The following is a 56,107-nucleotide window of genomic DNA, read 5'->3' as shown; positions in this document are numbered from 1 at the left end:
TTTCTCTCTCTGTTGGTTGTTCGTGCTGTGCACGCCAATGTAAATAATCTTCAATTTGTGTATCGCACTGAGTGAGTGCGTTTTTTAACTTCGGTATGTCTTCGCTGACGGCTTCCGGCCATGTGCCTTGCACTTGTGGTTTGTGGCAAGGAACTAACATTCCGGCAGGCGGCAGTTTTATGATCACCTGCGTTGAAACGGTTTCAGTACGGTTCGCGCAGCCGCCGAGTAACAGCATCAGGAATATGGCAGTCAATATTTGCAAGCTGGGCTTTAAGTGTTGCCATGTCTGCATTGAGCTTTTCCTCTGCTTGTATCTGTTGCCGCTTGCGCTGCACTAACAGCTTGTTGGTTTGTTCGGCTTCGCCTTTTAGGATCCCGATGGTGATTAAGTTGCTTTGGTTATCCGCTTTGGCTTTGTTAAGCTGTTCGTTTAATGTCGCTTGCTTGGCTTGGCTGGCTTTAAGCTGTAAACCCTGAAATAAGATGGTGATCAGCAATCCAGCTAAGCCAAGGGCTTTAATCCACTTCAATGCAACGTTCATATTCAAGGTTCCGTCTGTTGACTAAACCGGGCAGTTTTTTACCACCGCCATACACCCATCGGGGCAGCTCGTGACAAGCTTTTACAAAATCACCTTGTCGAATCGCGCTGTAAATTTGGGTTGAAGTTCCGTCTGGGTTACGCATAAACCTTGGGCATCCAGTATTGAAGCTGAATGAGACAAAGGCATCGAACTGGCCTTGACTCATCGTTTTACCGCTGATCGCTTCGGTTCGGCTGATACATTGCTCAGCGTCTTGCAGGTTCTTTACCCAATCTTTGGCGACTTGCTCAAGGCTGATATTTTTAGCCGGCACACCGTGAGTGTTGCCGATGCCGTTAGTGATTAACCCTGATGGGCAGGTGTACGGGTCTAAACGGCACCCTTCGGTATTTCCAGTAATTTCTAACGCTTTCGGGCTAATGCGTAATTCACCTAAGCTTTGCCCTTCAATCACCACTTCACCAACGGGCTTGATAAACTCGTCACCGTAAATGGCCGCGCCTCCGGTCACTAAGCCGATGACTGCGGCGACTGAACAAATGACCTTATGAGTTATTTTCATTAATGAAGATCCCCTTTTCTTTGGCGATTTTCTGCATCGCTTTTTTATGCCAGACGTTGGCGATTAACGCCGACACTCCGACAAAGATTGAAAACCATTGCTCTATGCTCAGTAAGCCGAGGAATACGCCAATTCCACTCATTAAGTACGTTAAGTACGAGGTGATTTTTTCGAACCACTCATGGAATAGTTGATTCATTAACCCTCCTTTTCGGCTTGGCAGGGGGTGCAGTATTGGCACCCTTTTATTTTTTCCTGCCTTGCTTTCGGTATTGGGTCGCCACATTCACGGCAATGTGTCCGGCTTGGCAAATGGGCGTTTTGCATTGCCCTTGCTCGTTGGTTTGCCAGTGCCATTTGTTGGAATTTGGCTTCCGTTTTTGCGGCATCATCGATAACGTCCATAGCCGCCCTTAGCTGATAAGGCCGCGTGTATCTTCGGTAGAGAGATACGAGACGCCGTTAATTTTCACGAACAGTGGGCTAGTAACAAAGCCTTTGATTTTGCGGCTTGATTTATCACTGCTTTCTGGGTCAATACCGATGATGTCCGCCAGCACCCACTTGACGCCGTATAACTCTACTTTGTCTTCATCGACGCCGTTATTTGCGTAAAAGAGGATGTCGTCTGGCTCGATGGCGCGGTAGCTTCCGGCTTTGCGTGCGGCATCGTGAATTTTTTTGAACTGAACGAGGTCTAGCTCAAGTTCAACTTCGCAACTGACTTTGCCGTCTGTCCAACCATCGGTCACACCACGAGTAAAGGCCGCTTCTGATTCATCACTGATGGTTGCGGTTGCGTTTTTAACGTGAACGTATTCACCGAAAAGAGTCGTGTCGAAACTGCGGCCTGAAAAACGTGCGCTCATGAGTAATCTCCCGGCTTAATAGAAATGGCGATGGTGATTTTTACAGGGCAGTCGTACGGCTGCACTTGCATGTAAATCTCTACTTCGGTGCTGCTCACCCATTTGATGTCGATGTCATCATCCTGCGGCGGCATGATTTCACCCGGCACGCCTGTTAATGCCATGCGGCGTAAGTCTTGAGTGAAGTAGAGCTTGGCGGCAGCAATGCTCGACGGCGTTGAATTCAAGGTACGATCAGCAATTCGAGCAATGGCACGAATGCGCACTTTTCGGGCCGCTTTCATGGCTACGCGAATGTGGCGGATATCTTGATAGTCGCCCCCTGGCACATCGAGGGTATTTCCGGTTGTCCAGTATTGACCGGGATAATCGGGATACCACATTGGCACTGAAAGTCGGTTTTGCTCGAGTGTTTTTAGCGTTGCTAAGTCGAGTGATTTACCGTCTTTATCTTTCATCAACTCGGTGTTGCCGAGTACGCTGCCTGTTTGCACTCGTGCGGGTGAATCTGCGATGGAAACTTCTTTATTCGCCAGACGTCCAGCGTACTTGCCGAGTGTGTCACCCGCTGCATGTACATTCGGCACAACGGAAATGTATTCACTGGCTACGTTAAGTGGGATTGCAACGGTATCGGCTAACCATTGCGCCCACGTTTGGCCTTCTTCGCTGTCGGTTTGAATGGCTGGCAGTTGGCACAGCACACCGACCTCACGGCCTAAGGCATTTTTTAGCTCATGGCGCAAAGCGATGGCGTTTTCCAACATTTGTTTGCTGTCTGCATCAAAGCCGAGAACAAAGAATTCAAAGCTGGATACTTCGTTGGCTTTTTTGACTGCGTCTTGCCAGTTATCGTCTTCGCCTAGGATCATGACTCCGGCTGTCCATGCTTGTTTGCCGTTAAGCTGGGCGGCTTTGACAATAGCAAGCCCTTCGGCGCTGGCATCTTCTAAAGCTTCATCGAGATCAGAGGTTGAATCCACCATGATTAGGTTACGAACGTCACCGGATACGGTGCCGCGAATGACAAAGAGGAAGTGGCACTCGATATCGGCAATCGGGCCATTCATCAGGTTTAAGATTTTGATAATAACTGTTGGCCATGCCATGTTATTTGCTCCTGTTGCGCTTGAGTTCCCGCTTAATCACGATTGCCAGCCGTTTAGAGCTGATCCCGATTAATCGGCGTTCCGGTCTTCCTACTTGCCACTCGCGAGCGGGGGTTTTGTTTTCCAGCTCTTGGATGGTTTTCACCGCTTCGCCTACTGTCATGTTTTCTCGTATCCATGCCAGCGTTGGCTTTTTACCTCGTTTTTGTCTGCCTTGAGGTTTGAGGCGAAAATCTAAATCACGTAAGGCTCTGGCTTGTTCTTTTGTTGCTGGCTCTTTGGGCGATGGTTCTTTCTGTTTTTTTGCTTGCCGTTTCCGAGCTGATAAGCCACTGCTTTGTGCTATTCCGTGGTGATGTTCGTAAGCAACTCGACCACGGGCAGAAGGCCAACCGATCAGCAATGTTTTGCTATCATTGCGCTGAAAATGTTTTAGCTTCTGAGTAAAGCCTCTTAACATTTTTTTGCGGCCTTTCTTGCGCTTCGGCCACATTCTGTTTTCTGGGTCTTTCTGGGCTCGTATGTTCTTGCGTGTGGTTTTTGCAATTTGAGCACCGATGCGGCGTAACATAACTTGCCGCGTTTTTCGGTCTAGTTTTAAGAGATCAAGCTGCTCTTTGACGCGTAAGTAACTGCGCTCATCGGCTTTAATCTCGAACATGACTCACCACGTCGCGTAGGTTCTCTGCTACCCATATTTGGTAATCTGCTATTTTCCAACGCTTACCCATCCAATAGATATCGCCCTCTGGGGCTTCTTCTATCTTGATGGGCTCTTCAAACATGACTTGGATGAGCACTTCTGCGCTGCTTTCATCTTCAATCACGACTTCGATTTCTGGGTCTTTTAGTTCACCGAGCTGGTTATCTCGCTCTTCGTCGTAATCCATTAGCCACGCTGCAACGTTGGCGAACAGCACAGCGGGGTCGTATTTTTTGAACGGTAAGCGGTCGATTTGAAACTCGGCTAAATAGCGTTGCTGGGCGATATCAATTCCGTTGCCCATGTTGCGCGGCGTGAGTGTTAGCTCGATGTTGCTCATTTCGGCATCAAGTCGTTGGGCTATTTGTTTGCCTAAGCACATTTCGATATGTGCTCTCAGCGCTTGCATTTTGTAACCGACTCGATAGCTCATATCAGCTCCACGCTTGCGCGGTTTTTGCCGAGCATATTGCGGATAATCCGCTCACTCTCGGCCAGTAATTCGTTTTTGGTTTCTTGTGAACGCTCGGCTAAATGATCACCTTCTTTCTTTTGGTGAACGGTGGCAAAGTCGGCTAATAAGTCCGCTTTAGCACGAGCAAACACCGAACTTTGGTACTGAATGACAACGCGGTTTTTACCTTCAATTTTTGGAAATGCGTTGATGTCCTCAGCTTTCACAATGCCTTCGGCCATGTAACGAGTTTTGAGCATTTCCAACTGCAAGTTAACGGAAGAGACAGCATTCACTAACGCATGGGCGATGCGCTCATCATCTTGAGCGGCAGGGGTGCCACGTAGGCGTTCAAAATCCCCTGCTTCGATGTCTGGCCAGAAACCATCATTTTCTATTTTGGTTTCTTGGTAGCTGTTGTTTGATGCTGTGAACATCCGTTATCCTCAAATAAGTGCGCCTCTAGCCACTGGGTCGACGGTTTAGAAATGAACCACGCAGGTTATTTCAACCTCACCAGCCGAGGCGCGGCGGCGTAGGAGTCTTTATAAATTCTTGCCTTCACTGAGTGCGTTTAAGCGCATCTCAATTTGGTTAATCTTGGTTTTCACACCGACTTTGTCGTGTTTTTCGTGAGCAATTTCTAGAAAGCGTTTGGCTTGCTCTAAGCGCTCGGCATCGGCCACTTGGCTTGGTTGCGGTTCGCCTTTTTCGTTAAGCAGTAGCCCGTAGCCGGCGAACTTGTACCATTTAGCTTCAAGCGCTTCGGGTACCTTCCATTCTTTTTCGATTTTCTCGAATACGCACGAGAAGTAAGGCTCTACTGAATAGCCATTGGCGAGTTGGCGCTCTGACCACTCAAGGACAAAATCGGCACAAACAATCGCCCAGCTTGAGCGCTTAAAATTTTCTGGGGTCGGTAAGTCCAGTTCGATAGCTTTGAATAACCATTCAACGGCGGTTTCCAAATCACCCACATCAAATAGCCAGATAATCAAATCGGTAAAGATGGGGTTTTGGTATTTCTCGCCAGCGGCTAAATACTGATCGGCAACGGGTTTGTATTTCGGGATCAGCACTTCACGTTTGTGATTGATTTTTTCCGCAATTTGCACAAAGCCTTTGAGCACTTTTTTGTCGTTCTCAAACTCAATTAAGCGCAGGTGTAAGCTGTCTAAACTGCTCCCCGTAGCGCCAATGGCTACGGTTTGGTTTTGCTTTTGTGCAAGGATGCGATCACGTTGCTGACGAAGTGGACTTACCATGGTTTAACCTTCCTGCTCTTCGGCTGGTTGCACCACTTCCACGGCTTCGATGGCGGCAAACTTTTTCATGTTGCCAACGGCGTAGCCTTCCATGCGAATGTGGTTATTTTCAAAACGTAGCTTGTCTTGATTGTTTTCTTGACGACGCCACTGAGTGCCTTCCTGCGTTAAGATTTGCAGGTTTTTGGTGTTGGTCACCCACACTTGCGTAGCAGGGAAGAACGATGGCGTGTATGCCTGTTTACCTGCGATGGTTTTAGCAAGTTGCTGAGCGGCTTTGTGCTCGGTTGGCGTGTTAGCTGATTCCAACAAGCGATGCTGTTCAGCCGCAACCAGATCAGAGCCCACTAAAACCACTAAGTCAGGGTCTTGACGGTGCTCAGGAGCAATGGTGGTATTGATAAGGTCTTGCACCAATGAGTCGAGGTTTTTATAACCGCCAACCGTTTTACCTGAGGCATCTAACTTTGCTGACTCTAATACCTGCTCTGGCTTTTTCTCTTTAACAATGGTTAACCAACCTTTGTTAACATCTTGACCAAGCGGGTTAGCAACCGGGTCGGTGATTGTGGCGGCGGACGTACCATTAAAGCCAATACGCAACATATCCAACGCAAAACGGCGAGAAATGGCATTTTTCATCATCTTGAGCCATTCGTCTTTTGAGCCTGAGTTAGCCCATTGAGTCATTGTTTCCCAATTGATGTGTGCACCGGAATCGGTTTTAACCAGTTCGTATTCGTTGCCATCTTGACCGACTTCAACGCTAAAGCGGTCAGCGGCACGGCCTGTTGATAGGCCATCATTACCCACATCAACCACTTGGCCTTTAATTTGTTGTACTGGCAACAAGGCCACCATGTTGAGGAACGCATCGGCCATCATAATGGCTTGGCGTAACTTGGTTTCCATTGGCGGGGTTAGGTTAAATTGTTTAGCCCCTTCCGGCGCTCCGGCATTGCTTAGGACTTGTGCACTGTATTGGCTTAAACAGGCAGCAGCTAATGGATTGAGTTTAAACATTAAATCACCTCCATGGTGTTGCTATTGCCTGCATCATCTGGACCTTGACCAGACGGGCCACTTTGGCTCAGTTGGTTAAATTTAGTTTCCAGATTGCCCAGCTTATCGGTCATTTGGGTTAGGCTTGCGCTTAACTGGCTAAATTGCTCAGCGGTCATAGCGCTTGAGGTATCGCCAGAGGGAGTTTCTTCCGGCTGTCCGCCTTCGGATTCTGGCTTTTGCTGAGTAGAAAAAGTGTTTAGCTTTTCTTCCAGCTCACCTTGTTTTTCGCTGATAGTGCCAATGGCACTCATCACTTGGTTGAACTGCTCTTGGTTCATGGGTTTTTCGTCCTCTGGCTGAGGTTGGGTGGTTTCTTCTGGCTGATCGCCAGCTAGGAAAAATGACTTACAAACGGAGAAGAATCGCTCTGAACGTGTGAAACACTGATTAAGGTCGAGTTCTTCCAGTTCGTCACATTCCATTGCGGTTTCTTCACCTTGTCGGCGAGAAAATTTGAGTTGCGTTGTACCTGTGGAGGCTGGGGAGTCAGTCACAGCTAGGCCCATTAAATAGCAACGCCCCTCGCCCTTATAATCGGGATTAGGTTCAATAGAGGTAAAGAGTTTCTGCCCTTCTTTGTTGGCATCCATTAACAACTGATTAGGTGTAAGCTTGGCGAATAAACGTAACTTGCCGCCTTTCTTTTCCGCTTTTAGCGCTTCAACAATGCCCCAGTTCTTACCCTCAAATGGCATCCAATGACTACGGTAGTGCTCCGGCCAGATCATTGCTGTGTATTCTTCTTTTGAATACTGAGCGGCCATATCGTTAATCCACGATTCCGTTATTTTTCGTCCGTCAACGGTATTACCTTCTGTGGCGATGATGACCCAATCACTGGTTTTCGGCATGGTTGAACACTCTTGGTTAATGCGTAATTGCGGTTTAGATGTGGCAACCATACGCCGATAAAACCGGGCTTTCAGCAACTTGTGTTCGGGTGAATTCGGATATAAGCCATATCCGAATTTTTAGGAATTTTTGTAGGCGAATCATGAGGTTTTGGCGGCGTATGATGCAGGTATGGCATACTCTCCCGAAATCCGACAAGCCGCCCGAGCACTTTATTTAAAGGCTTGGACGCCCAGCGAAATCGCTACTGAATTGAAGCTAAGTAATGAACGGATTGTTTATTATTGGGCGGACAAATTTGGTTGGCGCGATATGCTGCGTGAACAAACTATTGATGAGGCGATATCAAATCGCATTCAAACGCTGCTTGAGATAGAGAATCCAAGCAAGCCGCAGTTGGATATGCTCGATAGGTTGATTAATCATCACGTCAAACTTAAAAAGCTGCGTGCTACTGAACAACCTGCCACCCCAACTAATGGAAATGGTCAACTTTCTGAGCAAAGTGGTAAACAAAAGGGCAATTCTGGTCAACATCAGGCTGATAATGGTCAATCTTCTGAATCAAGTGGTAAAAAGCGCGGTAAGAAGGTTAAAAATGATGTTAGTGAGATCACCGAGGCCGACTTTAAACAATGGCATGATTCGCTGTTTGAATATCAACATACGATGCGTAATAACCTGCATCAGCGTATTCGTAATATTCTTAAATCGCGCCAAATAGGAGCAACCTATTACTTTGCCGGGGAAGCGTTAGAAAACGCGATTCTTACTGGCGATAATCAAATATTTCTTTCAGCATCCCGCGCTCAAGCGGAAGTGTTCCGCCGTTATATTGTGGCGATTGCAAAAGAGTTTTTAGGGATTGAGATCACCGGAAACCCTTCTACATTATCCAATGGTGCAGAACTTCATTATCTTTCTACCAACGGCAAAACTGCGCAGAGTTACCACGGCCATGTCTATGTTGATGAGTATTTCTGGATTGGTAACTTTGATGAGCTGAATAAAGTCGCTTCGGCGATGGCGACGCATAAGAAATGGCGTAAAACGTACTTTTCTACCCCTTCATCTAAAATGCACCCGGCTTACCCCTTCTGGACTGGCGAAAAATGGCGCGGTGATAAAACCACTCGTAAAAATATTGAATTCCCAACGTTTGATGAACTGCGGGACGGTGGCCGCTTATGCCCCGACAAGCAGTGGCGTTATGTGGTCACGATTGAAGATGCGGCAAACGGTGGTTGTGATTTATTTGATATTGAAGAGTTACGCGAAGAGTACAGCGAAAACGACTTCAATAACTTGTTTATGTGTATTTTTGTGGATGGCGCTAACTCGATATTTGAGTTTAGCAAGATACAGAAATGCATGGTTGATACGTCTATCTGGCAGGATTTTAACGCCAATGCTGATCGCCCGTTTGGTAGCCGCGAGGTGTGGCTGGGTTATGACCCATCACGAACGCGAGATAATGCGGTGCTTATGGTGGTTGCGCCACCGATTGTCGCTGCAGAGAAATTCCGCGTGTTAGAGAAACACACCTGGCGCGGATTGGCGTTTCAGCATCAGGCTGCGGAGATCAGCAAAGTATTCACCCGCTTTAATGTCACCTACTTGGGTATTGATATTACTGGCATTGGCGCGGGGGTGTATGACTTGCTGTGTAATAAGCACCCACGAGAAACCGTTGCTATTCACTATTCAAATGAAAACAAAAACCGCTTGGTGATGAAGATGATCGACGTCATTGACGGTAACCGCTTGCAGTTTGATGCATCGATGAAAGAAACCGCGATGGCTTTTATGGCGATTAAGCGTGTGGCAACCAAAACCGGAAACATGATGACATTTAAAGCCGACCGTAGTGAGTTGGTTGGTCATGCTGACGATTTTTGGGCGCTTTCTCATGCGCTGATTAATGAGCCGTTAGACCATACCACTAAACGTAAATCACGCTGGGCATTCTCTGGCGAACAAGGGCAGTTAGCAGCATGATAGAGCAATCCATTAACCCAGATACCACCGAAAGCACAGCGAGTAAATCTGTGTATAGCTTTGACCCGTCTCCTGAGCCTATCGATTCAAGCAGTTGGATGACTCATTATTGTGAGTTGGCTTATAACGACTTTGAGGATTATTGGGAGCCGCCCATTTCGCTAAAAGGGTTAGCCGAAATTGCTAACGCTAACGGTTATCATGGTTCGCTGCTTAAAGCACGGGCTAACTATGTCGCTGGTCGGTTTTTATCTGGCGGTAATATGCCAATGCATAAAATCAATAATGTGGCATGGGATTACTTCGGCCTTGGCATGGCTGCTTTTGTCAAAATTCGTAATTATTTTAAACAGGTGATCGCGCTGGAACCGCTGCCGATGGTTCATATGCGTAAGCGTAAAAACGGGGATTTTGTTCAGTTGCTGCGTGACTACAAACAAAAACCGTTTAAGCAAAAGGATGTGATTTTTATTCCTCAATATGACCCTCAGCAACAGGTTTATGGATTGCCGGATTATTTGGGCAGTATTCAAAGCAGTTTGTTGAATCGTGATGCGACTTTATTCCGCCGCCGCTATTACCTGAACGGGGCGCATATGGGGTTTATTTTTTATGCGACTGACCCGAACTTAAGCGATGACGATGAAGAAGAACTTAAGAAGAAGATCGCCAGTTCAAAAGGTGTTGGTAACTTTCGCAGCATGTTTGTGAATATCCCGAACGGACAAGAGAAAGGTATTCAGCTTATTCCGGTGGGTGATATTGCGACTAAAGATGAGTTTGAGCGCATTAAGAACATTACTGCTCAGGATATTTTTGTAGGTCACCGCTTTCCTGCGGGTATGGGTGGAATGATTCCCCAGCAAGGAACCAACACACCTGACCCAGTAAAGGTGAGCCAAGTTTATGATAGGTATGAAGTGGTTCCGGTGTGTAAACGGTTTGCGGATGCGATTAACAGTGACCCAGAGATTCCTAAGTCACTGCATTTTCAGTTTGATTTGGATGTGGGGGATGCTTAGCGATGTCTCTATACAAAATTGAATCGCTGGAAGATGAAGCCGCTAAAAACATTGCGATGGTGATTAATAAAAATGGCGGTCGGTGTGTTGTTGCTGGCCGCGCTGTGATTACTGATCACTGTTTTGTGGTCGATGAAGTGAACGAAGTGATTCCGCTGATTGCCAAAACGTGTGATCAAATCTCAGAATGGGATTATCAGCAATTTAATAGCTTATAGGCTGTACAAAAATACAGCCTTTTGACGTATGATTAATTGGTCAGTCAGTCAATAAGCTAGGTGTTGTTATGAGAGTCATTTGTCCGGAGTGTGGCGAGAAAGCCCGTATTCATAAATCTAACCGTTTAACTAATAGTGTCGCCGATTTGTACTGCGCATGCAGTGACCCAGAATGCGGCCATACGTTCGTGATGAACCTTTCGTATAGCCATAGTCTGAGCCCTTCTGCTAAAACAACCAGTCAACTGGCGTTCACTTTGATGAAAGCCTTGCCACCGGAACAGCGGCAAGAACTCAAGCAACAGCTCAGTATGCTATAAACGAAACGCCGGACTTTCTAATTCTGAGGCCATTTCAATAATTGACTGAATGGCCGTTCTCAGCTCTCTATCTATCTCGCCCTCGTAGTTCGACAAAGACATATTCATAATCAACAACCCGCCCTTTATCGATTCTTCCTTGCTTTCACTCAGTGCTATGCCATCGATCACGACATTTAACACTTGTAGTAGCTGTGTTTTATTTTTCAATAACATAGCACCCCCCAACCTGTGACAACAGTAATAATACTGTATATAAACACAGTATTCTATCACTGTTTTTGGTAAGGTTTTATTTTCTAGACATAAGTTGATTTGAATAACCAGCGTCATCGTAAGTTTTCCTCATAGTTACCATTGATTCACCAAATAGCAGACTGACTACTTTGCTGCTCTGTATTAGTTAACGATTGCCATTAGGAAATGATTTACTTACTACCTTTTTAATGGTTGCTGTTTTACTACTAGAATGTCAGGTGTCAATCTGACAATAACTTATAAATGCGTATATATGCATGTATACACGTTTTTTTTTACAAACGGACGATTGCTCATTTTACTCGGCTTTAGTAGGATGAAGCTGTAAAATAAGAATATCGTATATATACTATTATAATAATTTGAAGTTACTTAACTTAGTTGAATGCACAAGCATTTTACTTTTTGATTGGAGATACAATGGCTATTTTTCTTATTACATTGCAAAGCTCACCAGCTTTTGTAATGGAACAAGCTATTCAAAAACACTACCCTAACGATTACTTAAAGGTCGGTGATTTGGCGTGGCTAGTAGAAGATAAGGAAGCAATCACGCCTCAAAGTGTTGACAACAAACTGCTTGAAAAAGTCCCAATGCTTGGGGTGCCTATGAATAATGAACCATCTAAAATACAACCGAAAGATTTTGGCCCATATATAATTTCTAGCTTCAGTGGTTACTGGGGCTTCCATGACAACGCTGTTTGGCAATGGCTGCAATCTAGAGGATTATAGAATGAGCCCCCATGGTCAACCTAATCAACCATCCCAAAACATCCCTACCCCATCAGGTGGAGCAAGTGGTCACGAACAATCTCAATGGATCATTCGCTCTATTACTGAATTTACTGGTGAAATCAGAGGATTGCGTGCTGATGTTGATCACCTCAAACAATCGAATAATAAAATTGATGGACGGACACATGACTTAGGCGCTGATATGGCATCAACAAAAACAACTTTAACCACTCATTGTTCTGACATGTCAGATATGAAAAGCCAAATTGATTCGATCAAGAAGACTATTTGGATCACATCAGGCGCAGTCATTGCTGCCGTGGCGCTTATAACGTTTTTATTAGGCAACTCCCTTCAAGATATAATGACCTCACTGGAGGCATTGAAGTCATTACCTAAATAATTACGGCTAAAAGCACTACCTTACGCTAACGGCCAGTCGTCTTCACGTTCTGCGAAGAATGACAGGTCTGGTTGTTGGTGTTGGTTGGTTTCTTTTGGTTCTAACTTGTCGAGCAACTTGTCCCAGCCCTCAAATCGCATCCACAAATCATCATCTTCATCGGCTATTTCTCGTTTTATCTCGACTAACCGCGCTGAACGGACGGTTTTACCCTGTGCGTCTACCTCCGCTGGGCGGATTTGTAAGCTGGTTTCATCATCGAGGCGAACGCTCGAACCTTTCATTAGTGCTGAAATGGTCAAATCATCAGCAACCTGATCATTAACTGATCCTTTTAACCTGTCCGGTTGCAATAACTTGGTTAGCTGAGTGCTGACCTGTCCGGAAAGTGGCCCCGTACAGTTAGTGACAGAACTCCGAGAGGCGGCAGAGCCGCCAAAGGCAGTCGCTTCGCTCCCAAAACCCAACACCTCAGCATCTTCGGAATCATCACCTTTCTTTTTGATGATCCAAACTTTGGTACGGGTTTTAAAAAGACCTTCGGCGGTTTTAAAGCCTTCTATCTTGCGAACTTCTTCACCGTGCGGTGAGGCAAACGGCAGCACTTCATAGGCGTTAGTGATCAGCAAGCAATCACGAGGTACAAACGGGCCACCTTGCCCCATGATGTAACCGCGCCAGTTGCCTTCGTCGGCGGCTCTCATGGTGTTTACTACACTGGCTGAGTTAGATTTAATGCGCGGCTGATAGCTATTGCTGATCACTTCAACCAGATATTGATTCGTCAGCAATCGGTTTGGTCGCATCGGGCCAACTAAATCACGGTTCAGCATGTGGTACATGCCGAGTAAATCGGCCCTTTCTTGCATGAACAAATATTCCATAAAGGCTTTTTTGTTCTGGTTGGCAAAGCGGCGTAACTCGCGGTAAGTCGTGACGGGCGCACCGCCGAAGAATTGATATTGACGAATCGACCAGCGGCTTTTCCATGCGCTGACGTTCTTCGCCATTTCCTTTACTGGCTTTCCGGTTTCGTCCGAGACTTCGCTATCCATTGCGTAGCCATCGATGTTTTTAGATATGTACTTGGCGATATAACCTGTGGCCGTGCCTTTTGCTGGGTCTATCAAGCCAAAGTCACACCGTGGGCGATAATCTAACGGGCCAACGTAAACCCCTTTACGGAATGGCTTCTGCTTCTCTTTTTCAAATGCTGGATGCAGCTCGCTACGGTCTTCTTTAGTGGCGTATGAAATGAAGATGTCACGCACTGCGGAAACCTCTTCCGGTTTAACCCAAATCAATAAATGCCAGTGCGGTGTGCCGTCATGATGTGGCTCGGCTACGCGAACGCCGAACCAGCGAATGTCTTCGCGGCTTAATTTGGCGCGAATTCTTTGCCATACGTTGTTTAAGTAGGCTTGCGCTTCTCTTGGGCTGGTTCCGTTCCAGTGATCAATAAATCCGCCCTTTTTGTAGCTGTTGTGATATTTCGAGGGCGTGGTCAGGGTTAAGAACAAACCTTGCAAACCGAGTTCGTTGCCGATGTCTTCACAGCCGCGACAGCGAACCATTAATTCATGGCGGCGAATCGCTGGGTTAGACACGCTTTTTAGTACCATGTCGGCTAGGTCGGCTTCTTCTCCGGTTTCTTCATCAATTAATGTGCACTGCTTGATGAATTCCCAGTTACGTTTTTGCTGTTCTTTGTGCTCACGGATGCAATCCCACGAGGCGTAGGGAGAAGCTTTGCTGGATACTTGGCCCATAGCGATGGCTAGGTGTTCTCGCATGATTTTGCGTGCCTTGGTTAAGCGACCTAGCCACCATTTCTCGTTAATCATTTTTGAGATGTCTTGCAGGGCTGAAAGCTCGGTTTGCTTTTTGTATTTGCGCGGTGGCTTGATGCCGAATTGACGCACGAACTCGGCCAGCGCTTCATAACCTTCGGTTACTGCTTCACTGATTTCGTCATTGTCTTTGGATTGCTGACGGCTGATCACTTGCGAGTAACGAAAGACGATTGTGCTTATTTTAAAAGCCATTTCTTTTAGTTCGTCATTTTCTAGCTCTGCGAGTAAGCGGTTTTGCACTGGCTTGCGGTTTTTCTCTGCCGCATCGAAATCAAAGGTCATTTGTGGGCGCTGGACATCAGGATGCAGCGCGGCAAGGTCGTTTTGCTCAGTGTTTTCATATTCATCACTGAGCAAAGCCACCTTTTGAGTTGTTGGTAGATTTTTGTATTTGCGGAGTGCTAATCGAGCACGATTGGCGGCCGGCTCCATTCGTGTACGAAGATATATATTTGCCTCTGCACGCCCTTTCTTATCAAAAATAGCTTTGTATCGTTTAGCAAAGTATTTGGTGATGTAGTTAGGGAAATCGCTAAAGTATTTTTTTTCTGTGCGCCATTGATGATCATCAGGATTGAGCTGATATAAATCTCGCTCAATCATGTTTTGCCCGTCTGGTTCAATCAATACAGGTTGATATCCGTGAACCAAGCAAGAATCCCTCTTATCTATTGGCTTAAGAGGGAGTCTCCATGGTCGCTTTAGCGGTTTTACTGGTTGATAGTACGATGAGACAAGCATTATCTTTAACGAAACCTCGCTGGAGAATATTCGTCACATGCGTAGTACGGTCGCTTCTTACCGAGGCAAAAATAAAGACCATTAAGCTCCGACGTTAACTTGATTTGTTTTTCTGCAAGATCGGGACGAGCGATTCGCCCAGCTTTGGAGAAGCTAAGACTTATGTGGCTTTCTAACTCTGCTATTCGATTTAAAACATCTTGCTCTGTTAACATCTAAAACACTCCTAATAAAAGTTTAAACGCTTTGATTTCGCTTGGTAATTTCAATGTGTTAATCTCACTAACTATCTATGCAACAGGAGTTCGCTTAATGAAAACAAAATTACTCAAGCCTGAGTACAAGCTTCCATTCGATAATTTAATAGCTGCATTCGTAGATAGTTATTTATCTGATGAATCTCTAACCGAGTATAAAGTTGCCATTATGGGTAAAGAGAATACGCACTATAGGAATATTACTGTCTATGGTAAGGATGCTCTCAAAGACCTAGATAACGAATTGCAAGAGCTCAACATGATTGACCGTCTAGCCTACCTACCACCTGCTGGCGCTTACCATGCGGTATACTCCGAGCGTACCGACGAAGACATTCTGTAAGCCGAACATGAGCATTTTCTAAAGAGCCGTCAGAAACAAAGGCGGCTTTTAAACATTCAAAATATTCCCATCCATCAAGCGATTTATCCGCATATCTTTCAGTCATAAGTTGCTGGGCAATTTCAAAACTTCCATGCTTCTGCTGACAACGTTTTTCAAATTCTGTAATTAAAAAATCTAACGTGATAATTGTGTCGCTCATAACGCCTCCAAATCTTGAGTTGTGACAATCATAAAGCCGCCCTTATTTTGACCTTTGCTGATCACCCCTTTGTGCAGGGCTTGGCAGTTGAGGTCTAAACAAGCTTGATGAATGGCATCATCGAATGATTCAAAATCACCAATCAACACGTTGGCAACTTGCTGGGTTTCTTCGTGGCGTATAACCCCACCACTTGGGCATAACATTACTGCGGCGTATTGCATTACATTGCCTCCAACGTTGGGAAACCATGCAGGGGTTCGCAATCGCGCCACCACATTTGCATGGTTGAATGAAGTGCTGTGCTACGAACACAAGCGGAAACAAAGAACAGCGCACGAATAGCGCCAAGCGCCTGATGGTGAGTGGCGTTATCGGTTGATTGGTTATTAAAGACAACCACCCAATAAACCCACCAAGCGGTGATGAAGTCTTCTAAACACAAGCCTTGCTCGGTGCCGTTAACGTTAACCAGCATGGCGCGGGTAGAATCCAGCTCAAGCATTTCACCTTGGCTAGATTGCACAGCATTAAACACTCGTAAAAACTGCTCAATTTTACGATTGGTAAACCCTTCGCTACGTAAGCCGAATTCAAGGTCTTTGCGGTAGATGGTAAGAATGCTCATGATTCCACCTCTGCTTTTGCTTCGGCTTTTTCACGGGTTTCGATGATCAGCTCAGTAAGTTGGCTTTCGATTGAAAGGAGTTTTTCGAGTGCGTCTGTTCTATCCAGAAACGCATATTCACTTAGCAATATAAGTTGGGGTTCATCTTTTTTATATGTCGTTTCAACGGGATGAGCATACACATAGAATTTTTTCACATGTCCAGAGAAAGTAGTAAACACATGCAACACATCGGTATTCGCCATCGCAAGTACGTTGATCGCGTGGACGATATCGAATACTTCTCGGTTATTAATATTGTTCGCCATATCACTTGCAAAAGTGGCGACCTTTTCCTCTTCGGTTAACTCGCTCGATAATTCAACATGATATTTACCCGGCAAAAGGTTGCTCATTGCCAAAGCTAATCGGCGCTGATTGATTAGCGCTTGATCACTAAAGCGAATCGCTTTACTTAGGTTTTCACGAGATTGCTTAAGCAGTTCACGCGCTTCATCGCGTAATTCTTTGGATTGTTCTAGTTCATTCATCGTCTATGCTCCTACGCTTAGATGAAAAAAAAAGCCCCCTAATACAACAGGGGCAAAGGTTGGCTGGGTTTAAAGGAAATCGGGGGCCGCTAATTGAGAGACATTGCCAACTCGCCCCTCAAAGCGCTTAGTTACTGAATCCATTAGCTCTAACCCTTTGCGCACTTTTTGACGCTGGATGTCGTTTAGTTGATCAAAACTTTGGTTGGCGTGGTCGGGTGATAAACCGCCTGCGATGCAGCACATGGCGCGTTGCTTTACCGTTAGGCTGTCATAAGCGCGGCGTATTTTTTGACGCTTATAACTGCGATCAAATAAAGCATGGGCTTTGGCAATGCTTGATTCTGCTGAGGCTTTCGGCAGTGAATCTAAGTAGGCGTCAAACTCTTCACGAGTGCGAGGCCTTGTTAATGGCTGCTCTTGCTCATGTTGAATTCTGGCTTGTTGTAACTGCTGGCGAACTTGTTGTAATGCTGACATAGTGACTCCTTTTTTAGGCTAAGCCTGGTATCGGTGCACCGTTAGCGAAAAACTCTAACCCCATCGAGATAATGGGCGTCGCGCCAGTAGTGCGGTTCTCTAAATCTGATATGAGCAAAACGAGGTTGCCTAAAGCGGCATGGGCTTTCGCCAACGTTTTGTTTTTTCTAGTGCGAGGCAGGCGCTCTGCGTTGCACATTTGCATTGCATCGCTAGAAATCTCGCCGCTGAGTGCACAGTTCATTAACGTGCGTTCAATGAAGCTTTTCTTTTCTGATTTCTGTGGTAGCGCCACTGTCACGGTACCCAGGTCGCCATACAGGACATTGTGAATAGAGTAGTCACTAGAGTGGTAGCACAACCAAGCCAGCTCTATTGCATAAAGCTTGTGTGGCTGGTCTGGATTGAGCTTGTTACGAAGTATGGTTTCGCTCATATCCATCTTTCTGGCCAGTTCAGCCATGTTATGGTTGGTTGCAAATGCGCAGAATGCTTCGTCAAGCGCTTTTTGTTTGCTCTCACGTAATTCGCACATAGCGAGTTGGCTTCCCATAATTCACACTCTTTCTTACAGAAACGGAGGTATGCAAATGACTGCCCATGCAAAAGCATGAAGCCAAAGTGGGCAGTGGTTTTTAGTTGGTATCAGAGATGAAAGGCGCATGATTACACCTGCTGCAGCGCGGCTTGCTCTGCCCACTTGACCATGTTGACCAGCACAAGGCGTTGTTTGCCTTCCTTTTCTTTGATGGGGATATCGCCATCGCTCAGTAGCTTGTCAAAAGTACGCGGGGCAATACCTGTTCGGCGCAAAAACTCTTTTTTTGTGACGTACGGGGCATCTACAGCTATTTGTATGCTTGCCATAAGTGGTATCCTTGTCTTTTTGGCTAAAGCGGTTCTTTGCGAGAGACGGCGCTTTAAAATTGAACACACAAAGATATTAGATCGCCAATTGAATTCTTGCAATAACTTTTAGCGATTTAATTAATGTTAATCTTGGATACTGAGATGCCAAAAGCAAAAATATTACCTTACAGCTATCTGAGCGGTATTGAATTCACTGAAAATCTTAAACATTTAGCGAACTGCAAGACATTTCTTGAACTTGCAGAGATTTTAGATGTGCCAAAAGCAACATTCAGCACATGGAATACTCACAACAGAACATCACATGAGTTGATGGTTAGATTTCACTTGCGCTTAGGGATACCAATTGCTGATTTAGCATTAAAGCCAGAGGATCGTCATTTGGCAGCTAAACAAAAAGAACCCTCTCAGCCAGCAACTACACAACAACCTTCTCAGCTTGATACCGTTGCTCTTAAAAGCTTTTGTTTAACGAATGGGCAATTACTAGAAACTGGCGAGATTCCATATCCGGTAAGACGAATGAATAGTTTTAACTTGGATCATGAAAAGGTCATCGAGGTTGAAACAAACGAAGCTATTTACTTGCTTGATAAAAGTACAACCGATGCGGTGGCTGGTAACTACCTAATAGACGTTGATGGACGCTTATCCATTAACCAAATCCAACGTTTACCCGGCAGAAAGCTTGCGATTGCTTTTGGAGATAGCACGATTGAAGCGTCAGAGAACGATATAAAAGTGCTAGGCCGTGTGGCGGTGACTTTGAAGAAAGATTGATTATTAACTTGGCTAGGGAAAGACCACTATGTCTAAAAAAAACAGTGAATTCATTTGTATTTACGTAACCAGTAAAAATGAACTAACCATTCAACACCTAAGAAACTTTTCGTATGATAACGATGAAGAACCCAATTATATTCAAGGGTGGTCATATACCCATCAAAGACCTATAACCTTAGTTGCCGCTCGTGTTCGTCGAAAATTCAAAACCTTAAAAGAAGCTGAAGGCTTCATGGCAACATGGACTAAAAACTTCGATCCTGAAGTGCATTATGTCTATAACCCTACTCGATTATCAAGACCTGACACTATGGATGTCTGCTTCACTGGTTTTTCAAAATCAGACAAAGCTGAACTTTATGAATTGGCAGAACTCAACGGCATGATCGTTCGAAAAGAAGTTACTGTTTATTTAGATGTCCTTTGCTATGGCTACAATGCTGGCCCCAAAAAGCTTGAAAAGGCAATGGAACAAGGAGTGATGATTCTTAGCCGCCCTCAATTTGAAACCATGATAGAAACTGGCGAAGTGCCGGAAAGTGTTTAGGAAATATAGAACCGGAGTTATTATGAAAACGATTTTTGTCCTTGTATGCTTTTCTATTTTTTGTTTCTACATGGCAATTAAAACATCTAAGAAAAAAAACACTACGCTTTTACCACCGGAAAAAAAGATATCCACTTCGACACCTCGTGCTGGGTTTACTATTTCCATGCCTACTTCTGTCACATATTCAGATGATAAAGAAGAATTCGAAGAACTTTCTCCTATCCCATTTGATGATAGAGAAACACTCATTATTAATGATGAACGGTACTATGTAGCATGGGCGGGAAAATCCCCTGAAGCTACTTTTTCAGTTAATAGAAAAGAAAAAATCACGATTATCCCTACTCACGTATTAGTGAAAAACATGGCAATTCATGTTGCAGAGATATACGAGCAAAACGTTAAAATTGTTCCAACTAAAGAAATTTCAAGCCAAATACAAGTTAAAGGATACAATCGCCGTTCTTTCTGGGAGTGGATGCGAATTATAAATCCCGAGTTCCCTTGGAATTTTCACACTGCTTATCCTGAACATGAAACATGCGAGCGTGATTATTCTGTAGTCTGGAAAGGAACTCTAGCCCCAACTACATTCTCTCGTTATGAATATCACGGATATGAAAGAAAAAGAAAACGAGAAACAGTTAGACCAGTAGCTTTATATAAAGGAAAGCTTACCGGAGAAACCAAGCTAGAATTCATTGACTCAGAAAATAATAAGCAAATTATTAAGATCGACTTAATAGATACAATGCTAGCAACCGAAGGTCACAAGAAACAACATTTTGATGATTGGGTGAATGATGTGTTGTTAACTAGTACAGCTCAATAATGTCTGTTCGTAATTTAAAAGATGGCCACAAAAAGCCTTGGCTTTGCGAGTGCTACCCGCAAGGCCGAACTGGTAAACGAGTTCGTAAACGCTTTGCCACCAAAGGTGAAGCATTGGCCTTTGAACCGTTTACTATGCGTGAAGTGGATGATAACTTATGAGTAGGTAATAAAATTGTTAGTCGCCGCTTGGGTAAATTGATTGAAGCTTGGTGGCAAGTACAGTTACACGATAACATTAGATAAAACCATTTAAGTCAAAGAACAGGTAACAATGAGATTAAATTAAAGAACAATTAAAACGTAAAAAGCAAAAGGCTAAGGTGTACATATGGAAAGACTAGTAATACAAAAATTTTCAGAAGTAAATTTAGATGACCCATTTTTCGATACTCTAAAAGCGGATTATGCTGAATTTTCAGATTGGTTTCATAAAAAATCTGACAACTTAGCCCTCGTTTTGTACAACGAACAAAATTTGATTGAAGGTTTCCTATACCACAAGTTTGAATCAGGTCCCGGAGATGACACAGCTCCGTTATTGCCAAATACCAATCACATGAAGGTTGGCACATTCAAATTTAACCCGGTACAAACACGTCGAGGTGATCGATACCTTAAAAAAATATTCGATTACGCGCTTTCTTCTCCTAATGTAGATGACATCTATGTGACTGTTTTCGCAGATAAACATCCTTATTTAGTTGCCTTATTCGAAAGGTATGGTTTTACAAAATATGGCACAAAAGTGACTCCTAACGGTACGGAGCAGGTATTGCTTAGAAATTTAAGTGTAAAACATGGGGATGTTGATAAGGACTATCCATATGTGAAAACAACGGGTAACAACAAGTTTTTACTTAGCATCTATCCTAAATACCATACGGCTCTTTTCCCTGATTCTCGCTTATTTACCGAGTCTCCTGATATTATAAAAGACATCTCGCATTCAAATAGTATCCACAAAATTTATATTTGCGCTATGGAAGGTGTGATGCAATTTAACAGAGGTGATGTGCTCGTTATCTATAGAACAAGCGATGAACGAGGCGCAGCCGAATATAGATCAGTAGCGACTTCCATCGGTGTGGTCGAAGACGTACACAACATTTCTAAATACAAAACAGAAGAAGAATTTTTGACCTATTGTGGAAAATTTAGTGTTTTTAGCGAAGAGGAACTCAAAGACATCTATCGCTCTAAAAAGTATCCTTACATCATCAACTTTACCTATAACGTCGCATTCCCTAAACGACCGATTAGACGCTCATTAGCAGATGATGCTGGACTAAACCGAAATGATTATTGGGGAGTTATGCAACTCTCCGACGCTCAATTTAATGCTATTGTCAATTTATCAGAGCTGGATAAAAAGTTCTTATACTAAATACTAAAGGCGCCAGTTATGGCGCCTTTTCTCTATGCTGTAATCCAAGTTATCAATTCGTTAACGTCACTACCTGATTCAAAATTAATTAAAGGGATACTACGTGAACTTGCGAAGTCCTGAGCTCGATTACACTCTGCGATCTGTAAACTTCGTAGTGTTTTTAGACTTAAAGCCTCACCATCTCTAGCTTTTAGCCTCTTATTCACAATTGCCTCATCACAGGTAACATTCACAATTTTCGCGGGCTTGATAGCATCAAAAGTCTCATAATCCAGCTCAATAACCTGTTCATTTTTTCCAATTAAGCAAAAATGTCCATCTAATAAAATGACCTTTTCTGTAATCTTGTTTAAGCCAGCTAACAATGCCAATTGATTCTTCTCAGCATTAGAAACTATCTTACAGGACTCAATGTAACTCGAATTCTGCTTTATCAGATCGCTACATGCATAAATCGGGTAGCCGACAAGCTCTTTTAAAGAACGACATAACGTTCCTTTACCAACACCATGGATACCTGAAATAAAGATGATCTTTGACATACTACCTAGCCTCTTATTGATAGATACAAAAAAGCCAAGCACACTGCTTGGCTTCGAATAATGTTTAGTTTAAGCAAAGGTTGGAAGAAAAATCTAAATATTTAAATGATTGTGGAGCTTTAAAACCGCTGTCATTTTTATAAGGGTCAATAGGTTCTTCATATTTCTTAAGTTCTTTAATTTCAATAGCATAAGCTACTTCTCTGTCAGTAAAGTATTCATCAAAGAACTTTTTATTAATACCTGATGCCTGTTTAGTTTGTTCCCACAGCTCTTCCGGGTGTTTAGCCCATATATGACCAATCTTAAATTCACCTACAATTTTCCCTTCTGGCATTGTTGAATAAATAACCACCGTTTGCACTTCTGGTCTTTTAAATACCGCTTTTCTATATTCGAACAGTTTTTCACCGGAAAAAATCTTTTCGACAAACTCTGGTTTGATGGAAAGTAGTGCTTTCATTCTCATACCCTGACTAAAACTTCTAAGCGCAAATATTAAACGCATATGTCTTTTTTTGCATCCTCAAAATCAACATATACGCCATGAGAAAATATGAACATTGCATATTTGAGAATCAATGATACTGTTAATACATACAGTATTACATGAATAACTATATGTCTATTAGAAACTTGAAAGACGGCAGCAAAAAGCCTTGGCTTTGCGAGTGCTACCCGCAAGGTCGTGCTGGTAAGCGCATTCGTAAACGCTTTGCGACCAAAGGCGAAGCATTGGCCTTTGAACAGTTTACTATGCGTGAAATTCAAGATAAACCATGGCTTGGTGAAAAAACTCAGCGCAAAAGTCTGCTGGATATGATTGATTTATGGCAAGAGCGCCACGGGCAATCACTGACTCATTCCAAATACACTTACAATAAATTAAAAGTGATCGCCCTTGGCCTAGGCGACCCACTTTACACCAAGTTAACTTCATCGATGTTCACGGAATACCGAAGCGCGCGGTTATCTGGTGATATTGCTGACTTAAAAGGCAGAAAAAGCGCCGTTTCTTTTCGTACCTGTAACAACGAACAAGATTTATTGAATGCAGTCATTGTTGAGCTGAAACGAATGGGGGAATGGAAAGGAGAAAACCCATTAGACTCCGTTCGCCAATTCCGACTTCACGAAACTGAGATGGAGTTCTTAACGCTTGATGAAATACGCGAGTTAATCGCGAAAGCAGAAGCCCACGTATTTCATAAAGATCTGCATAAAATTATTAAGCTTTGCTTAGCAACAGGGGCGAGATTTTCAGAGGCAGCAAATTTAACGGGTGCTCAACTGGCTAAGTATAAAGTTACCTTTACCCAAACTAAGGGTAAAAAGAATCGCTCGGTACCGATCAGCAAAGATATCTATGAATTGATTTATAAAGAAGGTTCTGGAGCTTTGTTTAGTATTGGATACTCAACCGTATATCGTTTTATCTCTTCAACAATTCCGAGACTAAAACAGCAAGCGGCTCACGTTCTTCGCCACACGTTCGCAAGCTACTACATGATGAACGGCGGCAACATCATTGCATTGCAAAGAATCCTTGGACACTCTGATATAAAACAAACTATGCGCTATGCCCACCTAGCCCCCGATCACCTAGAAGATGTTATTGAGAAAAACCCTTTAAACACTCTCTAGCTGCCGCCAAAACGTGGCGACAAAGTGGCGGCATAATTTAGCAATATGGGCGATTTATGGCGAATCCTTGCGACTTGATATAATGTAAACCCTTGAAAAGCCTTGATACCGCTAGTTTCTGTTAGGATGGTTTATAATGTGATCTTCCCAATCAATAACATCGATTTCATAAACAACCTGATTACGGACACTTTGCCCTGCCGCATGCATCGCTGCTTTCGACCCCGTGATCAAAGGATGCCATTCAGGTAACGGCTGCTTATCAGCAAGTAACCGATAAGCACAGGTATCAGGTAGCCAATGAAATTCCGCTATCTTGTCTCGCGTAAGTTTTAAACACTCTTCACCAGATTGAAAACGGTTAGGATAGTCTTTGCATGAACAGGTATCGCTATTGAGCCAACTGCAAGCAACATTGGTGTAATAGACTTCATCACTGTCTTCATCCATGAGTTTATGCAAACAACATTTACCACAACCATCGCATAGCGATTCCCACTCCGCTTCGGTCATTTGTTCTAAAGATTTACGTTGCCAAAATGGGATATTCATGAGGGTTTACTACCTAGTTACGATTTCAGCCGGGTGTTATACCTTTCCCGTTTATAAACTGCAAGGTCACAAGGTAATAATTTCGCTGCTGAGAAAGAAAAGATCTGCTAGGATCAGCGCCCGCATTAAACGGGTAATCATCGAAAGGTATAAAATGGACTGTCGTCTCGGTTGTGGCGCATGTTGTATTGCACCCAGTATTTCTTCAGCTATCCCAGGTATGCCCAGCGGTAAGCCTGCTGGAGTGCGTTGTATTCAGCTTAATGAGGACAATCTATGCAAACTCTTTGGTAAACCAGAAAGGCCAACCGTCTGCCACCACTTCAAACCTTGCCCTGTCGTTTGCGGTGACAGCAATCAACAAGCTTTACAAAATCTGATCGAGCTAGAGCAACTAACCTGAATATATAAAAGTAATTACTTGATTCTTCCCATTATGCTTCGCTTGATAAAGCGCTTGATCTGCAAAGCTAAGTTCATAATGTTCAAGCGAATTAGGATAATAAGCAACTCCCAAACTTATCGTAATCACGCCAATTTCAGGGAAACTTTCGATACTGTTTTTAGCAATACGATCAACCAAATGTTGTGCATACTGTTCGGCGTTAAACGATGATGAGAAAAAAGCTAAAATCGCAAATTCTTCTCCACCTATTCGAGCTAAAGCTTGATTATCGATAAGTGATATTTGTGCTTGTTGAGCGACAAATTGAATCACTCGATCACCAGTCGCATGACCAAATTGATCATTCACTGCTTTAAAATTATCAATATCAAATATCATTAAACAAACCCCTGAAGTCCTGCTAGGGATAGTTTCAAGTGTTTGGATGAAGTAACGGCGATTATGAATACCTGTCAGACTATCTGTTTCTGATAGCAAAGTTAGCCGTGCATTCATCTCACGCAGAGCTTTGGTTTTCTTGTCGACACTTCGCTTCAATATGACGATATACGATAACAGCACAATTAATATGAACAGAATAGTAGCAGGAATGAGGTAACGTGGATAAACAGTGTCCACACTATGATGAATCCAACGATAAACAATTCTTGATTTATCTTCAGAATTAAACAGAGAAAAACCTTGCTGGACTATATCAAATACAAGGCTACCTTTCGCAACTGCTGGATATAGCACCCCAGTATACAAATGTTGAACAGGCAGTAACTTCCCTGGTTTATTACCTAAGTGAAGAAAATAATTGGAAACTTGCGTATCTGCAACAAAGGCTTTTAGCCTACCAGATAATGCTTCTTCCATCATAAGTTGATTATTGGTAAAAGTTTTAAGTTTCACATTTGGGTAATGAGTTTGCATGAATTCTTGCTGATACCCACCAAATAAAACACCGACAGGATAGTCATATCCACCTAATAGAAATTCTTTAACTGAAAATTCTTCCAACAAGGAGCGATTAAAATACAATTTAGTATCAATCGTAAATAAAGGCTCAATAAAATCAAAAGATTGCTCTCGCTTGTCAGAACGAACCATACCTACATGCGCGTCCGCTCGACCAGTCAATACATCATCTAAAGATTCTTGCCAGCTATTAACTTTGAATTCAACTGGAATACCTGTAAGTTGTGAGAATTCTTGCCAAAAGTTCACTAACACCCCCATTGCCTCACCTTTATCATTCGTATAAGAATAAGGGTGCCAACTGTTTGTGGTAGCAATAATCAACGGTGGAGATGTACTATCCTTCGCAATTGTGAAAGAACTCCATAACAAGCAGCCAAAAAAAAGCGAGATAATTATTGAAGAGCAATATCGATGACTCGTATATTTTTTCATTAGGTGGCCCATCACTTATGGATTGATTAAGAGTGACATTAGCCATTGATAAATATAAGGCATCACATCATTATTCTGCAGACTATTACACTAATTATAACCATTGCTTATAATTAGTGTAATAGATAAAAATCAAGGGAATTGTTAAAAACCTCAAAACAAAGCTAATCGGTCTGTTTCGAGGTTCTCAAAGGTAGGCAGTCGGAACTAAAAGGTCGTATTAAACTTTTGTCTTCCCAGTAGCGAGTGGGATAATGTTGTTCCATCGACCAATTCTAATTCTCCACCAACAGGAACACCGTGTGCAATGCGACTGGCACTGACCTGATGCTCATGACATAACTCTGCAATATAATGTGCCGTCGCTTCCCCTTCTACCGTAGGGTTGGTAGCGAGAATGACTTCAGAAATACCACCTTTTTGCAGTCGAAAATCCAGCGTATCAAGACCGATATCACTAGGACCAATACCATCTAACGGCGATAAATGTCCCATCAGTACAAAATAACGCCCTGAGAATTGTCCCGTGGCTTCTAATGCTGCAATATCCGCAGGACTTTCAACGACGCAAAGTTGGCCATTTTCTTGTCGTTTCGGATTACGACAAATATCGCACACTTCTTGTTCAGTGAACGTTCGACACTCAGCACAATGTCCCACTTCGACCATGGCTTGATTCAGCGCTTCCGCTAACTGCAAGCCACCTTTTCTATCTCGCTGTAACAAATGAAAGGCCATACGTTGCGCTGACTTGGGGCCAACCCCAGGTAAACAACGTAAGGCCTCCATCAAATGCTCCAGCATATGACTGGTTCGCATTACTAACCTACTTATTGATTAGAATGGCATTTTCATACCTGGTGGTAATTGCATACCCCCAGTGACAGCGGCCATTTTATCTTTTTGTGTTTCTTCCACACGACGAGCGGCATCATTGAACGCAGCTGCAATCAAATCTTCCAGCATCTCTTTGTCATCTTCCATTAAACTTTGATCAATCTCAACGCGACGTACGCTATGACTGCCAGTGATGGTCACTTTTACTAATCCAGCGCCAGATTCACCGACCACTTCCATACTAGCGATTTCTTCTTGTAGCTTTTGCATACGATCTTGCATTTGCTGGGCTTGTTTCATTAAGTTGCCCATACCGCCTTTACCAAACATAGATTATCTCTCTGGTTTTATTCAATTGTTCTACGATAAGTGGGGGTGAAAATAGAAAATCTCAACCCCACTGGTTAAACTGGCCTCACGCTGTCATGATCAAGCTGAGCATGAAAACGTCGCTCAATAAATTGCACATTGGTATCTTGTTTCAAACTTTCTAGCGCCTGAGTGAGCTTTGCTTGATAAAGACGTTCTCTCAGCTCAAGCGGTGTTTCACCGGATTCACCAATATGAATACTTAAATGACACTCTTCTTGTAATTGGTCATTGAGGGCTTGTAAAAGTTCACTCTGAGCCTTATCGGTATTCAAATGAGCATGAGAAGGACGAAGCGTCAGCTCAATATGGGTTCCCTGCTTATGAAATGTTGAATTCAAGGCAAGTTGTTCCACTAATTTAGCCGTCTCTAGCTGAGAGATCAGCTTGGCCCATGAGTCCTGCTCCGCGGCTTCAATGATCAATTTCTCGATCATCTCTGGTGTTTTTTCGTGCTCTAACGCTCGCTTGATTTGTGTGGGCGTCAATTCATTGTGAGTGGATTGACTGGCACTCTCTACCGTACTGGTTGATGGCCGCCATTGATAAACGGACTCTTGCTCGGTTGGCTCTTGATGAGATATCAAAGACTCATTCGGCGGTATCGGCGTTGAAGTCGATTGAGCTCGCTGTGCTACACGATCTAAAATCGAAGTCGGCTTTGCAGATACCGCATCAGGCTTTTTTACTGGCGTACTTTTCGGAGTCAGCCCTTGCCGCTGAGAGCGCAACTGATGACGTAACCCGGCGACAGGTGGAACAACAACCGCTTGTTCTTGTGCTCGCGTCTCTGGCTGAACAACTGGCGGCTCTGGCTCTTTCATCGCGGGTTGAACATTCACTACCTGAGGTTGAGGTGATGTTGCCGGTGCAGTCACTGGACCCTGCATTTGAGCAACCGAACGCTGAGCTGTGTTATCAGAAACCGGTTCGGCGGTTGGCATTGCTAAGCTATGACTCACCGTAACCGACGTTGGTCGAAACGCCATCATACGTAGTGCAACCATTTCAATACCAATTCGCGCCGTTGGAGCCAACGGAAGATCCGCCCGCCCTTTTAATACAATTTGATAATAGAGTTGCACGTCTTGTGGGGCTAGTATTTTAGCTAAATGTTCAATAGCGTCGACATCAGGCTGAGCTTTATCAACGCTACTGGGTAAGGCTTGGCACATAGCAATACGATGCAACTGGGTTGCTAATTGCTGGAGCAATCCATCCCATTCAACCCCATTACTGGCTAATTGTTCAATACACGCCATCATGCTCTGTGGTTGCTGGCTACTGATCGCTTGCAATAAATGCAATGCTTGATCAGTAGCCAGTGTACCGAGCATATGCGAAACCACGCTGTGTTCGATAACACCGTTACCGAGCGCAATAGCCTGATCGGTTAAACTTAACGCATCGCGCATACTGCCATCCGCGGCATGCGCGATCATGGCGAGTGACTTACTATCGCTGTTTACATTTTCGGCTTGCAATACATGTTCAAGCTGTTGCCGAATATTCTCAACACTGATCGGCTTAAGATGAAATTGTAGACAGCGTGATAAAATCGTAACCGGTAATTTCTGTGGATCCGTCGTCGCCAGCAAAAATTTGACGTACTCTGGTGGCTCTTCTAATGTCTTCAGCAAAGCATTAAAGCTATGCCGAGAAAGCATATGAACTTCATCGATCAAGTAGACTTTAAAGCGTCCGCGCGCCGGCTTGTATTGGACGTTATCAAGCAGCTCACGAGTATCTTCAACTTTGGTGCGCGATGCGGCGTCAATTTCTAATAAATCAACAAAACGCCCCTGATCGATCTCTTTGCAGGTCGCACATTGACCGCAAGGGGTAGCGGTAATGCCTGTTTCACAGTTTAAGCCCTTGGCAAATAAACGCCCAATCGTGGTTTTTCCCACGCCACGAGTACCACTAAATAAATACGCATGATGCAAACGATTCTGTGTTAGTGCATTTTCTAAAGCGGTTAATACGTGAGCTTGCCCTACCACCGCTTTAAATGTGTTAGGACGCCATTTTCGTGCTAAAGCAAGATAACTCATGAAACCTTCCGTTATGGATATTTAGTGACCGTCAAACTCACAAATGCTGTATACCTCTAACCCTAAAGCTTCAAGACGTTTATCACCACCGATTTCCGGCAGGTTAATCACAAATGCAGCGTGTTGAACAACACCGCCTAATTGACGAATAAGCTGTGTTGTCGCCTCAATCGTGCCACCAGTAGCCAGTAAATCGTCGACAACTAACACTTTATCGCCTGGTTTGATGGCATCGACGTGAATTTCTAACGTATCCGTGCCATATTCTAAATCGTACGATTGGGCGAGCGTTTTACGCGGCAGCTTTCCAGGTTTACGAACAGGAACAAACCCTACCCCAAGCTCTAAAGCCAATGGCGCTCCAAACAAAAATCCACGCGCTTCCGTACCCACCACTTTGTTAAACCCCATGGCTTGATATTTTTCAACCAACAAACGAATGGTGGCTTGATAAGCGACAGCGTCTTCCAACAAACTGGTGACATCGCGAAAGAGAATCCCTGGCTTTGGATAGTCAGCAATGGTTTTAATGCTAGATTTGATAAGAGTAAGAGTTTCGGTTGTCATAGCTACATTAACTTCGATTGATTGACCATGATAAGTATCACCATGATCTAGAATGAGAATTTATACGTGCACATCAAACTGCACGTCGATTAAAAAGCAAAAGCCCACTCGAAGAGCGGGCACACTTCCCAGTAATGCTAGTGATTTTCTTGTTGGTTAGCAACCAACTCATACGTAGGTAAGCGAAGAAACCAACTGAGCAGTATCACTAATAATCCCAAAAGCATTATTTTTAACCACATTAGAGGAACGATAGCAATAGACAAAGCAAAGCTCGCCATCATGCACAAAGCACCTCGCCATTTTACTCGTTTCGAGATGGCGCGATTCTGTTGCCAATTAAGTAACATTGGCCCTAGTGTAGCATGCCGATGTAACCATGAGTGAAACCTAGGGCTACTACGCACAAAACAAGCGCTAGCGAGCAATAAAAATGGTGTGGTTGGCAACAGGGGTAACACCACACCCAGAAGGCCAAGTGCTACGCTAAGGCCACCAACAACATTGAGTAAAACATGACGAATATTGATGATGGGCCTCGCTGAACATTGAGTGAATATACCATCGGTAAAGGCTGTTAACTCTTATTACCTTGATAAATATCTAATGTAAAACTACTGGAACCAAGACAACTGATCGATACTTGACAAGCACTTTGGATAGGTAAGTCTTTGGTAATGAAGTTCTTTAAGCAATTATCCCCTAATTTTACACCGGGAGCAATTGACTGAGAGAGATAACCATTAGACCAATGGCATGCTAATCCCGCAGGTAAAATGGACAAAGTCTTATCGGTCAAATCAGCAATACCAAATAAGGCACAAACAGGCACGCCACCTTCAGAGCACTCGATACCTCGTTCAAAGATTTCGGCCAGATCTTTTAAATCAGCGCTGAAACTACGCAAGTTACGCAAATAGTCATTAAATAAAGCGCGGATCAATAATGTACTCGCGACCCCTAATTGCTGATCACTCGACGAATCAACGATGTAAAAAGCAAACTGCCCATTGATTAACCAAGCATAATCAAACACTAATGGCATGGCTTCTGTCGACTGTAACAGTCGGTAGCTGCACTTCCAAGCACCTTGTGAAGTGTCATTATCGGGCAACAGTGCTTGTAGTAACTCTCTGGCCGTATTGGGGTTTTCTCGTAAATGCTCAAGATGCCAATGCAACTCTTGCTCTTCAGGAAGCTCGCCGCCACCGTCGACTCGAAACCACTGGCTCGAAAAGTCACGTTGATCATTGAGATGATGCATCGCATCTTCTAATGTATTTTCAATCGCGCAACTAAGATTTTCATGATTACCAATCGGTTTGGGTAAAAAATCTTTGATGCCATAGCGAAGCACTTTGGCCACATCCGACATTTCTCCCGTGGCTGACACGACAATCATTGGCAACGATGGATACTCCAAACTTACCTCTTCAACAAACTCAATACCGTTTAATACAGGCATAGAAAGGTCGCACAGTAATAAATCTGGCTCGTTTGAACGTAGCTTTTTCAATCCATCTAAACCATCTTTAGCTTCAACGACTTTATACCCTTTCGCGGCCAGATAACCACTGGTCACTCGCCTGAAAATAGGGTCATCATCAACCAGCATGATCATTTTCTCTTGGCCAGCATTACCGTCCGATAGATTCCTAGCTTTAATGTAATCTTTATACATAGCACCTACTCCACTATGTGCTCACGATTCGTATGATTAGCTCATCAATCTCCATCAATGCTCAGGCTACCTAGCACCCATTTAAGCTACCTGATTGATTAGCCATGACTCACCGACGTTACCTGATTCATCTTCTACCAAACCCTACGAATAACATCGTGTACTTGCTCATTAAAAATAGTCTTGAAACGACATTTATACAAATATTCCACTTTTTATCTGCATCACATACTATATGTATGATTTACGAGATTTTACTGGTAAAAATAACCAGCCAGATACCATGCATAAATACGATAATTTACAAAATTAGTTACCATAACGCTAATCAATCTATCATTAGATGAACAAAAAAATAGAGCGAGTCGACAAATCGTTCTACAAGTTGATATGACTCAAGCCTTACTTGCTGATATCCGTATAAATTAACTAAAACGGTAAAATAATGTGTCAGGAACAATGAAATTAGATGACTTAAACCTTTTTCGACTGGTTGTTGAACACGGCAGCTATACCGCGACCTCGCGTAAAACCATGATCCCGGTTGCGACAATTACCCGACGCATTCAAGCTTTGGAGGATTCCTTAAATTTAAGATTGCTCAATCGGCACGCTCGAAAGCTGACTTTAACTGAAGCTGGGGAACGTTTTTTCAGAGATTGTTCACCGTTACTACAACGTTTAGCCAGCATGGCGGAAGCGATCACTGATGAATGTCGTGGAGCATCAGGCACAATTCGACTTTCCGCACCAGAAAATTTAACCAAGCGGATGATGATGCCGATGTTTAACGCCTTTATGCATCAGTATCCGGATATTAATCTTGAATTAACGACCAGTAATCATGCCGTTCAACTCGATCCTACCGAATGGGACGTTATTTTCCGAGTCGGGCCACAACGTGATTCCAGTTTGATCGCCAGAAAGATCAGTGAAGTTAAAGACATTTTAGTCGCCAGCCCTCTCTATCTAGCCAAACATCCCACACCCACTCACGCTGAACAACTCAGCCAATATTCCCTATTGAAAGGCGATCCATTACTCAAATGGCAACTGTGTAATGATAAAGGGGAAACGTGCATCAATAACGATGTGGGAAGGTTTCAAGCCAGTACCCTCAACGTGGTGCGCAGCGCTTGTTCGGATGGATTAGGTATTACTTTAATGCCTGATGTGATGTTAAAAGAATTTCTTGCAGATGGTAGTTTGGTGCGCGTCTTACCCGACTGGAGTGCTAACCCGCGAGACATTTATATGCTGTACAATCATAAAGATCATTTACCAGAAAAAGTCCGTCTATTTATTGATTTTGTTATTGCTTATCACATCCACTGATCGATGGTTAGAAATAAAGAGGAGAGTGGCGATTGACCACTCTCCTCTTTTTTCAGTTGTTAATCGAGCATCGCTTATGAGTAGAAAAGCTTCCCTACACTCGCTCGAGTAATTAACGCATCGCACGGTGCGAAATGGTCACCGTATTTTTGAGCGTGTTGCTTCATTTGCTCAATCAGTTTATCCAAACCAATTTGATCCATATAGCGGAAAGGGCCACCAAGGAAAGGAGGGAAACCAATCCCAAAAATCGCCCCGATATCGCCGTCACGTGGCGAGTGGATAATCCCCTTATCCAAACAACGAGCCGCTTCATTGAGCATCGGTAACACACAACGCATGGCAATCTCTTGCTCATCCCACTTTGATTCTGGAGTTAGATTCAACAATTTGTAAACTGACTTATCGACCTCTTTTTTCTTACTGCCTTTTTTGTAACTGTAGAAGCCTTTGCCTGTTTTTCGTCCTTTACGATTATCGTTTAATAAAACCTCAAATACGTCCGGTCCCTTAAAACGCGGCCCAAGCTCATTGACCAAAATAGGCATAATTTTTGAGCCAACATCGATCCCTACTTCATCCAATAACGTAATTGGCCCAACGGGGAAACCAAAGTTCAGTAACGCTTTATCGATTTTTTCTATCGTTTCGCCAGCCATCAGTACATTAGCCGCTTCATTCATATAAGGAGCTAGAATACGGTTAACATAAAAACCAGCGCGATCTTTGACTACGATCGGGGTTTTGCCCTGTTTTTTCGCTAACGCCACCACGGTCGCTATCGTTTCAGGTGACGTCGTGCTATGTGGGATCACTTCGACTAATGGCATCTTTTCAACCGGACTAAAATAATGTAGGCCAACGATATTTTCTGGCCGAGTGGCTTTTTCGGCAATCTGCCCAATCGGTAAAGAAGAAGTATTGGTTGCAAAAATAGTACTAGGCTGAGCGTGTTGCTCGACATCGGCCACCATCTGCTGTTTAAGCGCCAAATCTTCAAAGACCGCTTCGATCACCACGTCCGTTTGCTGAAAACCTCTAAAATCCGTACCACCAGCCAATTGCATCATGCTATTTTGCAGTTGCGCTTTACTGATGATTTTGCGTTTACGCTGCTTCTCAAATAGACCGTAGTTATAGCTCAAAGCATTAAGAATGCCGTCGTTAGAAACATCTTTAATTCTGACCGGCAGTTTTGCTTTAGCCACGCTAACATGGCTGATCCCCGCCCCCATTAAGCCGCCACCTAACACGCTAACGTGTTTGACTGACTTAGGCTCAGCATCACTACCGTGCTCTTTTTTCATTTCCGTGGTAGCAAAAAATATCGAACGTAATGCTTTAGATTCATTGGTCATCACCAACTCACCAAAGCGTTTCGCTTCTTGCTCCAAACCTGCTTTCAACCCTTTATCCAGTCCATGCTCAATGACTTCTAAAATGGCCTTAGCCGCAGGATAATTGCCGCGCGTTTTCTGTTCGGTTTTCTTGCTCGCTTGGTCAAAAATAATTTTGCGGCCAAGGCCCGTATTAGCAAGCAGTTTTTCTTTTAAAGATGGTTTAGCTTGGCGACGTTTCTTACTATTGTCACCGACAAAACGTAACGCCACTCCTAATAAGACACTCTGAGGCACGCAAGCATCAACGACGCCTAGTTTATAAGCCTTTTTAGCGCGCAGTTGTTTACCGGTCAAAATTAAATCTAACGAAGGAAGTAGACCTATTAAACGAGGTAAACGCTGCGTTCCCCCCGATCCGGGCAGTAAACCCAACATCACCTCAGGTAAACCTAAACGTGTTTTATCATCATCCGTACACACACGATAATCACACGCCAGTGCCAGCTCTAATCCTCCGCCTAAGCAAGGGCCATGAATCGCAGCTACAACAGGGAATGGTAAGTCTTCTAGCTGTTGGAACATCTGCTGTCCGCGCGTGGCTAAGGCCTGTGCTTCTTGAGCAGAAGTGCAGGCATCCAGCATTCGAACATCCGCACCGGCAATAAAGTTATCTGGCTTTAACGAATGGATGACTAAGCCTTTAAGCTGTTTTTTCTGTTCATTAAGCTGCTTAAATACCGCCAACATCTCATCGGCAAATGCGGCCTGAAGAGTGTTCATTTTTTCACCGGGAACATCAATCGCGAGCCAAGCAATGTGCTGCTCATCAATCGTTAAGTGAAATGCTTTTGCCTCGCTCATTATTCAACCTCCAAAATCATTGCCGCACCTAAGCCACCAGCGGCACAAGCAGTATTCAATGCTAGCCCACCACCACGACGTTGTAATTCACGCAAGGTTTGCGTGATCATTCGCGCTCCCGTCGCCGCAAAAGGGTGACCATAAGCAATCGAACCACCAAGCACATTGAATTTATCCATATCAATTTCACCAATCGCTTTACTGCGGCCCAAGTATTGCTGAGCAAAACTATCGCTAGCGAACATTTTCACATTGGCTAAGGTCTGCGCCGCAAACGCTTCGTGCATATCGATTAATGTTAAATCTTTCAGTTCGATCCCAGCTCGCTCTAGCGCTAATGGCGTCGCGAAGGAAGGCCCCATCAACATATCTTTTTCAACGCCAATCGCCGAAAATGCATAAGAGCGAATGTAGCCAAGAATATCCAAGCCCAGCTCTTTGGCTCGCCCTTCACGCATTAACAGAATGGCCGCCGCACCATCAGTGAGCGGCGTACTGTTAGCCGCGGTCACACTGCCATATTGGCGATCAAAAGCGGGGCGAAGCTTAGCGTAACCCTCTAAAGTAGAATCAAAACGCACATTATTGTCTTTATCGAGCCACTTCTTATACGGCTCAGGGAAAGCGGTCATCACCTCACCGGCTATCTTGCCTTCATTCCATGCTTGGGCAGCCAAGGTGTGAGAACGATGCGCTAAAGCATCTTGATCCGCGCGTGAGATACCATGCGACTTCGCCATTTGCTCAGCGGTCTGTCCCATCGATAACCCTGTCGAATATTCGGCAACGGCAGGCGGAACTGGCATTAAATCTTTAACTGATAATGACTTTAATACGTTGAATTTTTGACTCAGTGTTTTCGTTTTACTGAGCGCTAATAAGCTCGCTGCCAGTTTTTTAGAAACGCCAATCGGTAAAACGGAAGAGGAATCCGCGCCACCAGCGATGCCAATATCGATAATACCAGCCATGATACTTTCAGCGACGTTAACCGCAGATTGAAAACTGGTTGCACAAGCACGCGTCACACTGTAAGCGTCAGTATGAATATTCATCCCCGTGCCTAGCACAATTTCCCGAGCAATATTGGGTGCTTCTGGCATCTGAACCACTTGGCCAAAAACCAACTGTTCGATGAGTTGTGGATCAATGTCGGTTCGAGTGAGCAGTTCATTAACCACCATCTTGCCTAAATCTATCGCGGGTACTTGCGCAAACTCCGTACTTTGACGTGCAAAAGGGGTACGAATACCTGCAACAATAGCAACACGCTCTCCTGAGCGTGTTCTGACTTCCTGCTTGCCCATTATTTCTCCTTAGAATAAGAGGTCTGACCTGAGAAGCATTGTAATCAAATTGTTACATCAATCAAACAACTGTTTAAATAAACGTGATTGCGGCAGCGAAAGCAAGCAAAAAAAAACCACACAAAGCTGTGTGGTTGGAATGTTATACAAAGCAATTAACCTAAGCCAATTGAAATAATCAGTTTCCTGATTAGGAGAAAGTAAAGTCAGCCTTCAAAAGGAAGTGTCATCTTGCTCAACATGTTAGCTACTAGAGCTAACGAGATGACAAGAGGTAATATAGCGACTTAAACAAAGCGTAGTTTGCATTAGATCAAGTTTATGCTGGTTTAGCCCACCAATACCGGCGAAAAATTGTTCTAGATCAATTTTTTTCGAGTTATCACCTTGTGTAACACAAGGCAGTAACAGCCAAATAAGCGCCATTTTAATAGAGCCAAAACTCTACTTTTAACTTTTTATTTACAATTTAATGCCAAATTGCTAGCAATTTTAAAGATTTAATCGCGCCTTAGACAATGGTCGGATTTCTATCTCCTATACTTGCGACTAGTATCAGCCAGCCACTGAGCTTTTGCTCAACACAACGCCCATTAGAGGCGATATAACAAGGAAAAAGCACCATGAACAAGACGCGTCTGTTTAAAAAGTCACTGCTTGCTGTGACCATCTCTCTCGCTACTCAACAAGCTATGGCCGCCGGCTTTCAGCTTAACGCTCAATCAGCAACAGGCCTTGGCCGTGCGTTTGCCGGTGATGCCGTAATTGCCGATAACGCCGCCGTAATGTCACGTAACCCTGCCGCGATGGCTCTCTTTGACAAAATGGAGCTATCACTCGGTTTTGAAGCCATTATAACTGATATACGTGTTAAAAATGGAACCTATCAATCGCTCCCAGGTACACCATTTGCACAATCCAGAGATGCTAATTACGATGATGCTGGTGGTACTTCCATTGCGCCTAATATTCATTTGATCGTCCCAGTCAACGAGCAATTCGCTTGGGGGGTAAACGCCTATTCTAACTTTGGCACTCGTACCGATTTTGGCTCTAACTACGCTGGTGGTGAGTTCGGAGGGGAAACAGAAATTCTTAGCGTCAACTTTGGCGTTTCCGGCTCCTATCGCATTGACTCACAATGGAGTATTGGCGCAGGGCTTGATCTGATTTACGGTCAAGGAACATTAAAGCGCTCATTTCGTAACGATATCTACACTGGCCCTGTGGTGGATCAAACTACAGGTATGTTAAATGCTCTAAATGGCCGTAGTATCGTTGACATAGATAAAGCAGATGGCTTCGGGGTTGGTTTTAATATCGGTACCGTTTATGAATTGGATGAGAATAACCGCTTTGGTCTTTCTTATCGTTATAGCCCAACCATAACAGCTAAAGATGGCGATAAAGAAATCAAGTTACCGTTACCAGATATGGCCGAGTTTTCTGGTTACCACCGCATAGACAATACCCCCTTTGCTGTCCACTATAGTGTGCAATACATTGGTTGGAGTGCTTTTGATACTTTGGAATTTAAGAACCAAAATATCGATGAAAAAGATTATCAATGGAAAGACGGTTGGCACTACTCTATTGGCGGTACTTACTTCCTAAACCGCGATTGGACACTGCGTGCCGGCTATATGTACGATACCAGCGCGCAAGATAAAATCACCTCAATTTCAGTACCGGATTCCGATCGTCAATGGTTATCAGCGGGCTTCACCTATCAAATTGATGACAAGTCTAATTTTGACTTTGGCTTTACTTACTTAATGGGTAAAGATGTAAAGGTTGATGAAACAATTAACAATCCGACAACGGGCCAAACTATTTCGACAATTTCTGCGACTACCAAAGCAGATGCAATCTTAGTCGGCTTACAATATAGCCGTAGCTTCTAAGTTTGGTTTAATTTAAACACGTATCTTAATGGGCTGAATCATCAGCCCTTTTTTTATTTATTCACCTCACAGGCGCTCTTTTAAGCTTACAGCTGTGCTTAAAAAGGGCAGTTACATCCTACATCTGTTCGCTGAACTTTCACCCCACCAGAACACAAACCAGATTAATAGGCAAGTTAATAATAGAAAGTCGATATAAAACTCTAAATATTGATAATTTATTGTTTTTATTTGTTAAGGCGACTCGCTCTCTTTACACTTTTCGCCACTATTGACTAACCATTTCAGCGAACATAACCATGAACAATAATCAAAAAACGTTATCGATAGCCGTTGCGTTCGGCTTAATGGGACTACCAACCTACGCTCAAGCTGCGGGATTTCAACTAGCAGAATACTCAGCGACGGGCCTTGGTCGAGCGTACGCGGGTGAAGCAGCCATGGCTGACAATGCTGGCTCACAATGGCGTAACCCTGCGATGTTAACCTACCTGCCTGGCACGCAATTTTCTGCTGGTGCGATTTACGTTAACCCCAATATTGATGTTAATGGCACAGTGACTCATACCAATTTGGGCCAAACCAGCGCGACGGCAAAAGATTTCGCCCATGACGCTATCGTCCCAAATGCTTATTTCTCTCATCAATTGAATGACCGGACCTTTTTAGGTTTAGCTATCGGCACCAATTATGGCATGGAAACCGAGCTACCTAACTTTGCTGCTAGCCATTTTGGCGATCAGGCGAAAATCATCACCGCCGAAGCGAACGTTAACCTCGGCTATCAACTGACCGACGCAGTCAGTGTCGGGGCTGGTGTACGCTATGTGATCGGTGAAGGTCATTTTGGGGCCAGTGTGCCGGAAAAAAATATCGTTGGAATGGATGGAACAAACCCAATAAAGGCACCTCAAGGAACTATTTTAAAATATATGGAAGGGGACGATACCAGTTGGGGCTGGCAGGCTGGTACCGCTTGGCAAATCAACCCAAATCATCGAGTGGCTTTTACCTATAAATCACAAGTCGTGATGGACTTTGATGGTCATGCTGAAGGGATCCCATACGGAAAACACAAACCGGGGCAACTCGCTGTGACTTTACCAGCGACGGCAGAGCTAGCTAGCTTTCACCAATTAACCGAACAATGGGCATTGCACAGTAGTATTAATTGGACGGATTGGAGTAGCTTTGATCAATTGGTGGCTAACTTTCATGATGGCACTCCTAATGACTTGATTAAATTAGAAAACTGGAAAGATAACTACCGTTTTGCGTTAGGGACCAGCTACGCTTGGGATCAAGATTTGACCCTACGTGCAGGCATTGCCTATGACTTATCCGCAGTAAGTACAAAATATCGTACAGCGACCATTCCAGAAACCGATCGTACTTGGTTAAGTATTGGTGCGGGCTATCGAGCCACGAAACAACTGACCCTTGATGCTGGCTTTACCTATATTTTTGCTAAAAAAGCTTCGCTGTATGAGCCTCGCGATGGATCCGACGACCAAGCCGCAGCGATTGGCGGCGCGTTTGCTGGAGAAGTGACCGGACACGTATGGTTAGTCGGTGTGCAAGCCAGCTATGCTTTCTAAACTTAAGTAATATTAAACCGTTAGTATAGCGATGCTGTTTAAGCACAAAGAGAAAGACTGAGGCAAAAGCCTCAGTCTTTGATTGGCAAGCAAAGGAGTTCATTGAATCGTTATTGTTGTTACTTTTTTACCATAGTGCTCCTCAGCCCGTTCTGCCACTGATTTTAAAAAATCTTCTTAAACTCTGTAATTCCTCAACTATTTATGAAAACGATGAATTTGTTAATTACAAAAACATCCAACGATTTCAAAATGCTTTGTATTAGCCACTATCACGGTAACGAACAGGATGAATGCTTTCGGTAGAAAGCGATGAAAGACTTACGCTATGATGTGGTTCATTATTTTTCTAAAAAGAGCTCAACATAATGTCTAGTGAAAACATCAAGCAACAGCGTCATCAACAACGCCAACAAAAAGTAAAAGAACAGGTTGATGCTCGGATTGCCAATGCTCAGCAAGAAAAAGGCCTATTGCTGGTGATCACTGGCAATGGTAAAGGCAAAAGTACATCAGGCTTTGGCACCATTGCACGCGCCGTCGGCCACGGTAAACAGTGTGCTGTTGCACAATTTATCAAAGGCACATGGGAAAACGGGGAACGTAATTTACTTGAAAAACTCGGTGTCGAGTTCCAAGTCATGGCGACAGGCTTTACATGGGATACGCAAAATAAACAAACCGATACCGAAGCCGCTCAACAAGTATGGCAAGAGTGTCGACGCATGCTCAGCGATGACTCCTTAGATGTCTTACTATTTGACGAGCTGACTTATATGGTGAGCTATGGCTATCTTGATCTTGATGAAGTGGTTGAAGCGTTACAACAACGTCCCCCGATGCAATCCGTGATCATCACGGGACGTGGCGCTCATCGAACACTGATTGAGATCGCAGATACCGTCTCTGAAGTCAAAAATATCAAGCATGCCTTTGATTCCGGCGTCAAAGCCCTAAAAGGCGTCGATTGGTAGTCGTGGATCACCCAATAAAAAAGCTGGAGTTATCCAGCTTTTTAGACATCGATGAGCCTTTAACTCAAGGTTACCACGCTTAACGTCGCAATAGCCCTCTCAAGGCCTCCACCGCTTGTTTCGCTTCTTCACCTTTCACTTTATCACCGAGCTTCTCAATACCGCGGTCAATCTCCTTTTGCGCTCTTTGCTTCAGCAGATCATCAAACACCAATCGGTATCTTGGTTCAGTCCATTGGCCAGAAATATGAATCGGGATAGTCACGTCTCGCAACTCGTCGATATCTTTACCGCCTTGCCCTTTCAGCGTTCCAACAATCGATGTGCGAACCACAAAATCAACCGTTTCGTTTAAGTAATTGGCTTTACCTTCACCGCGAATTCGTAATAACGGCGATTGCATCGCTAAATTATTGGTCGACACTTCACCCTTATTCAGTTGCAGCGTCGCCGTCAGCGCACTAAAGTCAGTTTGCTTCACTGCCTCAGATTCATCTAACGTTTGCCCTCTCAAGCGAGCATGATTGGTGCGAATTAATTGAGCAACGTTAATGCCATTGACAGCACCATCAGCGAAGTTAATCGTGACCGTTCCCAGCAAGTTTTTCTGAATACCGCTTGGGGTTAAGCTACGACCTTGCACATCTACTGTAATGTTACCCGTTCCCTGTAGTAAGTCATTGTCCGCCACATCAATCAATAATGGCTGAACTTGCACACCAGTGATGGTTTTTTTAACCTGATAGGTTGCGGGTGTTTTTCGTGCATCAACCTTGGCGCTGGCTTGGATCTTACCCTGATAAAGCTCTGCCGTTAGCGTATTAAGATCGATCACACCTCGGTTAACAGCAAAACGAGTATGTACACGCTCAAGCTTGGCATTGCCCGCTTTAAACCGATCAATGGCTATCTCTCCGGCCACATCTAAGTTTTGTAAAGCTGATAAATCTGGTTCAACCTCTACTGGTGGCGAAGTGGGTGCATTCACCGCAGGCTGGGCAGCAGAGTCTGGCGTCGCTTGATCGAGCCCTAAAAATTCATCGAGATCAATCGCAGGGCTATGCAATTGAAAACGGATTTTAGGTATATCCGCCAAATGAATGTTCGCTTTTCCAGATAACGCTATTGCGTTGGCCATTAACCTATCTAACACTACATCCAGCGTACTGTTGGTCACATCAAACACGATGCGAGACGCCATTTCTACCTGCATCGGTGATTGTGGTAAAGCGGCACCTTGTAATGTCGAATTCAGAAGTAACTTATCCAACGAAACAGTACTGATCGCCGCATCAACCTGCAACTGTGCTTGGCCGCTAACGTCAAATGCCATGTCGGCTGCGTTACCTTTCACAGCAAAAGTCAGCGCATTGTCTTGATCAAATTCAAAGGTCGCGAGCTTAAGTTGTAAAGCATCTATCTGTACCGATGGATCTTCAAGCGTACTATTAAGCGTAATATTGCGTAGAGCATACTGTTTAAAGTCTGCAGACAGTTTTATCTCCGCCTTCCCGTGTACACTAAACTGTTGTTGGTTCGTACTTCCTTTGGCCGAAAAATCCACGCTGGTCCAACGATCGGCAGCAAATTCTGACACCGTAAGATCAACGTCATATAAGGTACTGTGTGTGCCCGTTTGCTGATCAAGTATCTCTAATCGTGCCTGACTAACAGTCACGCCAGCGAGGCTCAGAGTCCAAGGTTGATCGGCGGTTGTTTCTGGCTGGCTAGATGGAGACTCAGTCAACGCCTCCTCCACCTGTGCGGATGATTTTTGGTTTTGTGCTTGAGTCAAGCTCTCTAAGTTAGAACGGCCATCCAACAACGTTTCTAGATAAAATTCGGCTCCTTCAAGGCGAACATTACCAATATGCAGTTGATGACGAAAAAGTGGCATGACCGCGATATCAATCCCAACACGATCGACTTTAAATAGGTTATTTTGAGTAAATCCGTCAGGATTTCTTAACTCGGTTTTACCAAGTTCGAAACCAATCGCCGGAAAGAACTGCCAGCTGATATCGCCTTCAATGACTAGCTCAAGGCCCGTTTGTTGTTTGGTTTGTTCAATGATCAGAGGTTTAAATTGATTCGGATTGACGAAAACCACTAACGCGACCACTGCCGCGATAACCATCACCAGCAACGCCGCAATGAATAGGGACAGTTTTTTCATCTGCTTTTTCCTTGCTTGACGAAAATAAAAAAGTGGCCTCTAAGGTGCCACTTTAATCGGAAAAGATAAAGTCAACGATCGGTAAATTTTACGATTTGAGCAATTTTGCGATATGAGCTTTCAAGACATCAATCGCAATGCGGTTTTTACCACCACGTGGAACAATAATATCGGCGTACTGTTTAGAGGGTTCGATAAACTGCATAAACATCGGGCGAACGGTTTTTTGGTACTGTTTTAATACCGATTCCATAGTACGTCCACGCTCTTCGACATCACGCTTGACTCGACGTAACAAACAGATATCGAGCGGTGTGTCCATAAAAATAGTCGCATGCATTAAATCACGCAGACGAGGATCGGTCAGAAGTAAAATCCCCTCCAAAATGATCACTTTTTTCGGTGTCATGGTACTGGTATTAGCGGTGCGCGTATGCTCACTGTAACTGTATTCAGGAACTTCAACCGCTTCGCCGCGAACTAAAGCTTGCAGATGATCGCAGAGTAAATCGTGATCCAGGGCATTAGGATGGTCATAATTGGTTTTGACACGTTCGTCCATGCTCAGGTGGCTTTGGTCTTTGTAATAGCAATCTTCCGTGATCACACCGATTTGATGGTCGCCTACTTTCGCGCGCAGTTCATTATAAATAGTACTGGCAATAAGGCTTTTCCCAGAAGCAGAAGCGCCAGCAATACCGACGATGACGCATTGATTATTATCAGACATGGTTCAGTGTACCCGATACGTGTATGTGAGGAGATAAGATAAACCGCCTGATTATAGGGAGTTCGTCGGTTAGATACCAGTTCACTCAACGGTAAATATCCGTATTTTCTGACAGTGAATAAAATTAACCCAAAGCAAACGATTACTTCTCTGAACAAAAATAAAGGCAGTGACATTGGTTGCTTAACGTGTTGGCCGAACTGGCGACTGAACGCCGAATAAACTCAACGCGGTCAGTCGCTAAACTCCATTTTGCTATTCACTCACGAACGTCAGATCAATGGTCTGCGGTTTCGCTTTGCCTTGCCAATACAAGCTGGCACAAATCCGCTCGGCGAGCGCATAATATTGTTGGCTATGTTCACTGTCAGGACGAGCAATCACTGTCGGTTTGCCAGCGTCAATATCTTCCCTGAGTGTGACATGCAACGGAATTTGCGCCAGCAATGATAAACCATATTCAGTGGCTAACGTTTGCGCACCACCAACACCAAAAATCGCTTCTTTTTCACCACAATGACGGCAAATGTGATAACTCATATTTTCAATTAATCCCACCACGGGCACGTCAACTTTAGCAAACATTGCCGCCCCTTTTCGTGCATCAGCCAAGGCGAGATCTTGTGGTGTGGTGACAATGACGGCGCCTGTCACTGGAATTTGCTGAGATAACGTTAATTGAATATCGCCGGTACCCGGAGGCATATCCACCACTAAATAGTCTAACTCAGGCCATTCAGTTTCATTAACAAGTTGGGCTAATGCTTTTGATGCCATCGGACCACGCCAAATCGCTGCATCCGCTTTATCCACTAAATAACCTATCGAATGGGTATAAATACCGTGCGCTTTCACTGGCTGCATCCATTTATTATCACGCACACTTGGCTTGGCATCTTGAGTGCCAAACATCATCGGCACCGAGGGACCATAAATGTCCGCATCCAATAAACCAACTTTGGCACCACTGCCCGCTATCGCGAGCGCCAAGTTAGCGGCTGTGGTTGATTTACCCACCCCGCCTTTCGCCGACGTGACGGCAATAATATTTTTCACGCCTTTAACACCATGCGGAACTTTGGTGATCAAGGCCTTAGGTGTAACACTGACTGAATAATCAAAAGCGGCGACGGCTTTCGTTTGCTGCTGATTAGTTATCCAAGTTTGCAACTCTTGGCGCAGAGCGTGAGCAGCAAATGGGATATGAATTGCAAATTGCCCAGATGCCGTTACTTGAACCATACCCGGAGAATGCGCCCAATCACTAATTAAATTGGGGTGAGAAAACTGATTAAGCCAAGAACAAAAATCGTGTTTGGACGTAAATGTGAGCATAAGCCCTCCTTTTTTGTTCATGCTACCACTCAATCTGCCCGCACTGAACCCCAAAAAAGTTAAGGCCTTATCACGACTGACGCCTTGGCGTGAGTAGCTTCATCAGGTAGTATTGAAGGCTATTTTCAATACCTATCAAACATAGCGAATAATTAAGTATGGCAACTGAACCAAGAAACGTTTCTCCAAGGAAACTGCTGGTAACTTGTGCCCTTCCGTACGCTAACGGTTCCATCCACTTAGGTCATATGCTTGAGCATATCCAAGCGGATATTTGGGTGCGCTACCAACGCCTACGCGGCAATATTGTAAATTTCATCTGTGCTGACGACGCTCATGGCACACCTATCATGCTTAAAGCGCAGCAGATGGGTATTACGCCTGAAGAAATGATTGCCGCGGTTAGTGAAGAGCATCAGCAAGATTTCGCTGGGTTTGATATTAGTTTTGATAACTATCACAGCACCCACAGCGAAGAAAACCGCGAGTTAGCTTCGCATATTTATCTTGAGCTGAAAAAAAATGGCTTTATTTCTAGTCGGACCATTTCTCAGTTATTCGATCCTGAAAAACAGATGTTCTTACCGGATCGCTTCGTCAAAGGCACCTGCCCAAAATGTAAGTCAGAAGATCAATACGGCGACAACTGCGACGCTTGCGGCGAAACTTACAGCCCGACGGAACTGATCAATCCTAAATCTGCGGTCTCAGGTGCAACCCCTGTGATGAAAGATTCTGAGCACTTCTTTTTTGACTTGCCACAGTTTGAAAGCATGCTCAAAGAGTGGACTCGTTCTGGCTCGCTGCAAACCGAAACCGCCAATAAAATGCAAGAGTGGTTTGAAGGTGGCTTGCAGCAATGGGATATTTCCCGTGATGCCCCTTACTTTGGTTTTGAAATCCCAGGTGAAAGCAATAAATTCTTTTATGTGTGGCTCGATGCGCCCATTGGTTACATGGGCTCTTTTAAAAATATGTGCAGCAAGCGCAATGATTTAGACTTTGATGAATATTGGCGCAAAGACAGCCAAACCGAGCTGTACCACTTTATTGGTAAAGACATTGTTTACTTCCACAGCCTATTTTGGCCAGCAATGCTTGAAGGCAGTGGGTTCCGTAAACCAACCAATGTTTTTGTGCATGGTTATGTTACGGTTAATGGCGCGAAAATGTCGAAGTCAAAAGGGACGTTTGTCAAAGCGAGTACTTACTTAAAACATTTAGATCCTGAGTGCTTACGTTACTACTACGCGGCAAAACTGAATAGTCGAATCGACGATTTAGATTTAAATCTTGACGACTTCACCCAGCGCGTAAACGCTGATGTGGTCAACAAGATTGTTAACCTAGCTTCACGCAATGCTGGCTTTATCAGTAAGCGTTTTGATAATCAGTTATCAGCAACTTTTGCCGAGCCTGAACTGTACGCTGAGTTTGCCGCGGCGGCTGAACGTATTGCTGAACTTTATGAAACTCGTGAATTTAGTCGCGCAATTCGTGAGATCACCGCACTAGCAGATAAAGCCAACCAATATGTGGATGAAAAAGCGCCTTGGGTTGTCGCCAAACAAGAAGGCCAAGAGCAAGCGCTGCAAGATATTTGTACCGTGGGCATTAACCTATTCCGCGTATTGATGACTTACCTCAAGCCTGTAATGCCAGCGTTAGCTAAGCGGACGGAAGCTTTCCTTAATCAAGAACTGACTTGGGATGGTATTCATACACCACTGACTCGTCATGAGTTGACCCCATTTAAAGCACTGTTTAATCGTATTGACCCTCAGCATGTTGAAGCGATGATTGAAACCTCAAAACAAGAAGCAGCACTGGAAAAAGCCGCGATAGAAAATGCTCAGCCTATTCATCAAGAAACTGAGTTAAGCAAAGATCCCATCGCCGCAGAAATCGAATTTGACGATTTTGCTAAAGTTGATTTACGGATTGCCAAAATCCTCTCTTGTGAAGCGGTGCCAAAGGCCGATAAGTTACTAAAATTCCAGTTGGATATTGGTGGAGAGACACGCCAAGTCTTCTCTGGAATAAAAGCCGCTTACTCGCCTGAAGAGCTGGTCGGTAAATACACCGTGATGGTAGCTAACCTTAAACCACGCAAGATGAAATTTGGTATGTCAGAAGGCATGATCCTCGCTGCAGGCCCTGGCGGTGACCAGTTGTGGATTCTTGAGCCTCATGAAGGTGCACAAGCTGGCATGCGCGTCATGTAACCTATCGGCTTGAATCAAGTCACCGATGATTAGCCCTCTCCGATGAGAGGGCTTTTTTTTGCTTTCGTTCACACTTTTAGCGCAAACTGCACCTTTTTAGTGCATAAACCACACCAGAAAAAATTAACCCATTGATTTATAAAGAATAAAAACCTGGCATTAAGCATGCAATATCCAACTTAGGGGAAAACTCAACCTAGGTGACGTCGTGATATCTGCTCATCAATAGTGATGGCCATTCGGTTAACGCGTACAGCAACCTACATTGAGAAAGGAATCTCTGTTCTGAGCAAACCACATACACAAGGAGTGGATTATGTTTGTCTTTATTTCCATGCTTATCTCTATCACGATTCTTGGCGGATTATTTTTCTTTGCTAAACAGAAAGAATCCAACCTACAACGTAAATATCAACTCTTAGTGGATTTACGCGAGTTACTTTATCTTTGTCGTCAACATCGTCAAGCAACCCATCACAAGTTGATGTTTGGCCAAGATCGTCAGCAAGAAATTAATCATCTTCAATCGGCTATCGATCAGACTTTATCTCATTTGATTGCCCATGCTCACTTTGATAACAAACCGCTGTATCGTATTTTCCAAGCTAAGTTAACCGCCATTCGCCATGAATGGCCGGATTATAGCGTAGCAAGGAACCAAGTCGCTCACGGTAAAGCGATTCGTCATTGTCTATTTTTAATTGACGAAATTGTTCTCGCTTGGTTAGCTGAATCACATCGAGACGACCTGAGTGATGAATATCATATGAATTGGCAACAAGTCATCGATAGTATGGATTCACTGACCCAGTTACGTTTATGTATTGAAGAGATGGGTAGTCAAGAGGGGCGGCTTCGTCTCAGTCATTACAGTGAGCTCATGCGACGAAAACTGAGTCAGCTGGCACTAATAAGCCCTTTATCAATTGCCTCACCGACTTGCTCCGCAGCCATGCACCAACTCAGTGAGCTCCATGACAATCCGCATTTAGAGCTCGATGCGAAGCAGTTTTATCAACTGACTTCTGAATTATCGCTAACGATCGCTCAAGTGTATGACCAAATGCTCTCAGAAGTGACTGAAAGCCTATACTTACCGTTACCTCAACTCGCACTGGCTTAAATCACTGCCCGAGTTCTAAAACTCACATAGCAAAAGCGCCACGATTGTGGCGCTTTTTAATACTAACTCAATCCATGATAGCGATTATTTAAGCATCTTACGCGCTGCTTCAACCACCACTTTAATTGAACGAGCTTCGGTCTCTTTTAAGGTGGCGTGATCTGGGATCTCTTTTTGAGTACGGTTAATAATCACACCCGCTACACAGCCTGCTTTTAAACCAGAGCTAGCACACATGGTTAATAGCGTCGCAGATTCCATCTCAAAGTTCAGCACGCCCATCTCTTGCCACTCTTTCATTGAACCTTGGAAACGGCTAACAACACGACCTGTGAATGTGTCATAACGCTCTTGGCCTGGGTAGAACGTATCGCTTGATGCCGTTACCCCCATGTGAACGGTAGCGCCGCTCTCTTCTGCGGCTGCTTTCATCGCGGTTGCTACTGCAAAATCCGGTACCGCAGGGAATTCCATCGGTGCAAAGTGTAAGCTAGCGCCATCAAGACGTACTGAGCCAGTGGTAACAATCATGTCGCCGACGTTGACGTGTGGTTGAATTGCACCAGTGGTACCAACACGTAAGAAAGAGCGCACACCTAATTGAGCGAGCTCTTCTACCGCAATCGACGTTGATGGACCACCAATACCCGTTGAACAAACCACAACAGATTGACCATCTAACTCAGCGCGATAAAGCGTGTACTCACGGTGACTAGCTAGAAAAACCGGGTTTTCCATTAATTCAGCGATTTTTTGCACACGGGCAGGATCACCAGGGATAATCGCCAAGGTGGCACCATTTAAATCGGCTTGGGTCACTCCTAGGTGAAAGACAGCTTGAGACATAAGTTACTCCTTGATTGCGGCTTGTTCAGCTCATCATTAATTTCGGGTACCTAGTGACTCTATCCCAGTCCCCAACAACATTTAGTGACAAGCATCACAACTACGTCAGCAATAAAATACAGCATTTCAAAGAAAAACGGTTTGCATCACAAAAACGAGCAATCCAAATGCAACTCAACACTATTCGCTCGTGATTCAACTCAAATGACTTCCATTGCTACTAACAACGTGAATCCGCGGCTAATGGCTTAAAACGCAGTAAGCGCAAAGCATTTAGAGTGACCAACGCCGTCGCACCACTATCAGCTAATACTGCCATCCATAAGCCTGTGATACCGAGTAAACTGGTCACCAACAAAATGGCCTTTAAACCCAAAGCTAATGTCACATTTTGTCGAATATTATTCAGCGTAGCGCGAGATAATTCGATCATTCCTGCCAATTCAATGAGTCGATTATGGGTTAATGCTGCGTCCGCCGTCTCTAACGCGACATCGGTACCGCTGCCCATCGCAATACCGATACTGGCCTGCTTCATCGCAGGGGCATCATTAATGCCATCACCTACCATTGCAACCGGTTGAATTTGCGATAATTGTTCGACTGCTTGCACTTTATCCTCAGGCAATAAACTGGCTTGAAAATCCATACCGAGCTTATCGGCGATGGCTGCAGCACTGCGTGGGTTATCACCGGTCAACATGATGCTGTTAATGCCGATTTTTTTCAGTTGTGCAATCGCGGCTTGCGCTTCATCACGTAATGTATCTTGCCAAGCGATAATGCCTATCGGTTGCTTATTTTGCAAAGCAACGGCGACCGTTTTCCCTTGAGCTTCGAGTTGCTCAATGGACTCAGTAATGGAGGCATTAACCCTGACATCGAGCTGAGTTGGCGATAACAGTGAATAGCGTTGACCAGCAACTAAACCTGTAATACCGCGGCCCGGTAACGCTTGTTGCTCAGAGGCTTGGGGAATAGCATAACCTTGAGCTTGCACGTTATCCACTAACGAAGTGGCTAAAGGATGACTAGACCCTTGCTCAATGGCAGCCACTGCAGCTAACCATTGAGATGACGGCAGATCCGTTAAGCTTATCATGTCCGTGACCTGTGGCTTTCCTTGCGTTAGCGTTCCGGTTTTATCAAACGCCATCATGGTCACTCGGCCAAGCTGCTCAAGTGCCGCTCCCCCTTTGATTAAAGCACCGCGTCTTGCTGCCGCGGCTAAACCAGAGGTAATCGCCGCTGGGGTTGAAATCACTAACGCGCAAGGACAAGCAATTAATAATAACGCCAGTCCACGATAGGTCCACGTTTCCCATGGCTGAGAAAACACCAATGGCGGGATGATCACAACCAATAAAGCAATCAGCATCATCAGCGGGGTATACCAACGGCTAAATCGGTCCAAGAACCGCTCCAAAGGCGCTTTACGAGATTCAGCTTGCTCAATCAGATGTAAAATACGGTCAATGGCATTTTGTCCCGGTAATGAAGTGATCTGCACTTGGATCAAACGGTCAACCACTACAGAGCCCGCCGCGAGCGTATCTCCGATTTGCTTTTCAACCGGAATCGGTTCTCCGGTTAATGCACTTTCATCAATACTTGCCACAGGGTCTAACAGCTGTCCATCAGCAGGTAAACGTCCGCCAGGAGCAACCTCAACCCGATCACCGGGTTGCAGATCTTGCACATCAACTAACACTCGCTGGCCGTGTTCTATTTTCGTCGCTTGATCAGGCACCAGCGCCATCAGCGCTTGAACGCCAGAACGTGCCCGTGCAGCAGCAATGCCTTCTAAACGCTCGCCAACTAAAAACAGCAATAACACCATCGCTGCTTCAGCCGTTTCACCAAGATATAAAGCGCCTAACGCCGCAACAGTCATTAAGGTTTCAATCGCAAACGGCGTACCTGACTTTGCCAATTGCCAAGCTTTACGCGCAATCGGAACCAAGCCTAACAAACAGGTTAGTGTAAACATCCACTGCGCTAACTCGCTCGACCATTGAGTCATCAGGGCTGCCACTAGCATCGCTGAACTGATCAAAACCAGGCGTCGATTGTCCGCTTGTGTTAACCATGTTCGGGGGGATGAGTGAGAAGATGCAACTTTAGAGGTCGAGTGCTGAATCTGAAAACCAGCACGACTGACGGCTTGTTCAACCGCCGCAACCGTTGCTGGCTGATTAAACTGTACCACCAATTTTTCTGTCGCAAACAGCACCTTGGCGGTGACAATATCTGGAATTTTCTGTAACGCCGTTTCTATTTTCCGCGCGCACGATGGGCAATCCATCCCCACGACTTGCCAACTACGTTGGTACTGAGCGAGCGAGTCACAAGCACTGTCAGCTAAAGTACCCATGTCTTTAGCCGGTTGAGAACAGCAAGCCACCTCGGGTTGCACTTGATGGGGCGTTGACGCCGCTGAACAACAAGACGCCTGATTATGAGTAGCGTGAGAACCGTGAGTGACATCGCACCCTGAATGCTTAACAGACATCAATCCATCTCCTAATTTGATGATGTGTTAAGCTTACACCTTGGAGCTAACTCCAAGGTCAAGCGGTTTGTTACTCATTCATAAACATACATTGCACGACGAAGTGCCTGAATGTTTGTCCTATACCGAAACGATTTGGAGTTGCCGGTAGACGGCAAGTGAGTAGATCTCCGTGAGCATAGACAAACGGTGTGATTGGGGTGAACGAACACCGCCAACACCACTGCTAGCTTCAAGTAGAATGGGGATATATCCATATCCGCACTAGCATTCTATCGTGAGACTGAAAAGTAGCACTCACGCTGATCAAACCGGATGTTTAAAACTATTCGCTAGGTTTTTACCAATCGCTAACAGCACATTGCGGCGGGTAATGATACCCACTAACTTTCCTTGCTCTATCACCGGATAGACTTTCGGCTTACCAACTTTCATCATATCCGCCAGTTCAATGATTGACGTCTCAGGCGAAACTGACAGCACTTCTTGATGCATGCAGTCACTGACGGTATGAGAGTCATGACAGAAATAACTGGCTTTGACTAATTTATCGAGCAAATCTTGTTCAGAAAGAAAACCAATCACTCTCTTTTGATCATCAATCACTGGTCCACCAAGATGTTCAGAACCACTTACGCGTTCTAAAGCTGCACTGAGTGACATTTCAGGGCTAAAGGTCACCGCTTTGACGGTCATGTAATCTCTTACTTTCAGTGAATCCATTGCTATCTCCTTGGCATCATTGACCATACCATGTCATCAATACTTCTCTGCGCTTAGTAATGGTCATCCCACAATCATTGAATGTACAAGTGCCTAATGACAATCCGAGTCAATTAGGGTGTCTAAGATAAGTGTTGACTAATTTCTTGATTTTACTAGATAGGAAAGCGATTTTTTTGTAACAAAGTGGATTATGCCGCTAAAATTCTAAGCCACAAATCGTCAATCGGGATAGGATGCCCCCAAGTCAGCTAAGCACGGCTAACTTGAGGTTCTTACTTTACCAACGTTTAGCCGCCTGGTGATCGGATTCGCGCGATTCTATCCATCGTTCAGCGCCTGTGGTGCGTTCTTTTTTCCAAAACGGGGCTTGAGTTTTTAAGCTATCCATAATGAATTCACAAGCAGCAAAACTCGCGCCTCGGTGAGCACTCGCGACGCCGACAAACACAATTTGCGCACCAACATCCAAATCACCAACACGATGAATGATACGAACGTGTTGTAAGGGCCAGCGTTGTTGGGCTTGATCACACAGATGGCTGAGCGCTTTTTCAGTCATTCCTGGGTAATGTTCAAGATGTAAACCGATCACGTCATCACCAAGGTTGAGATCACGAACTTTACCGACAAATGTGACAACCGCTCCTGCACTACGGTCTTGCGCTAACGCCGCATACTCATCGGCCAATGAAAAATCAGCCGTTTGTACAGAGACTCTGCTATCCATCTGTTTCACCCGCCAGTGACTGGTGGAAAAAAGGCCACTTCATCGCCCGACTGCAAAGGATGAGTCATTGCCACAATGGTGTGATTAACAGCAACCAGTAACTTATCCGCATCTAACGCTAGTGACCACTTATCGCCTTGCAGCACAAGATGCTGTCTAAGAGCTTCAACGGTTGCAAAATTGGCTGGCATCTCAATCCGATCACAGCCCACCAACTCACGAGTCTGTGCAAAAAAAACAACGTTAATCATCGCGTAGCCTTAAAATGACCGGACTTACCTCCGGTTTTTTCTAATAAACGAACCTGTTCAATGACCATGTCTTTTTGTACCGCTTTACACATATCATAAATAGTCAAAGCGGCGACAGAAGCTGCGGTTAGCGCTTCCATCTCAACACCGGTTTTCCCTGCTAGCTTACACACAGATTCAATCCGTACACAGCTTTCTGCTTCGATAGCTTGTAAATGAACTTCAACTTTAGAAAGCAGCAAAGGGTGGCAAAGAGGAATTAAATCCCACGTTTTTTTAGCGGCTTGAATTCCAGCAATCCGTGCGGTAGCAAACACATCACCTTTGTGGTGCTGCCCAGAAATAATTAATTGAAGAGTTTCTGGTGCCATACGAATATAAGCTTCTGCACGCGCTTCACGCACGCTATCGAGTTTGGCCGATACATCGACCATATTCGCTTCACCGTTGGCATTAATATGGCTAAATTCAGTCATGTTTTTCTGTTACCCAGCGAGATGAGGCATAAAGTTACATGGACGATGACTCGCATCTAATTGCTGCTGGATGATTTTCGTCCATCCAGTACGGCAAGCCCCCGTCGAGCCCGGCATAGCAAATATCACCGTGTGATTGGCAAATCCCGCTAAGGCTCGTGACTGAATCGTTGAAGTACCAATCTCTTCATACGACACCATTCTAAACAGCTCACCAAAGCCCTCGACCTCTTTATCAAAAAGCGGCTTCAGCGCTTCAGGAGTACTATCACGAGCGGTAAAGCCAGTACCACCAGTAATCAAGATGGCTTGAATCGCCTCGTCAGCAATCCACTGTGACACGATGGCGCGAATTTTATATTTATCATCGATCACAATTTGCTTATCCGCCAATAGATGCCCCGCGGCTTGCAATTGCTCAGCTAAATAACCACCAGAGGTATCGTTCTCTTGCGTGCGCGTATCAGATACGGTTAATACCGCGATTGTAGCGGGTTGAAATTTACTTTCTGCATGGCCCATGTCATCACCTTATCTTTTTCATTATCTGTCCCCAAAAGTCTAGCCACCAATGGATGCCAAATGGGGAGTTATACCTGTATTACCATCATGTAAAAAATGACTAACAGACTTATGTTGTAACTGGGTTTGAATACGTTCAATTAACGCTGATTGCTGGCTATCTTCTTGTAATAGATCACGCAATGAAAGACCTTGCTCACCAAACAAACAAAGATGTAGCTTACCTAACGCAGAGATGCGTAGTCGATTGCAACTATGACAAAAGTCTTTCTCGTAAGGCATGATCAAGCCTACTTCACCTTGATAATCAGGATGCCAATAAACCTGAGCAGGTCCATCATGATGCGCTCGCGCTTTCAGTAACCAACCATCGGCAATCAGTTGATTACGCAGGGTGACGCCGGAAAGATGATGACGAGCAAATAAATCATCCATCTCCCCTGTCTGCATCAGTTCAATAAAACGCAGTTGGATCGGCCGATGCTGAATCCACGCCAGAAATTGAGGCATGGTGTGCGCATTAAGATCTTTCATCAGCACCACATTGACTTTGACTTGCGTAAAGCCAACCTCAAAAGCCCGTTCGATTCCCTGCATAACTTGATAAAAACGGTTTTCCCCGGTGATCTGCTGAAACATTCTCGGGTCTAAACTATCGACACTCACATTGATATCGGTCAGTCCTGCCTGCTTCCAAGCCATGACTTGATTAGCCATCCGGTAACCATTGGTGGTTGTAGCGACTTTCTCTACCCCATGCTGACCAGCGACCGTCTGAATAATCTCGGTGAAATCTTTACGTAAACTCGGCTCGCCTCCGGTAATCCTCACTTTAGAGGTACCACAATAAGCAAACGCCTTCACTACGCGCTGAATCTCCGGCAAAGTTAAAAAGGCGGAGTTTTTGGTTCCCGAGGGTCGATAACCATCGGGTAAGCAGTAGGTACACTTAAAATTGCAGACATCAGTTACAGACAGACGTAAATAGTAAAATTTACGCTGGAATTTATCTTCGAATGGTTGCGCCACGGAACACCTTTCCAAATACGGGAGGCAAAAAGGTTTCCCACTTTGCCCTTGTGGCTCAATGCCACTGGCTTAAATGACTTATCTTCAAAGATGTCGAACGAAAAAGACTTAGTACACGTAAGCTCGGAGTTATGGCAACGATAAACGACACTCTCGACGCTTATCGGTTGCAGCGAACGGATAAAATACTTAAATATTGTGTGTGTTTCCAGCTTCTACTG

At 44.4% G+C, this 56,107-nt stretch carries 62 protein-coding genes, 1 pseudogene and 1 riboswitch; of the genes and pseudogenes, 20 read left to right on the top strand and 43 right to left on the bottom strand.

The window, feature by feature from the left end:
• Positions 1–203 precede the first annotated feature (203 nt).
• The 12 genes from FKN88_RS10995 to FKN88_RS10940 form a co-directional block, all read right to left on the bottom strand.
• Positions 204–545, bottom strand: a complete 342-nt coding sequence (locus tag FKN88_RS10995; RefSeq protein ID WP_306687468.1) for a hypothetical protein — start codon at positions 543–545, stop codon at positions 204–206.
• The gene (locus FKN88_RS10990; RefSeq protein WP_306687469.1) at positions 520–1,110 is read right to left on the bottom strand and encodes a lysozyme; all 591 of its coding nucleotides are present in this window, start codon (positions 1,108–1,110) and stop codon (positions 520–522) included. Before FKN88_RS10990 ends, FKN88_RS10995 begins: the two co-directional genes overlap by 26 nt.
• A complete protein-coding gene (locus FKN88_RS10985; RefSeq protein WP_158144891.1) occupies positions 1,094–1,309 on the bottom strand; it encodes a hypothetical protein in 216 nt (71 codons plus the stop codon). Before FKN88_RS10985 ends, FKN88_RS10990 begins: the two co-directional genes overlap by 17 nt.
• Positions 1,309–1,515 (bottom strand): TraR/DksA family transcriptional regulator, encoded by a 207-nt coding sequence (locus FKN88_RS10980; protein ID WP_158144890.1) that lies wholly within the window; start codon positions 1,513–1,515, stop codon positions 1,309–1,311. The genes FKN88_RS10985 and FKN88_RS10980 overlap by 1 nt, the downstream gene beginning before the upstream one ends.
• A gap of 8 nt (positions 1,516–1,523) precedes the next feature.
• Complete coding sequence (locus FKN88_RS10975; RefSeq protein WP_158144889.1) at positions 1,524–1,979, bottom strand: phage protein; 456 nt, start codon at positions 1,977–1,979, stop codon at positions 1,524–1,526.
• A complete protein-coding gene (locus FKN88_RS10970) occupies positions 1,976–3,088 on the bottom strand; it encodes a DUF2586 domain-containing protein (RefSeq protein WP_306687470.1) in 1,113 nt (370 codons plus the stop codon). Before FKN88_RS10970 ends, FKN88_RS10975 begins: the two co-directional genes overlap by 4 nt.
• 1 nt (position 3,089) lies before the next feature.
• Complete coding sequence (locus tag FKN88_RS10965) at positions 3,090–3,749, bottom strand: phage virion morphogenesis protein (RefSeq protein WP_306687471.1); 660 nt, start codon at positions 3,747–3,749, stop codon at positions 3,090–3,092.
• The gene (locus tag FKN88_RS10960; protein WP_306687472.1) at positions 3,736–4,224 is read right to left on the bottom strand and encodes a phage tail protein; all 489 of its coding nucleotides are present in this window, start codon (positions 4,222–4,224) and stop codon (positions 3,736–3,738) included. Before FKN88_RS10960 ends, FKN88_RS10965 begins: the two co-directional genes overlap by 14 nt.
• Positions 4,221–4,682, bottom strand: a complete 462-nt coding sequence (locus FKN88_RS10955; RefSeq protein ID WP_158144885.1) for a head completion/stabilization protein — start codon at positions 4,680–4,682, stop codon at positions 4,221–4,223. The genes FKN88_RS10960 and FKN88_RS10955 overlap by 4 nt, the downstream gene beginning before the upstream one ends.
• Before the next feature lie 108 nt (positions 4,683–4,790).
• Positions 4,791–5,510 carry a terminase endonuclease subunit gene (locus FKN88_RS10950; RefSeq protein WP_306687473.1) on the bottom strand — a complete coding sequence of 240 codons (720 nt, stop codon included), beginning with the start codon at positions 5,508–5,510 and terminating at the stop codon, positions 4,791–4,793.
• Between the two features lie 3 nt (positions 5,511–5,513).
• Positions 5,514–6,533, bottom strand: a complete 1,020-nt coding sequence (locus FKN88_RS10945; RefSeq protein WP_158144883.1) for a phage major capsid protein, P2 family — start codon at positions 6,531–6,533, stop codon at positions 5,514–5,516.
• Positions 6,533–7,426: a GPO family capsid scaffolding protein gene (locus FKN88_RS10940; protein WP_306687516.1), complete on the bottom strand. Its 894-nt coding sequence runs from the start codon at positions 7,424–7,426 to the stop codon at positions 6,533–6,535. The genes FKN88_RS10945 and FKN88_RS10940 overlap by 1 nt, the downstream gene beginning before the upstream one ends.
• 172 nt (positions 7,427–7,598) lie before the next feature.
• Here FKN88_RS10940 and FKN88_RS10935 point away from each other — a divergent pair, with 172 nt between their 5' ends.
• The 4 genes from FKN88_RS10935 (at position 7,599) to FKN88_RS10920 (ending at position 10,985) form a co-directional block, all read left to right on the top strand.
• Complete coding sequence (locus FKN88_RS10935; RefSeq protein WP_306687474.1) at positions 7,599–9,425, top strand: terminase ATPase subunit family protein; 1,827 nt, start codon at positions 7,599–7,601, stop codon at positions 9,423–9,425.
• Entirely contained in the window at positions 9,422–10,447 is a 1,026-nt protein-coding gene (locus FKN88_RS10930) for a phage portal protein (RefSeq protein ID WP_306687475.1), read from the top strand. The genes FKN88_RS10935 and FKN88_RS10930 overlap by 4 nt, the downstream gene beginning before the upstream one ends.
• Before the next feature lie 2 nt (positions 10,448–10,449).
• Positions 10,450–10,665 carry a hypothetical protein gene (locus FKN88_RS10925; RefSeq protein ID WP_158144880.1) on the top strand — a complete coding sequence of 72 codons (216 nt, stop codon included), beginning with the start codon at positions 10,450–10,452 and terminating at the stop codon, positions 10,663–10,665.
• 68 nt (positions 10,666–10,733) lie between these two features.
• A complete protein-coding gene (locus tag FKN88_RS10920; RefSeq protein ID WP_217510844.1) occupies positions 10,734–10,985 on the top strand; it encodes an ogr/Delta-like zinc finger family protein in 252 nt (83 codons plus the stop codon).
• On the opposite strand, the gene FKN88_RS10915 is transcribed toward FKN88_RS10920, so the two are convergent.
• On the bottom strand, positions 10,980–11,318 hold the full coding sequence (locus tag FKN88_RS10915) for a hypothetical protein (protein ID WP_306687476.1): 339 nt from the start codon (positions 11,316–11,318) through the stop codon (positions 10,980–10,982). The two genes, FKN88_RS10920 and FKN88_RS10915, sit on opposite strands and share 6 nt — an antisense overlap.
• Positions 11,319–11,663: 345 nt before the next feature.
• On the opposite strand from FKN88_RS10915, the gene FKN88_RS10910 reads away from it, so the two are divergent.
• Together FKN88_RS10910 and FKN88_RS10905 are read left to right on the top strand one after the other, a co-directional pair.
• A complete protein-coding gene (locus FKN88_RS10910; protein WP_306687477.1) occupies positions 11,664–11,978 on the top strand; it encodes a hypothetical protein in 315 nt (104 codons plus the stop codon).
• A 1-nt stretch (position 11,979) separates the two neighbouring features.
• Positions 11,980–12,384 (top strand): hypothetical protein, encoded by a 405-nt coding sequence (locus tag FKN88_RS10905; RefSeq protein WP_306687478.1) that lies wholly within the window; start codon positions 11,980–11,982, stop codon positions 12,382–12,384.
• Between the two features lie 20 nt (positions 12,385–12,404).
• On the opposite strand, the gene FKN88_RS10900 is transcribed toward FKN88_RS10905, so the two are convergent.
• On the bottom strand, positions 12,405–14,978 hold the full coding sequence (locus FKN88_RS10900) for a replication endonuclease (RefSeq protein WP_306687479.1): 2,574 nt from the start codon (positions 14,976–14,978) through the stop codon (positions 12,405–12,407).
• 312 nt (positions 14,979–15,290) lie between these two features.
• Between FKN88_RS10900 and FKN88_RS10895 the strand changes: the two genes are divergently transcribed.
• Positions 15,291–15,578 carry a hypothetical protein gene (locus FKN88_RS10895; protein ID WP_306687480.1) on the top strand — a complete coding sequence of 96 codons (288 nt, stop codon included), beginning with the start codon at positions 15,291–15,293 and terminating at the stop codon, positions 15,576–15,578.
• A 198-nt stretch (positions 15,579–15,776) separates the two neighbouring features.
• On the opposite strand, the gene FKN88_RS10890 is transcribed toward FKN88_RS10895, so the two are convergent.
• The 6 genes from FKN88_RS10890 to FKN88_RS10865 all read right to left on the bottom strand — a co-directional run bounded on the left by FKN88_RS10890 (position 15,777) and on the right by FKN88_RS10865 (position 18,285).
• Positions 15,777–16,004, bottom strand: a complete 228-nt coding sequence (locus FKN88_RS10890) for a hypothetical protein (RefSeq protein WP_306687481.1) — start codon at positions 16,002–16,004, stop codon at positions 15,777–15,779.
• Positions 16,004–16,408 carry a hypothetical protein gene (locus FKN88_RS10885; RefSeq protein WP_306687482.1) on the bottom strand — a complete coding sequence of 135 codons (405 nt, stop codon included), beginning with the start codon at positions 16,406–16,408 and terminating at the stop codon, positions 16,004–16,006. Before FKN88_RS10885 ends, FKN88_RS10890 begins: the two co-directional genes overlap by 1 nt.
• Positions 16,405–16,938, bottom strand: coding sequence for a hypothetical protein (locus FKN88_RS10880; RefSeq protein ID WP_306687483.1), 534 nt, complete (start codon positions 16,936–16,938; stop codon positions 16,405–16,407). The genes FKN88_RS10885 and FKN88_RS10880 overlap by 4 nt, the downstream gene beginning before the upstream one ends.
• 69 nt (positions 16,939–17,007) lie before the next feature.
• On the bottom strand, positions 17,008–17,418 hold the full coding sequence (locus FKN88_RS10875) for a hypothetical protein (RefSeq protein ID WP_306687484.1): 411 nt from the start codon (positions 17,416–17,418) through the stop codon (positions 17,008–17,010).
• Positions 17,419–17,431: 13 nt separating this feature from the next.
• Positions 17,432–17,971: a phage regulatory CII family protein gene (locus FKN88_RS10870; RefSeq protein WP_306687485.1), complete on the bottom strand. Its 540-nt coding sequence runs from the start codon at positions 17,969–17,971 to the stop codon at positions 17,432–17,434.
• Between the two features lie 113 nt (positions 17,972–18,084).
• Positions 18,085–18,285, bottom strand: a complete 201-nt coding sequence (locus FKN88_RS10865) for a Rha family transcriptional regulator (RefSeq protein ID WP_187985136.1) — start codon at positions 18,283–18,285, stop codon at positions 18,085–18,087.
• A 144-nt stretch (positions 18,286–18,429) separates the two neighbouring features.
• On the opposite strand from FKN88_RS10865, the gene FKN88_RS10860 reads away from it, so the two are divergent.
• The 5 genes and pseudogenes from FKN88_RS10860 to FKN88_RS10840 all read left to right on the top strand — a co-directional run bounded on the left by FKN88_RS10860 (position 18,430) and on the right by FKN88_RS10840 (position 21,839).
• The gene (locus FKN88_RS10860; protein WP_306687486.1) at positions 18,430–19,068 is read left to right on the top strand and encodes a phage repressor protein CI; all 639 of its coding nucleotides are present in this window, start codon (positions 18,430–18,432) and stop codon (positions 19,066–19,068) included.
• Between the two features lie 28 nt (positions 19,069–19,096).
• Positions 19,097–19,618 (top strand): hypothetical protein, encoded by a 522-nt coding sequence (locus tag FKN88_RS10855; RefSeq protein WP_306687487.1) that lies wholly within the window; start codon positions 19,097–19,099, stop codon positions 19,616–19,618.
• 22 nt (positions 19,619–19,640) lie between these two features.
• Positions 19,641–20,453, top strand: a complete 813-nt coding sequence (locus FKN88_RS10850) for a hypothetical protein (RefSeq protein WP_306687488.1) — start codon at positions 19,641–19,643, stop codon at positions 20,451–20,453.
• Positions 20,453–20,611, top strand: a pseudogene (locus FKN88_RS10845) (site-specific integrase); the annotation flags it as partial. The gene FKN88_RS10850 and the pseudogene FKN88_RS10845, both read left to right, overlap by 1 nt.
• A 172-nt stretch (positions 20,612–20,783) precedes the next feature.
• Complete coding sequence (locus FKN88_RS10840; RefSeq protein WP_306687489.1) at positions 20,784–21,839, top strand: N-acetyltransferase; 1,056 nt, start codon at positions 20,784–20,786, stop codon at positions 21,837–21,839.
• Between the two features lie 32 nt (positions 21,840–21,871).
• Here FKN88_RS10840 and FKN88_RS10835 read toward each other — a convergent pair whose 3' ends face one another.
• Both FKN88_RS10835 and FKN88_RS10830 read right to left on the bottom strand, forming a co-directional pair.
• A complete protein-coding gene (locus tag FKN88_RS10835; protein ID WP_306687490.1) occupies positions 21,872–22,384 on the bottom strand; it encodes an ATP-binding protein in 513 nt (170 codons plus the stop codon).
• 64 nt (positions 22,385–22,448) lie between these two features.
• The gene (locus tag FKN88_RS10830) at positions 22,449–22,847 is read right to left on the bottom strand and encodes an ASCH domain-containing protein (RefSeq protein ID WP_306687491.1); all 399 of its coding nucleotides are present in this window, start codon (positions 22,845–22,847) and stop codon (positions 22,449–22,451) included.
• 158 nt (positions 22,848–23,005) lie between these two features.
• Here FKN88_RS10830 and FKN88_RS10825 point away from each other — a divergent pair, with 158 nt between their 5' ends.
• On the top strand, positions 23,006–24,028 hold the full coding sequence (locus FKN88_RS10825; RefSeq protein WP_306687492.1) for a tyrosine-type recombinase/integrase: 1,023 nt from the start codon (positions 23,006–23,008) through the stop codon (positions 24,026–24,028).
• A gap of 111 nt (positions 24,029–24,139) precedes the next feature.
• On the opposite strand, the gene FKN88_RS10820 is transcribed toward FKN88_RS10825, so the two are convergent.
• Positions 24,140–24,580 carry a YcgN family cysteine cluster protein gene (locus FKN88_RS10820; RefSeq protein ID WP_217522651.1) on the bottom strand — a complete coding sequence of 147 codons (441 nt, stop codon included), beginning with the start codon at positions 24,578–24,580 and terminating at the stop codon, positions 24,140–24,142.
• A gap of 154 nt (positions 24,581–24,734) precedes the next feature.
• Here FKN88_RS10820 and FKN88_RS10815 point away from each other — a divergent pair, with 154 nt between their 5' ends.
• Positions 24,735–24,983: a YkgJ family cysteine cluster protein gene (locus FKN88_RS10815; protein ID WP_154167469.1), complete on the top strand. Its 249-nt coding sequence runs from the start codon at positions 24,735–24,737 to the stop codon at positions 24,981–24,983.
• On the opposite strand, the gene FKN88_RS10810 is transcribed toward FKN88_RS10815, so the two are convergent.
• From FKN88_RS10810 to FKN88_RS10780, 7 genes are all read right to left on the bottom strand, one after another.
• Positions 24,975–26,381 (bottom strand): sensor domain-containing diguanylate cyclase, encoded by a 1,407-nt coding sequence (locus tag FKN88_RS10810; RefSeq protein WP_306687493.1) that lies wholly within the window; start codon positions 26,379–26,381, stop codon positions 24,975–24,977. The two genes, FKN88_RS10815 and FKN88_RS10810, sit on opposite strands and share 9 nt — an antisense overlap.
• A 207-nt stretch (positions 26,382–26,588) precedes the next feature.
• Complete coding sequence (gene recR / locus FKN88_RS10805; RefSeq protein WP_004394900.1) at positions 26,589–27,200, bottom strand: recombination mediator RecR; 612 nt, start codon at positions 27,198–27,200, stop codon at positions 26,589–26,591.
• Positions 27,201–27,218: 18 nt separating this feature from the next.
• Positions 27,219–27,548, bottom strand: a complete 330-nt coding sequence (locus FKN88_RS10800) for a YbaB/EbfC family nucleoid-associated protein (protein ID WP_004394899.1) — start codon at positions 27,546–27,548, stop codon at positions 27,219–27,221.
• A gap of 74 nt (positions 27,549–27,622) precedes the next feature.
• Positions 27,623–29,641 carry a DNA polymerase III subunit gamma/tau gene (gene dnaX, locus FKN88_RS10795; RefSeq protein ID WP_154167464.1) on the bottom strand — a complete coding sequence of 673 codons (2,019 nt, stop codon included), beginning with the start codon at positions 29,639–29,641 and terminating at the stop codon, positions 27,623–27,625.
• 21 nt (positions 29,642–29,662) lie between these two features.
• Positions 29,663–30,208 (bottom strand): adenine phosphoribosyltransferase, encoded by a 546-nt coding sequence (gene apt, locus FKN88_RS10790; RefSeq protein ID WP_004394897.1) that lies wholly within the window; start codon positions 30,206–30,208, stop codon positions 29,663–29,665.
• Between the two features lie 137 nt (positions 30,209–30,345).
• Complete coding sequence (locus FKN88_RS10785) at positions 30,346–30,741, bottom strand: YbaN family protein (RefSeq protein ID WP_154170613.1); 396 nt, start codon at positions 30,739–30,741, stop codon at positions 30,346–30,348.
• A gap of 44 nt (positions 30,742–30,785) precedes the next feature.
• Positions 30,786–31,889, bottom strand: a complete 1,104-nt coding sequence (locus FKN88_RS10780) for a response regulator (RefSeq protein WP_154170611.1) — start codon at positions 31,887–31,889, stop codon at positions 30,786–30,788.
• A 459-nt stretch (positions 31,890–32,348) separates the two neighbouring features.
• Here FKN88_RS10780 and FKN88_RS10775 point away from each other — a divergent pair, with 459 nt between their 5' ends.
• Complete coding sequence (locus tag FKN88_RS10775; RefSeq protein WP_004394894.1) at positions 32,349–33,224, top strand: LysR family transcriptional regulator; 876 nt, start codon at positions 32,349–32,351, stop codon at positions 33,222–33,224.
• 74 nt (positions 33,225–33,298) lie between these two features.
• Here FKN88_RS10775 and fadJ read toward each other — a convergent pair whose 3' ends face one another.
• The gene (gene fadJ / locus FKN88_RS10770) at positions 33,299–35,425 is read right to left on the bottom strand and encodes a fatty acid oxidation complex subunit alpha FadJ (protein WP_306687494.1); all 2,127 of its coding nucleotides are present in this window, start codon (positions 35,423–35,425) and stop codon (positions 33,299–33,301) included.
• Positions 35,425–36,732, bottom strand: a complete 1,308-nt coding sequence (gene fadI, locus FKN88_RS10765; protein WP_154170609.1) for an acetyl-CoA C-acyltransferase FadI — start codon at positions 36,730–36,732, stop codon at positions 35,425–35,427. Before fadI ends, fadJ begins: the two co-directional genes overlap by 1 nt.
• A 623-nt stretch (positions 36,733–37,355) precedes the next feature.
• Between fadI and FKN88_RS10760 the strand changes: the two genes are divergently transcribed.
• From FKN88_RS10760 to cobO, 3 genes are all read left to right on the top strand, one after another.
• Complete coding sequence (locus FKN88_RS10760) at positions 37,356–38,636, top strand: outer membrane protein transport protein (RefSeq protein ID WP_170904347.1); 1,281 nt, start codon at positions 37,356–37,358, stop codon at positions 38,634–38,636.
• A 299-nt stretch (positions 38,637–38,935) separates the two neighbouring features.
• Positions 38,936–40,234, top strand: a complete 1,299-nt coding sequence (locus tag FKN88_RS10755; protein ID WP_154170607.1) for an outer membrane protein transport protein — start codon at positions 38,936–38,938, stop codon at positions 40,232–40,234.
• 368 nt (positions 40,235–40,602) lie between these two features.
• Positions 40,603–41,208 carry a cob(I)yrinic acid a,c-diamide adenosyltransferase gene (gene cobO, locus FKN88_RS10750; protein ID WP_154170605.1) on the top strand — a complete coding sequence of 202 codons (606 nt, stop codon included), beginning with the start codon at positions 40,603–40,605 and terminating at the stop codon, positions 41,206–41,208.
• Between the two features lie 79 nt (positions 41,209–41,287).
• On the opposite strand, the gene FKN88_RS10745 is transcribed toward cobO, so the two are convergent.
• From FKN88_RS10745 to apbC, 3 genes are all read right to left on the bottom strand, one after another.
• The gene (locus tag FKN88_RS10745; protein WP_154170602.1) at positions 41,288–43,384 is read right to left on the bottom strand and encodes an AsmA family protein; all 2,097 of its coding nucleotides are present in this window, start codon (positions 43,382–43,384) and stop codon (positions 41,288–41,290) included.
• A gap of 88 nt (positions 43,385–43,472) precedes the next feature.
• Complete coding sequence (gene udk / locus FKN88_RS10740; protein ID WP_072669795.1) at positions 43,473–44,114, bottom strand: uridine kinase; 642 nt, start codon at positions 44,112–44,114, stop codon at positions 43,473–43,475.
• Positions 44,115–44,369: 255 nt separating this feature from the next.
• Positions 44,370–45,449 carry an iron-sulfur cluster carrier protein ApbC gene (apbC, locus tag FKN88_RS10735; protein WP_158144853.1) on the bottom strand — a complete coding sequence of 360 codons (1,080 nt, stop codon included), beginning with the start codon at positions 45,447–45,449 and terminating at the stop codon, positions 44,370–44,372.
• Between the two features lie 158 nt (positions 45,450–45,607).
• On the opposite strand from apbC, the gene metG reads away from it, so the two are divergent.
• Both metG and FKN88_RS10725 read left to right on the top strand, forming a co-directional pair.
• A complete protein-coding gene (metG, locus tag FKN88_RS10730; protein WP_154170600.1) occupies positions 45,608–47,674 on the top strand; it encodes a methionine--tRNA ligase in 2,067 nt (688 codons plus the stop codon).
• A gap of 316 nt (positions 47,675–47,990) precedes the next feature.
• Positions 47,991–48,797, top strand: coding sequence for a hypothetical protein (locus FKN88_RS10725; RefSeq protein WP_154170598.1), 807 nt, complete (start codon positions 47,991–47,993; stop codon positions 48,795–48,797).
• Between the two features lie 84 nt (positions 48,798–48,881).
• Here FKN88_RS10725 and udp read toward each other — a convergent pair whose 3' ends face one another.
• From udp to moaA, 8 genes are all read right to left on the bottom strand, one after another.
• Positions 48,882–49,643, bottom strand: coding sequence for a uridine phosphorylase (udp, locus tag FKN88_RS10720; RefSeq protein ID WP_154170596.1), 762 nt, complete (start codon positions 49,641–49,643; stop codon positions 48,882–48,884).
• A 220-nt stretch (positions 49,644–49,863) separates the two neighbouring features.
• The gene (locus FKN88_RS10715) at positions 49,864–52,155 is read right to left on the bottom strand and encodes a zinc/cadmium/mercury/lead-transporting ATPase (RefSeq protein ID WP_306687495.1); all 2,292 of its coding nucleotides are present in this window, start codon (positions 52,153–52,155) and stop codon (positions 49,864–49,866) included.
• A gap of 306 nt (positions 52,156–52,461) precedes the next feature.
• Complete coding sequence (locus FKN88_RS10710) at positions 52,462–52,878, bottom strand: CBS domain-containing protein (RefSeq protein ID WP_154170594.1); 417 nt, start codon at positions 52,876–52,878, stop codon at positions 52,462–52,464.
• A gap of 280 nt (positions 52,879–53,158) precedes the next feature.
• On the bottom strand, positions 53,159–53,608 hold the full coding sequence (moaE, locus tag FKN88_RS10705; RefSeq protein ID WP_154170592.1) for a molybdopterin synthase catalytic subunit MoaE: 450 nt from the start codon (positions 53,606–53,608) through the stop codon (positions 53,159–53,161).
• 5 nt (positions 53,609–53,613) lie between these two features.
• Positions 53,614–53,859 carry a molybdopterin synthase sulfur carrier subunit gene (gene moaD / locus FKN88_RS10700; RefSeq protein WP_154170590.1) on the bottom strand — a complete coding sequence of 82 codons (246 nt, stop codon included), beginning with the start codon at positions 53,857–53,859 and terminating at the stop codon, positions 53,614–53,616.
• Positions 53,856–54,335 carry a cyclic pyranopterin monophosphate synthase MoaC gene (gene moaC, locus FKN88_RS10695; RefSeq protein ID WP_072669801.1) on the bottom strand — a complete coding sequence of 160 codons (480 nt, stop codon included), beginning with the start codon at positions 54,333–54,335 and terminating at the stop codon, positions 53,856–53,858. Before moaC ends, moaD begins: the two co-directional genes overlap by 4 nt.
• A 9-nt stretch (positions 54,336–54,344) precedes the next feature.
• Positions 54,345–54,857, bottom strand: coding sequence for a molybdenum cofactor biosynthesis protein B (gene moaB, locus FKN88_RS10690; RefSeq protein WP_154170588.1), 513 nt, complete (start codon positions 54,855–54,857; stop codon positions 54,345–54,347).
• A gap of 39 nt (positions 54,858–54,896) precedes the next feature.
• Positions 54,897–55,886, bottom strand: coding sequence for a GTP 3',8-cyclase MoaA (gene moaA / locus FKN88_RS10685; RefSeq protein ID WP_217517074.1), 990 nt, complete (start codon positions 55,884–55,886; stop codon positions 54,897–54,899).
• Positions 55,875–56,028, bottom strand: a riboswitch (molybdenum cofactor riboswitch). Its footprint overlaps the gene before it by 12 nt.
• Between the last annotated feature and the right edge of the window lie 79 nt (positions 56,029–56,107).

The organism is Vibrio sp. 2017_1457_13 (genome assembly GCF_030851525.1).
Lineage (GTDB): Bacteria > Pseudomonadota > Gammaproteobacteria > Enterobacterales > Vibrionaceae > Vibrio > Vibrio metschnikovii.
The sequence above is the reverse complement of the archived record's forward strand: the minus strand, read 5'-3'. Positions and strand labels throughout refer to the sequence as shown.

Bases quoted from the DNA above. Each gene is read 5' to 3' on its own strand.
- FKN88_RS10995 (WP_306687468.1), bottom strand. From the start codon at position 545: ATGAACGTTGCATTGAAGTGGATTAAAGCCCTTGGCTTAGCTGGATTG.
- FKN88_RS10990 (WP_306687469.1), bottom strand. From the start codon at position 1,110: ATGAAAATAACTCATAAGGTCATTTGTTCAGTCGCCGCAGTCATCGGC.
- FKN88_RS10985 (WP_158144891.1), bottom strand. From the start codon at position 1,309: ATGAATCAACTATTCCATGAGTGGTTCGAAAAAATCACCTCGTACTTA.
- FKN88_RS10980 (WP_158144890.1), bottom strand. From the start codon at position 1,515: ATGGACGTTATCGATGATGCCGCAAAAACGGAAGCCAAATTCCAACAA.
- FKN88_RS10975 (WP_158144889.1), bottom strand. From the start codon at position 1,979: ATGAGCGCACGTTTTTCAGGCCGCAGTTTCGACACGACTCTTTTCGGT.
- FKN88_RS10970 (WP_306687470.1), bottom strand. From the start codon at position 3,088: ATGGCATGGCCAACAGTTATTATCAAAATCTTAAACCTGATGAATGGC.
- FKN88_RS10965 (WP_306687471.1), bottom strand. From the start codon at position 3,749: ATGTTCGAGATTAAAGCCGATGAGCGCAGTTACTTACGCGTCAAAGAG.
- FKN88_RS10960 (WP_306687472.1), bottom strand. From the start codon at position 4,224: ATGAGCTATCGAGTCGGTTACAAAATGCAAGCGCTGAGAGCACATATC.
- FKN88_RS10955 (WP_158144885.1), bottom strand. From the start codon at position 4,682: ATGTTCACAGCATCAAACAACAGCTACCAAGAAACCAAAATAGAAAAT.
- FKN88_RS10950 (WP_306687473.1), bottom strand. From the start codon at position 5,510: ATGGTAAGTCCACTTCGTCAGCAACGTGATCGCATCCTTGCACAAAAG.
- FKN88_RS10945 (WP_158144883.1), bottom strand. From the start codon at position 6,533: ATGTTTAAACTCAATCCATTAGCTGCTGCCTGTTTAAGCCAATACAGT.
- FKN88_RS10940 (WP_306687516.1), bottom strand. From the start codon at position 7,426: ATGCCGAAAACCAGTGATTGGGTCATCATCGCCACAGAAGGTAATACC.
- FKN88_RS10935 (WP_306687474.1), top strand. From the start codon at position 7,599: ATGGCATACTCTCCCGAAATCCGACAAGCCGCCCGAGCACTTTATTTA.
- FKN88_RS10930 (WP_306687475.1), top strand. From the start codon at position 9,422: ATGATAGAGCAATCCATTAACCCAGATACCACCGAAAGCACAGCGAGT.
- FKN88_RS10925 (WP_158144880.1), top strand. From the start codon at position 10,450: ATGTCTCTATACAAAATTGAATCGCTGGAAGATGAAGCCGCTAAAAAC.
- FKN88_RS10920 (WP_217510844.1), top strand. From the start codon at position 10,734: ATGAGAGTCATTTGTCCGGAGTGTGGCGAGAAAGCCCGTATTCATAAA.
- FKN88_RS10915 (WP_306687476.1), bottom strand. From the start codon at position 11,318: ATGACGCTGGTTATTCAAATCAACTTATGTCTAGAAAATAAAACCTTA.
- FKN88_RS10910 (WP_306687477.1), top strand. From the start codon at position 11,664: ATGGCTATTTTTCTTATTACATTGCAAAGCTCACCAGCTTTTGTAATG.
- FKN88_RS10905 (WP_306687478.1), top strand. From the start codon at position 11,980: ATGAGCCCCCATGGTCAACCTAATCAACCATCCCAAAACATCCCTACC.
- FKN88_RS10900 (WP_306687479.1), bottom strand. From the start codon at position 14,978: ATGCTTGTCTCATCGTACTATCAACCAGTAAAACCGCTAAAGCGACCA.
- FKN88_RS10895 (WP_306687480.1), top strand. From the start codon at position 15,291: ATGAAAACAAAATTACTCAAGCCTGAGTACAAGCTTCCATTCGATAAT.
- FKN88_RS10890 (WP_306687481.1), bottom strand. From the start codon at position 16,004: ATGCAATACGCCGCAGTAATGTTATGCCCAAGTGGTGGGGTTATACGC.
- FKN88_RS10885 (WP_306687482.1), bottom strand. From the start codon at position 16,408: ATGAGCATTCTTACCATCTACCGCAAAGACCTTGAATTCGGCTTACGT.
- FKN88_RS10880 (WP_306687483.1), bottom strand. From the start codon at position 16,938: ATGAATGAACTAGAACAATCCAAAGAATTACGCGATGAAGCGCGTGAA.
- FKN88_RS10875 (WP_306687484.1), bottom strand. From the start codon at position 17,418: ATGTCAGCATTACAACAAGTTCGCCAGCAGTTACAACAAGCCAGAATT.
- FKN88_RS10870 (WP_306687485.1), bottom strand. From the start codon at position 17,971: ATGGGAAGCCAACTCGCTATGTGCGAATTACGTGAGAGCAAACAAAAA.
- FKN88_RS10865 (WP_187985136.1), bottom strand. From the start codon at position 18,285: ATGGCAAGCATACAAATAGCTGTAGATGCCCCGTACGTCACAAAAAAA.
- FKN88_RS10860 (WP_306687486.1), top strand. From the start codon at position 18,430: ATGCCAAAAGCAAAAATATTACCTTACAGCTATCTGAGCGGTATTGAA.
- FKN88_RS10855 (WP_306687487.1), top strand. From the start codon at position 19,097: ATGTCTAAAAAAAACAGTGAATTCATTTGTATTTACGTAACCAGTAAA.
- FKN88_RS10850 (WP_306687488.1), top strand. From the start codon at position 19,641: ATGAAAACGATTTTTGTCCTTGTATGCTTTTCTATTTTTTGTTTCTAC.
- FKN88_RS10840 (WP_306687489.1), top strand. From the start codon at position 20,784: ATGGAAAGACTAGTAATACAAAAATTTTCAGAAGTAAATTTAGATGAC.
- FKN88_RS10835 (WP_306687490.1), bottom strand. From the start codon at position 22,384: ATGTCAAAGATCATCTTTATTTCAGGTATCCATGGTGTTGGTAAAGGA.
- FKN88_RS10830 (WP_306687491.1), bottom strand. From the start codon at position 22,847: ATGAAAGCACTACTTTCCATCAAACCAGAGTTTGTCGAAAAGATTTTT.
- FKN88_RS10825 (WP_306687492.1), top strand. From the start codon at position 23,006: ATGTCTATTAGAAACTTGAAAGACGGCAGCAAAAAGCCTTGGCTTTGC.
- FKN88_RS10820 (WP_217522651.1), bottom strand. From the start codon at position 24,580: ATGAATATCCCATTTTGGCAACGTAAATCTTTAGAACAAATGACCGAA.
- FKN88_RS10815 (WP_154167469.1), top strand. From the start codon at position 24,735: ATGGACTGTCGTCTCGGTTGTGGCGCATGTTGTATTGCACCCAGTATT.
- FKN88_RS10810 (WP_306687493.1), bottom strand. From the start codon at position 26,381: ATGAAAAAATATACGAGTCATCGATATTGCTCTTCAATAATTATCTCG.
- recR (WP_004394900.1), bottom strand. From the start codon at position 27,200: ATGCGAACCAGTCATATGCTGGAGCATTTGATGGAGGCCTTACGTTGT.
- FKN88_RS10800 (WP_004394899.1), bottom strand. From the start codon at position 27,548: ATGTTTGGTAAAGGCGGTATGGGCAACTTAATGAAACAAGCCCAGCAA.
- dnaX (WP_154167464.1), bottom strand. From the start codon at position 29,641: ATGAGTTATCTTGCTTTAGCACGAAAATGGCGTCCTAACACATTTAAA.
- apt (WP_004394897.1), bottom strand. From the start codon at position 30,208: ATGACAACCGAAACTCTTACTCTTATCAAATCTAGCATTAAAACCATT.
- FKN88_RS10780 (WP_154170611.1), bottom strand. From the start codon at position 31,889: ATGTATAAAGATTACATTAAAGCTAGGAATCTATCGGACGGTAATGCT.
- FKN88_RS10775 (WP_004394894.1), top strand. From the start codon at position 32,349: ATGAAATTAGATGACTTAAACCTTTTTCGACTGGTTGTTGAACACGGC.
- fadJ (WP_306687494.1), bottom strand. From the start codon at position 35,425: ATGAGCGAGGCAAAAGCATTTCACTTAACGATTGATGAGCAGCACATT.
- fadI (WP_154170609.1), bottom strand. From the start codon at position 36,732: ATGGGCAAGCAGGAAGTCAGAACACGCTCAGGAGAGCGTGTTGCTATT.
- FKN88_RS10760 (WP_170904347.1), top strand. From the start codon at position 37,356: ATGAACAAGACGCGTCTGTTTAAAAAGTCACTGCTTGCTGTGACCATC.
- FKN88_RS10755 (WP_154170607.1), top strand. From the start codon at position 38,936: ATGAACAATAATCAAAAAACGTTATCGATAGCCGTTGCGTTCGGCTTA.
- cobO (WP_154170605.1), top strand. From the start codon at position 40,603: ATGTCTAGTGAAAACATCAAGCAACAGCGTCATCAACAACGCCAACAA.
- FKN88_RS10745 (WP_154170602.1), bottom strand. From the start codon at position 43,384: ATGAAAAAACTGTCCCTATTCATTGCGGCGTTGCTGGTGATGGTTATC.
- udk (WP_072669795.1), bottom strand. From the start codon at position 44,114: ATGTCTGATAATAATCAATGCGTCATCGTCGGTATTGCTGGCGCTTCT.
- apbC (WP_158144853.1), bottom strand. From the start codon at position 45,449: ATGCTCACATTTACGTCCAAACACGATTTTTGTTCTTGGCTTAATCAG.
- metG (WP_154170600.1), top strand. From the start codon at position 45,608: ATGGCAACTGAACCAAGAAACGTTTCTCCAAGGAAACTGCTGGTAACT.
- FKN88_RS10725 (WP_154170598.1), top strand. From the start codon at position 47,991: ATGTTTGTCTTTATTTCCATGCTTATCTCTATCACGATTCTTGGCGGA.
- udp (WP_154170596.1), bottom strand. From the start codon at position 49,643: ATGTCTCAAGCTGTCTTTCACCTAGGAGTGACCCAAGCCGATTTAAAT.
- FKN88_RS10715 (WP_306687495.1), bottom strand. From the start codon at position 52,155: ATGTCTGTTAAGCATTCAGGGTGCGATGTCACTCACGGTTCTCACGCT.
- FKN88_RS10710 (WP_154170594.1), bottom strand. From the start codon at position 52,878: ATGGATTCACTGAAAGTAAGAGATTACATGACCGTCAAAGCGGTGACC.
- moaE (WP_154170592.1), bottom strand. From the start codon at position 53,608: ATGGATAGCAGAGTCTCTGTACAAACGGCTGATTTTTCATTGGCCGAT.
- moaD (WP_154170590.1), bottom strand. From the start codon at position 53,859: ATGATTAACGTTGTTTTTTTTGCACAGACTCGTGAGTTGGTGGGCTGT.
- moaC (WP_072669801.1), bottom strand. From the start codon at position 54,335: ATGACTGAATTTAGCCATATTAATGCCAACGGTGAAGCGAATATGGTC.
- moaB (WP_154170588.1), bottom strand. From the start codon at position 54,857: ATGGGCCATGCAGAAAGTAAATTTCAACCCGCTACAATCGCGGTATTA.